We start from the raw sequence: 57,671 nt of genomic DNA, 5'->3' as shown, positions 1-57,671 counted from the left end.
AAGCATAATTGCTAACTTAAATAATAAATTATCGCGAATAAAATCTATAAATCAAAAGGTAACTTTAATTATTAGTGAAATCTATAATCGAGGTACAGAAAACAATAATAAAAAATCGCCGATTGATCCAGATGTAGATATTAATCAGATGCTCGATCTTCTCTTATCAGAGGCTACGGAAATTTGTAAAATTAAATATCATGATTTGGAGATTATAATCGAGCGTAATTACGATCGTAGTCTTCGTAGATTAAGCTGTGTAAGATCGGAGATAGAAAGAGCGTTAGACAATATAATTTCCAACGCAATCTACCATCTTTATCAGAAAAGTACGTCTACGCGAGATTATCAACCTAAACTATCGATAAGCACTCAAAATATAGAAAGCGAGATTGAAATAAAGATAAAAGATAATGGTACTGGAATAAAATCTAAAGACTTAGATCATATTTTCCAAATATTTTGGACTACAAAGACTTCTCCTGAAGGTTTGGGATTAGGTCTACATTTTGCTAAAGAGTTGATTGAAAAACACGGTGGCAAAATATCAGTTGATTCGGTTGAAAGTGAATATACAGAATTTACAGTTTCTTTACCAACTTAAATTAAAGTAGATAAAATTACCGCTTATGTAAAATACACAAATTTATGTTGATGAAATTACCACTCAAGATTATATTTGAGGCAATAATTTTTTTCTCTAACTGTTAATACTACGCAATCGATTATTTGCTGTACTGTTAACCAAGTTTCTGCAATATCATCTGAAATTTTTATAGCAAATCTCTCCTCTAAAGCTATCAATAATTCTTGCCATTCTAAAGAATTTATTCCCAGATCGTTTGCTAAATTTGTTGTTAGAGTTACTTGTTTTGGCTCTATACCCAAGCAATTAGAAATAACGCTGCATACCGTTTTGCATATTTCTAATTTTTGTAACTGAGTACATTGAATTGCTGTTTTGATTTTGTCTATTAATTCAATTATGTCTTGTAATAAAATTACGATTTTTGTGTATTGTTGGATATTTTCTAAATCCAAAGATTTTGTTTTATGAGCCTTGAGCCAATTGCGGCAGATATGATCGCTATAATCTTGGATATTATTTACTTCGCTCGTTAGCAAATCAGAACTTTGGACATTAGAATCCGTGCTGCTTATCGTTTTATCGTTCTGCTTTAGTTCTGTGGAATGTGTTGCCAGGAAATTATTTTCAGTAGTTGTAGAAATATTTGATGAAGCGTTATTTTTCATGACTGTGTGAAACCTAATTCAAAATTACAAAGCGTATATCCAACTCTTTGCCTAGTTAGTCGCAGTCGCTACTTTGTACGATCTTAAAAAGATTGTATGATAGATGCAGATTTTTTAACAAGTTGAAAGTGCAATATCATAGCATCTTCTCCGACACTAATATTCTTCTGCTAGAAATACCAGCATGACAGCAAAGTATTGAGAAATCTTTCAGACACAAACTTTTTTAACTTATTTGTAAGAGCGATCGCATTTGAATGTGATGCTTTCTGATAAAAGTCGCTCGGCTGGTCACAAAAAACTGTTGCGCTTTGGCTAGCTGAGTCTGAAGAACTTTATTTGTAAATGCGATCGCCTACAAAAGGTAAAACAATTGCTTTCTATTCAACTAATTAAACAATGACCAACGCACAAACTATCAATTCTTGGATTGCACGATCGAGACCTAATCCCAATGCCAAGCTGCGACTATTTTGTCTTCCCTATGCGGGTGGTGCAGCATCGACTTTTTCTTCGTGGTCAACAAGTCTTACCTCTGAAGTAGAAATCTGTCCGATTGAGCTACCAGGACACGGATATAGAATCGCCGAACGCCCGTTAGATCGATTAGAACCTCTTGTCGAAAAACTTACTCATGCTTTACTCCCGTATCTAGACAAACCATTTGCCTTTTTTGGTCATAGTATGGGTGGATTAGTCGGCTTTGAATTAACTCATAAAATTCGTAAGCATTGTAATATCAGTCCAGAACATCTATTCATTTCAGGTCGTCATGCACCTCAAGTTCCAGGTTCTAAACCACCGATTCATCATCTTCCCGAACCTAAATTTATCAATGAATTAGGCAGACTCAACGGTACGCCAAAAGCAGTACTAGAAAATGTTGAATTGATGGAACTTTTTTTGCCTGTCTTAAGAGCAGATTTTGCTGCCATAGAAACTCATGCCTACATCCCAAAGCCTCGACTTGACTGTCCAATTACTGTTTTAGGTGGCATACAAGACTTTGAAATTGCTTGTAATGATCTGGAGCCTTGGCGAGAACAAACAAATGGCAATTTTTCGATGCAGATGTTTCAGGGGGATCATTTTTTTATCAATTCAAATCAATCTACTTTGTTACAGTTTCTCAATCGCGAATTAAACGCGATGCCTAATAGAATTAATCTTCGATAATAAGCTCATAATGATTTTCACCCAATCAATCAATAATCAGCGATCGACAATTGATAAAGTTGTTGAAATTAAGAACCTCAGTCATTTCTTCGGCGAAGGCAAACTTAAAAAACAAATTTTATTTGATATCGATCTGACTCTCAACTCTGGAGAAGTAATTATTTTAAAAGGACCATCTGGCTCTGGTAAAACCACTCTCTTAACTCTTATGGGTGGATTGCGTTCGGCACAACTAGGAAGTCTCAAAGTTTTTGGCGAAGAATTATCTGGTGCCAGCAAAAAGAAATTGGTTCAAATTAGGAGAAATGTTGGCTATATCTTTCAAGCACATAACTTACTAGAATCTTTGACTGCCAGGCAAAATGTACAGATGTCACTGGAATTACACAAAGGAATTAATGCACCACAGGTAAAACAAAGAGCGGTCGCTCTTTTAGAATCTGTAGGTTTGGGAGAACACGCCGATTATTATCCTCATAACCTTTCTGGAGGACAAAAACAAAGAGTGGCAATCGCTCGTGCTTTAGTCTCCCATCCTAGAATGGTATTAGCAGACGAACCCACAGCAGCATTAGACAGCCAATCTGGTCGTAATATTGTTGAGTTGATGCAAGAGTTAGCTAGAGAGCAAGGCTGTACAATTCTTATCGTTACCCACGATAACCGTATCTTGGACGTAGCGGATCGCATTGTGGAATTGGAAGACGGCAGAATTACAGCTAAGAACAATAGTTTTTAATCGAAAATGTTTGAATGTATTTATGTTGCAATCTCCAAATGATCTAGACAACTCAGGTTTCGATTTACCCATTTAGCTTCTAATAATGGACGATAACAACAAATTAAATACGATCTGGCAAGAACCTCCTTCTCAGCCAGTGTTAGCTAACAATCAAGTTCATATATGGCGTGCTAATTTAGATTTACCTACAGACAAAATTGAGCAATTAGCTACTTCCTTATCGACAGATGAAATGGCTAGAGCAAACAAATTTTACTACCTAAAACATAAGAATAGATTTATTGCTGCTAGGGTTATTTTACGCTTGTTATTGGCAAATTATCTCCAAATAAACCCAGAAAAAATAGAATTCGAGTATAGCAATCGCGGTAAGCCTCGATTAGCAGCATCAATAGACAATAGTTCTCTACAGTTCAATGTTTCTCACTCACAAGAGTATGCTCTGTATGGATTTACCAATCATCATCTTATCGGAGTCGATGTTGAATATTTAAGAGAAATGGCAAATATAACCGAACTTGCTCGGCGTTTTTTCACTCATCGAGAATTTCATCAATTGATTGCTGATCTTACTGGCAGAGAACAGGAAGTAGCGTTTTACCAACTTTGGACAGCTAAAGAAGCTTATCTAAAAGCGATCGGCACGGGATTATCTGGTTCTTTGTCAGACATTGAGTTATCACTTGACGACAGAAATCTTAAATTACTGGCAATTAAAGGAAACATTGCCACTGTGGGTAAGTGGTCAATGTATCATTTTATTCCCGCAGCCAACTATGTAGCAGCAATCATGGTTAACACACAAATACCTAAGCAACAGATTAACTTTTGGGATTGGTAGCAAGAGTAATTACCTTTGGTATAAGGACAAACAGTTCATCCATTAGGATTAATTAATCTACAAAAAACACAAAGAAATAAGACATTAACCAGTTTTTGCGCTAAATTTCACCTATCAATATAAATTAAGCCTTTTTGTAGCCTAATTCATATAGCAATATTTTAAGCAAGCAAACTATTCTGACTAAATTACGACTCTTCCACATCCAACGTAATAATGGAACATTCTGAAGCTAAAATTAGTAATAAAAGAAGTAAGTGTAAGAAAAATAATCCACATGAGTCCAATATTGAAAATAAATCAGATCTACAAAACACTAAACAAATAAGATCCCCGACAGAAGCGCCACTGTGTCAGAACAATTTTTACGAAGAATGTCCTAGTAGCGCAATAACTGATACGGTTTACTCAGCAGGGGTTACGGGCATGGAATTTTGGGCATCATCACACGACCGCTTAAATGGAGGTAAAGATTTTACCTCTGGTCGCGTCGAGCTGCAAATCAGAGATAGATTTGACTTAACCGATTTTGCAGAAGTAGCATATCAGTCTAAAGAAGTTATTGCTCATCAGTTTGGCGAACAGACTCTAAAGCTACACTATGCTTTAGCTGCGATCGCTTTTCGTAAACCAGAGGCTTGGAATCAAAAGATTACTGTATCAGCCTCTAAGCTTTTAGCTGACTTTGGTGAAGATAAAAAAAGAAATCACTACATTCCTAAAAAAGAAAGAGGTGCAAATAAAAAATCTACTTGCTACTTATCTAAACAAGATAAGCTTAAAAAAATAGCTCATCACGTTTATCTAATCAAACGACTGGAAGTTTGGGTAAGAGAATGGCGCGATCGCCAGAAAGGGATTTTTACGGTTGAAATGTCCAATCTCTGGGATATTTACAATATTAAACAGATAGTTCAAAAAAGCCTTGGTGGAGACAATAGCATAATTGATGTTGAAATTACCTATAGTCCTGGCTCTTGGTTTGAAAAATTTGCTGGTCACGAGTATTTGAAGGAGTTTGGCTATCTCAGCAGTGAATCATTAAAGCTAGATCCTTATCGGGATAAAATAGCCTTAAGAATAGCTTATTTTGCCCTTTTTGCCTTACAACAGAATAGAAATGGTCATTTCAAGATAGAAAGTCTTTTAAAATGTATTGGTTGTGGCAGAGAAATAGAAACCGCCTCGAACGATGGTAGCGCTGCATCTAATCTAAAGCGTAGTTTCGATCGTGGACTTAAAACTTTAGCTAAATTCGAGCATCCATACAGGTTTATATATGATGTGGACGTTCCCGAATGGGTTGAGTCTGAAAGCAAAATTAAAAAACCAAAATACTGGTTCAACAATTGGTTAAAGTGTTGCGGTACTTTGTATCAACCAGAAATACAGCCTGAACCCAAACCAAATTTGCCTATATCTGATTTCCAGGTCGATAAAGAGCAAAGCTCAACCCAAGAGACGATATCCAACATAGATTTATTAGCCTTTGGTGAACAAATTAGGAAAGCACGTAAAGCTAATAAAAAAAGCTTGAGAACTATGGCTAAACAGATCGATATTTCTCCTTCCCGCCTATCTCAGATTGAGAATGGTCGCTATCCTCATCCAGTTACCCCAGAACTTAAAACTATACTTCTAACCCATTTGGGTTTAGAAGCATAATCAAGCTAATAAAATATGCCTCAATATCTTTCAAATGCCCTCCATCGAAGGGTTTTTTGTTTTGGCAATCAATTTTATGGCTGTTTGGGAAGGATTTTTAGACTCCTAAACACTACAAAAATTAACAAACCTTCAGTATTTATATATATCAATGACTATAGCTCCTAAACACTTGATGTTCATTCGGAAACGTTTGGTGTTCATTCGGAAACGTTTGGTGTTCATTCGGAAACGTTTGGTGTTCATTCGGAAACGTTTTTTAGGTGAAACCACGATATTTCAATATTTTCAGCTCTTAAACATTCAAAAAAATTGTTTAGGTAGCTCCTAAACAGTGCGATCGGAGGATTTGCAATAATAGGAGTTGAAATATTTATTCTTGAGGTGAAAGAAACTATTTAATACCGACTATTCTTTCCGATTTGTTTCACTCAATTAGAAAAGAGCCTAGATCCACAACTTATAAAAGCAGGTATCTAAGCCCCTTCCCATTTCTCTGAATAACTCTAGCTATCAACTAGAAAACAGAGACACAATGTAAATGTAGGAATTTATATTGTATCTCTTGTTGTTTAGAGTTGCACGCTTCGATCTTCTTCAACATTTACCTTGTGCTACGCCAAAACACTTGGCGTGAATTGGCTATGGGACGTTAATGCTTGCTGTGTCGTGGTTTTAAGGCTTCAAATAAATTAATGGAGTCTCCTTCAATGACGCAACAATTACCGAAACATTGCGCTGCTTCAGATACATCGAAAGAAGAACAATTACCAAACCAACTAACATCTGCTGAATATCAAGAACTCCAGTGCGGAAGTGGAATCCATCCAGATATAATCAAACTTAACTTTTTCCACTTAGAAGGAAATACAGCATTAGATCGCTTATTCATTTCCGATAAGCTTAAAAGAATTAACACAGGTGCAGTCAGCTATAGTATCCTCAAACGCTATCGCCATATTGAAGCTGGAGGTTGGTGGGTATCGGGGATTGATGTCCTAAACAACTACCATGACGATCTCTGGGGACAATTCAAACCACTTCTACCCAGACTATCGGCAGACAAAGGGAAAATAATCAAATATGAAGGTCCTCCGAAATACCCGACAGGAATAATTGCCCTTAAAGTTTCTCGGCTTCTTTGGCACACTGTAGCTCGTCTAAACAACATTAAGCTATTTCTCTCTCCTTTAACTCTCCGACTCAGTAGTCGCACTGTCCCAATATCATTTTGGTCATGGGTAGTAAGTAATCGGTCAGTTCCCTTGATAATTACCGAGGGAGCTAAAAAAGCTGCTGCTTTACTTAGTCTGGGCTACGCAGCGATCGCCTTACCTGGTGTTTTCAACGGCTACCGCCAACCCAAAGATGAATTTGGGCGTAAAACAGGACTAGCCAAATTAATTCCTCAACTTCAAGTCTTTGCTCAACCTGGACGTAAAGTTTGTTTTGCCTTCGATAAAGACACTAAAGCCAGCACAATTGCCAATGTCAATATAGCAATTGCCAAAACAGGCAAACTGTTCGCTAAAGCTGGAGTTGATGTCAAAGTAATTCGCTGGCAAGAGTCAGCGAAGGGAGTTGATGACTTAATCGTCCAAAATGGTGCAGAGGCATTTCATCAAGCTTATGATCAGGCATTATCTCTAGAAACATGGTTAGTCCGCTCCTCAGTTGGGTTGACCTACAAAGCCAATATTCAGGTTAATAGAAGATATCTGGGGTCACTCGTTCCCTGCCTTGCGAAGACAGGGCTTGCGAGTGACCGCCTTCCGCGGTCTTTAGTTGAGGCACAAAGGGACAGCCCCGAAGGGGCAGATCGTCGCAGAGCCATTCGGCTCAGGTCGTCGTCTTCGACGACTGGCGAATCTTCGATTCGCGCACTGGGACGCGAAGCGTCCGTCCCGCATGTAGGCAGAAGGCAGAAGGCGCAAAGGGCTTGCCCGCATGCAGGTAGTAGACAGGAAGGAGAAGACAAGAATGACAAGCTTGCTAATCAAAACCTTCAACCCGACACCCTACCCCCTACCCCCTACCCCCTATCCATCCCCGAAACTGCCAAACTCATCTGCCTCAAATCTCCCAAAGGCACTGGAAAAACTTATTTACTCGAACAAATAGTAGACAAAGCCACAAGAGAAGGCAAATGGGTACTGCTACTAACCCACCGCATTCAATTAGGTGAGGCATTATGTCAAAGAGTAGGACTTCCTTACCTGAGTGAAATTAAAACTGTTGAATATGGAACTATTCTTGGATATGGACTTTGTATCGATTCACTGCATCCCAACTCTGGAGCGAGGTTTAATGCCGATAATTGGGAGGATGGAATAGTAATTATTGATGAAGCCGAACAGGTAATTTGGCATATGCTCAACTCAGCAACCTGTGCAAACGAAAGAGTAGAGATTTTAGCTCAGTTTAAAACTCTAATTCAAAATAATCTTTCAGGGGACGGTCAAGTATATTTAGCCGATGCCGACTTATCAGATGTTGCTATCGACTATATTCGTTCTCTGGCAGGTTTTCATGTCGAACCTTTTGTCGTGGTCAATGATTGGCAACCGCCTATTGAGCAACGTTGGACAATACATAATTACGAAGAGAAAAATCCCGCTCGTTTGGTTCGAGACTTAGTAAATCATATAGAAGCAGGGGGCAGACCTTTTATTAGTTGTTCGGCTCAGAAACTCAAGTCTAAATGGGGTACACAAAACCTAGAATCCTATCTTCAGTTAAAATTCCCGAATAAAAAAATCCTCCGCATCGATTCAGAAACAGTAGCCGATCCGTCTCATCCAGCCTATGGCTGTATTGCTCACCTTAATGAAATATTACCCAACTACGATCTGGCGATCGCTTCTCCTTCGATTGAAACAGGAGTTAGTATCGAATGCGAAAGGAGGAATAAACGCCATTGGGAAGTTCCCATTGCCTTTCAACTATTATTGCAGGGAATAAATACAAGCTTAGGCAAAATTAAAAAAGTCCCTCATTTTGATTCCGTTTGGGCGATCGCTCAAGGAGTACAAACGGCTGATTCTATTCGCCAAGCATTAGCACGGATCAGAGCCAATGTTCCCCGCTACCTTTGGGCAGCCAAACGAGGTTTTCATAAATGTATGGTGGGTAATGGAGCTACGGTTAAAAAAGCTTTAATTGCCAGCACTAAAAATAAAGCCAGCAAGAATATTCGATACTTACAGCTTGCCGATACCTTTTTGTCAGACCTGGATCTCGATACTAACTTCCAACCAGAATCCTTGAACACCTGGGCAAGAAGAGGTTGTTATATAAACCTCACTATGCAAAACTATCGCTCATCTATTGTCGAAGGTTTAATTGCTGAGGGACACGAAGTAACCGCTCCAAATGAACCTAAAACAGAAGTTCCTAATCGGGTTACCGACATAGAAACACAATTAAAACAGGTAGCTCAAACTAAATATCAAACTGAATGCACTCAAGTAGCCGATGCACCTATCCCTACAGACACTCAATATAAGAAACTAAAAGACAAACGAGCTAAAACTAAATCAGAAAGATGGGTCGAACGTAAGGGCAATTTAGTTAGACGTTATGGCAGCGATGTGTCCATTACCCCCGATCTGGTAGCAAAGGATGACGAAGGTTGGTACGGCAAGATACTGTCTCACTATTACCTCACTGTCGGTAGACAATATCTAATAGAGCGAGATTTAAAACAGTTAAAGGCGATCGCCAAGCATAATCAGAATCGTTTATGGCTGCCAGATTTCAATCGCAGTTTGCTGTCTACACCACTAAGACTGTTAGAGACTTTGATTATCAATTTACTCAAACCAGGAGTTCAGTATAGAGGTAGCGATCCCAATATCAAGTTAATTGCCGAGCTAGCTCATGCGAATAAGCGAGAACTCAAAACGTTTTTAGGTCTGACTATAGTAGACTCAGATACGCCAATTAAAATAGCTCAAAAATTACTAAGTTTACTGGGACTAAAACTGACTTATATTGGTCGCCTGGGTTCAAGAGAGCAACGAGAAAGGGTTTATGTGTTTGAATCCCCTAATGACGGCAGAGAAGAAATCTTTACGAACTGGTTGCAAAAAGATAATGCCTTCACACAAGCTGAATTGGCAAGCAGTGGTGACGTTTATAATTTGTCTGCCGTGTCCACTATAGGGAAAGATAATAATTTATCTCCCGAAGCGGACATTGAAATAGAGTCAGGAAAAAACCAGATTATCCAGCCAGGAACGATAGTTGAATGGTTAAAAGCGAAGGGTACATGGATTGTTGAAGCTACTACGGGAATAGTTGCCAAAATTAAAGATAAATATGGCAAAGAAGCATTAGTCAACTGTCAAGAATTAAAATGCTGTCAGAGTTAATGATAAATAATTAGATTGTCACAAAAGACAGGAAAAATGAGCGAATTAAATGCTGATAACTACGGAAGATTACTGGGTGAAATAAAGCAGCATATTCGTTCTGCTCAGTATGAAGCTCTTAAAGCAGTTAACCAAAAATTGATCGCTCTTTACTGGAAGATTGGCAAATCGATTGTAACTCGACAACAGGGAGAAACTTGGGGAAAGTCAGTAGTAGAACAATTAGCCAAAGATTTACAACAAGAATTTCCAGGCATCAGCGGTTTTTTAGCTGGACGCATAATTTGGTACTCATGCAGAAGTGCAAAGATGATGAAATGCGGGAGTTCTACATCCGTATGGCACGTAAGTTTGGATTGTTGAATATGCCCTTAAAGAATCTAATCAGCCGATAGGGATTGCTACCTATCAAATTGTTTCAACCCTACCTCAAGAATTAAAAGATCAGCTTCCTGCACCAGAACAAATAGCTAAGTTATTAGAGGGTATGGAATAAGAACTAACGTTCAATAGTCTAATTTTATGGCATTTGGCAATTATTTAAATTTTAGTCGTTTAACTGCTCGACGTTTTCTCCCCTCACCGCGACGGTCATATTTAGCAGTAGTGGCAGGAGAAGCATGACCAGCTAATTCCTGTACCGTAAACACATCTTCACCCTCTGCCAAAAGATCGCTACAAAATGTACGCCTAAAATCATGAGGTGAAAAATGTTTGACTCCCGCCATTGTTGCTCTAGCTTTGACCAACTTGTAAATACCATCTCCATCTTCTGCGAAATGGCGCAGTGTTATATTACCGCCTTTGTTTACAGGACAGATTAATGCACCAGGGTGATTGCCTCTAATCTCTAACCATTCTTCAACCATGGCGATTGCTTCATTTGTCAAATAAACAATACGAAACTTTCCGCCTTTACCTCGCTCGATAGTTAATTCTCCAGTAGCTAAATCCAAATCGGCGATCTGCAAGCGAACTAATTCTTGTCGCCTAATACCGCCACAACGAAGAATAGCAAGCACCGCTGCGTCTCTAATGGCGATCGCACCTCCTTGTTCGTGGCAACAAGAGATCAAACTTTCTATTTCACCACCAGTTAATGCGCGACCTCTAAGTTTTCCTGTGCCTTTGACATTAGAGATATCGACAGCTTTATGAAAGTCGTTGGCATCAATTAAATCTAAGCGATAGGCCTCAGTGAGAACCCGACGCAAAGCAACTAACATTTTATTGGTAGTAGTAGGAGCAAGCCTTTGTTTTAAAGCAGTTCTAACTGCTGCGGTATGATGATAGCGTAACTTTGACCAATCTAGAGAAAAAGCATCACACTCTCCTTCGGTCAATAGACGAGCGATTGCATTGAGAGAAGACAGCATAGAGCGACGCGACCCTTGGCTTAACGAACTAAGATAAACTGCGGCAGGATGAAGAGTGACGGGAACTGGCTCGTGTAGCTTTAATTGTGCTGCTTGAGAATAAAGCAGGTAGCTCATTATTGGCTTTTTACACTTTCTTAATTATTCTCCCACTTAAAGTTTATTTGCGATCGACTTTGTTGAGGCGTGAAGCGCGATCGTCCGTAGCGGATAAAAGTATGTACAATTTGCCTTTGCCCCTGAATAGGGGTAATCATTAACGATTTATCAGCGATATTACCAACTCACAGATAGCTCTTGAGAATCGATGTTTCCAAGAGCTATTTTGGCGATTGATACTATATTTTCATGCATTGAGTGTCCCTCGACATCTCTTTAACGGTGCTGAGAAGGTAAAATAATTTAAGCATCATCGGAGAAGCAATAGATGGCGCGCTCCAAAAAGCAATGGCGAAAGAGAAGAAAATCTTCGAGTAAAACTAGCGAACTAGCAGTATTACCCATCGCACCTCTTACTACAGAAGAAGAAGGCGATCGCTTACACTTGGAAAGAAAAGTCGAACGGGCATTTTACGAAGCTGGCATGGCATTAATGCAGTTACGCGACCGTAGGCTTTACCGCTCTACTCACGCTACTTTTGAAGATTACTGTCGCGATCGCTTTGATTATGTTCGCCGTCGTTCATATCAACTAATTGATGCTGCTAAAATATACAACAACTTGAGCGAAAAATGTGTACAATTTGTACACATTTTGCCAACTAGGGAAGGACAGGTAAGACCGATGAGTCAGCTAAATGCCGAAGAACAGGTATTAGCTTGGGAGACTGCTGTAGAAGAGGCTGGAGGTAAAGTACCGACGGGAAAGATTGTCAAAGATGTGGTACAGCGTATCAAGGATAAAAAGCGACCGCCAATAACTCTTCGAGTAGGAGAAGTTTGCTTTCTTATAGCTAAGGACAATCCCGAATTACGGGGTAAAAGTGGCTGCTGGTGTATTGTGAGCGAAGTCTATAAATTTAGCTGCTCGGTTGCTACTTGGGATAATGAATACATACTGCGACCAGAGCATCTTCAATCTTTAGAATATTCCCAGGATGAATGTAAGCAAATGGAGAATCTGGGCGTTCGTATGAGTGAGCTTCATCAAACGGGGAACTTGGATGAAGCCGCACTTTGGATTTTAAATGGTTTGGCAAAGCTTAAAACTCCCTATCTAACAATCTTAGAAGAAAAGCTGTTGGTACTTTTAGAACTTGAATATGGAACTGCTCTCGATAATACTGGCTCAGACTAGCCAGAGCGAGGATGAGTTTATTATCATTTAGCTTTTTCGAGACAATACTATTTATTAAAATCCCCAGGGAATCTTGTTGGGTTGGGAATTGGCGAGCTTTAGTTGCTCTAGACTATAGCCGTAATTAGTAATAGCCTGTTTGCCCTCGACGATTGCCTTTGGCAGTGCGCGGAGCGCAATCGCACTTTTGGCTTCTTTAGCTAATTCTGCCATCATCTCTGGAGTCACTTGTCCTGACAGTTCGAGATGTTGAATTTTACGAGCGGTAACAATAGCGGGATTAATAGTTTCTGGACTACTGCACAGGTATTCTAGAGGAGATTGATTCATTATCCTTTTGTTCCTGCCTGTTTAATTATTTGAATTGGTTGACCTGATTCCCTCTGAATCTTGGCGTTGGCAGCTGCGGGAATGAAGGGGGATAAGACTTGTCGCAGTTTGTCATCATCTGCTGCAATTGCTGCATCAATAGGATATTCTTTGCCTTCAAAAACTACGGGAACTTTATCACTCATAGCTTGTACTAAAATAATTGAACTTGTTTGATAGTTGAGGTATTTGATTCGGTTGGTTCTACTTTGGTCTGAGAACTGGTTTTATTAGATTTAGTAGATTTTTGCTTACTGGTTTTGCTTTGCTTGACGCGAGCATGAAACTCTCGTTGGGGCAAGTCAGCTTTTAATTCTTCAAGCAAATCTGTAATTGGTTCGGGTAGATTAACCTGCGATCGCTTGACTATTTGAGTTAGAGGAATATCTTCATGGGTGCTGACAGCAATAGTACATTTAGCATCATCGTTAGTAGAATCTCCTGGATGCAATAGTATGACAATTTTGACTGTGCATTTATCTAAATTGTAAGGTTCTGGTTGTGGGGTTTTAGTTGTTGAAGAGTCTGTCATCTTAGGTAATATCCTTGCTTAATCCGTAAACTACTCGTTGTTTTTGAAATACTTCCGTACCTTCTACTTCAATGCCTTGTTTCCAAGCTTGAGTAATGGCTTTCTTATCTGGTTTGATCTCAACCTTTTCATACCGATATTCTTCTGGTAAATCCTCAGTCTGAATTAGTACCTGGCAACTTGGAGGATTATTTTGAATTTTGATAGTTCTAGATAAACCCTCTGTCTTATTAGCGATCGCTCCTGATTCATGGAGCTTGATGATGGTTCTGTCGATAGTTTCCTTTTTACTTTTAAGGCGTTCGATTGCTCGGTTATGAAGTTCGACTAGATGTTGTTTCCTGGCAGCGATCGCGGCAATTTCGGCTTCAATCTGTTCGGCAACATCTGCCACCGCATCAATAGCAACTTCCTGGTCAGATTTATGCTGTAGAAATGAAGCGGTTAAGATTTCGAGATCCGATTCATCTTTAGTTTGCTTGAGTAGATTCCATAATTCCACTGCTCTAGTTGAACTGTATTTGAGAACTTGAGTAGCTAGGCTCATTTTTTACTCCTTAATACTGACTATAAATACAGGTATGAAAGTAATCGCGCTCACGCTCAATCTTGGCGATTAAATAGCTTGAAGGTTCGAGTTCGTCATCTTTCGATTGCCGTTCGTATCTAGTTTTTTTAATTGGTGTATTTTTATTTGAATCTGTCACAAGATTGGCTTTCATAAGGGCAGTTATTTATTGCTTTAGTTAGCCAAAATTGGGGGCGATAGCCCTATACTGCGGTGGATGTTCGGGCTATTTCAGATAACTAAATAAGTTCGCTTGTGTAACTTCAGGCAGAGAGCTTTTATTCTTTAAAGCCTTGCTAACAATTGGATTAACATCTGTTTTTGAATGAGAATTTTGTAGCGTTTGTTTGAGGTTGTCTTGATAAGCTTTCTTGTCTGTGGGCTTTAGTTCGACTTTTACAATGTCGGCAAATTTAGGTAGCCAAAATTTAGTATTAATCGATTTAAAATTCTCCAATGTAAGGGAATTGCCACAGATTAGATCTGTATTGCCCAACCACCAAATTGGACAATAGTACCAGGGAGCGTACAAGGCGAATTGAATTAGGGCGCATTCGAGCAAATCGCGATTGATATCGATGCCAATAGCACATAGATTATAGTTACTCTGGGTTAATAACATCGACCCCGTACCTACGGCTGGCTCGTTGACTGTATGAAAGCGAGCCAGCTTATCTCTAGAGCAATTTGAGTCAAGGATTTTGCTAATGAATTCGGACACAACCATTGGGGTGGGAAAAAATCCAGTTGCTTGCTGTGCTTTTTTACCTGAAATCTGAGGCAATAGCCTGCCAAAGTAGTCGTAGGGAAACATCAGTAAATAGGTGAGATCGAATAGTTGGTACAGTCGCATTGATGCCCCCTCACAACCTTGGGGTTCTTCGAGTAATTCCTTATAAGCAGGATGCCCCAAGCCAAATAGCAGCCAATGCAGGAAATAACGCAGATAAGTCCAGCTACTCCAACTATTCCAGCTACCAGATACGGGAATAGCATCCAAACAATCAATAAGCATTTTCTCCGCCTGTTCGTTGAAGCCCCAGCTAATTTGAGGAATTTCTCGATCTGGTAGGATGTGTTCGATGACAAATTTGGGTATGGCTTCTGGTTTTCTATTTTCAATTAGAGCGATAGTCTTTTCCAATTTCCAACGCTCCCAGGCAACTTCAGGCATCAATTGACATTCTTGCCAATACAGCCATCTACCCCATATCAGATTCTCAATTTGTGTTAGGTAAGGAAAGAGCCAGCCGTGCTTCAAATCTCTTTTCAAATGGGAATCGAGTTTTTTCTTCGGTTTTCGATCTTGATACTGTTGCCAAAGTTGCCGCTTTTCGTCGGGACTCAAGGGATATTTCATTTTTGAGAGGAATCGTAATGTTCCTCTGGGAAGCGTCAGCTTGGGCGATTAAGACGAATTTCTTGTTGTAAGACTACAATTCTAGTTGTTTACAATTGCTGGGTTTTCTTTCACTTAATGTGTTGTTGTTTTTAGCTTCAGATTTTAAAATCGTCTCAACCTTGTTCCAATGAGCTAACCAACTTTGCTGCCAACTACTGACATCCTTTTGAATTACCAAACCCCGAACGCTATCTGAAACTAGCTTTTTATCGCTGTTATTAACGACTACAGAGTTAAACTTAGTTAAATCTAGTTCAGTAAGTTGTCCTAAGCGATCTAAACTTAGATACAAACAGGGGCAATCTTCTTGATCGACCAATCGATCGACTAAATAAGCGGATATAGCTTCTACGGGCGAATTTGTGACAATCATCTTCTTAGCTCGATTGCCAGTACCACCAATTTCAAACCAAAAGTGAGAATCTTTACTGCCTAATAAGCTTTGTTTGTGCCAAATCGGTTCTCCTTCCGCCGACGCATCTAGTAAGTCAGCTTCATTCAAACCAGCAGATATACGTTCGGGGATGCCATAGCGAGCGAGTAGTGTTTTTTGAAGATTGTTCCACTGTTTTGGATCGGCTATCTCCTGAACTTTCTCGACTAAATGGACGTTAGCTAACGCTTTGAGGGGTTGCGGTAGCCAATAGTATAAGTCAATCTGTTCCCAGTCAAGAAATTGTTTATTGTCTATTTCTACCGATCTACCTTGATATGCAGCTTCAAGTGCAGGAGTATCCCTAATCTCATCAAAATCGATGCCTCGCTCAGAAAGCAACTTAGGAAAACTACCGTTATGTAGCTTGCTACCTCTAACTTTAAAATCTCCCAAGCGATAGCTAATACGCTTTCGACCTTTTTCGGTAATGTAGGGTCGAACATCAATTCCTAACTGCTGCATTCTACCTATGAACGTGGTCATAGTTGGTTTATCTCGACTGGAAGCACCGATCGCAGCCTCTAGCTTTGCCATTATAGGAATTTCTGGTGCTGTATCTGGGTATTTCCTGCTCTCTCTTTGGTAGCGTTGTAACTGCTTGGTTTTTGGTCTTTGGCGATCGCATTCATGACTAGATACAACTTTAGTTAGCTTGTGTTCTGCTTCTAATCCTCTGAGAATTTGCTCCAAACGAGTTTTATCGAAACTATCTGAAACGCGATTGCCATTAAAATCGATCCCATTGATAACAATATGCAGATGATCGTGGTCGTGTTGCCAATCGTGTCCAGGGTCATTTCTGCCATGGGCGATCGCTACCCACTGATTGTTGGTATAGCCTAGCTTGTTAACTATCGATTCAGAGATTGCCAGCTTGGTAGAATCATCTACCTCCCCGTCGGCAGGAGCAAAGCCAATACTCAAATGTTTAACAGGTTTTTTGGTAGTGGGTCTAGTGCTGGCTATCCAGTCGAACTGACTGGCAAGTTCCTTGGCATCGGGTTCGAGTAATACGCGCTCGCCACCCATAATCCGAGCTTGCTTATTGTCTTTAAGTAAATATCTAAACAGGCGATCGAAGCTGCTACCAGTAGTAACTTTGCCAATCAACTTACTTTTTTCTCCTGTAACTGACTCAATGTTTGGCGCAGTAGATTATAAATCTTTTCTAACATCGCCCGCTCGTCGGGATGTAGTTGGAAGCTCTTATTTGAAGCTGCTATTTGAGCATCTTGTAAGCGAGCCAACTGGTTAAGATTGTTACCCTGACGGCATAGTTCCAGATAAAGAGACTTATCGATTGCTGGAGTTACATTGGCTATTTTCTTATTCAAGCCAGAATTAATCAGATACTCAGCTAGAGTCATACCCGAAGCTTCTGCCTTAACTTGTAATTGTGCTTTCTCCTTAGCTGTAGCTCTAATATATATTCGTGATTCTTTCTTGTGACCAGAATTTTGTTTGGGTTTAGTCATTAGCGATCGATGTGAAACTTAAATACCAAGAGAGAATGAATAATGGTATTAAACTAAGTTCGTTGTGGGGTCTTAGGGAAATGCCTCTAACAAGCAGAGTCGTTGCTTAAAATGACTAATACTTGATTATTAAAAGTACGTACTAAGACACTGCTTGCTAACAATAATATCACAGAACTAATCAGTAATAAATTACAGTAAAAACAGATATTTACTAGTTTATCAACGCCAATAAATTGGAATAATCGGCGTTAATAAGTACATATTAATATATGACAAAACGATAAATCATTTAGTTCAAATAGGGAATTGTTAGCGAAAAATTGCTGTGATAACTTATTAGTAATCCACTTTTGCGTAAGAAAAGCGAAATTTAGGCGTACTGTTGTCGCTGTTACGTCTTCATTATTTTTTAACAGTAATTTGTATATTTTGTAAATAACTTTATTGCTCGATCTATTTGTTAAAAATTTTCTCAGGCAATAGTTTGTATTTCTATTTAGTTGGAAGTGTACTCATAAAAAGATGGCAAAAGAAAAAAGATTAAAAATAGGAGAAGGTTTAGAACTTAGGTGTTCTGCTAATAGTCCGTTAGGGGAGGTAATTAGCTATCTGCAAAAAATGCCTTTAAATAATTTAGAAATGGCAAGAAGTACCCTGATTGCCCGTTACTTACCATTTACATTAGATTCAACCAAAGAAGAGTATCGCGCTACTGCTTTAGCTTGTGCGATTGAATGTGAATCATGGGGAAGAGCGATTAGGGAATATTGTGCATTGCCATCCCCATCTATATAGGGTTTGCTGAATAACTTGACAACCTTGAGCCAATAAAGGTTATAAGGATTTTAGGCGCAGAAAAAAGTTAAGTAAAAATGGCGAAAAACCCCTAAAATTGGTAAAAGACCCTTGCACTTATCTGAGCAAGAACAAATGTACCGTAAAACTAGCCAGTCGGAGCTTACCCCAGAAAATTTTGAATTACCCTTTGAAAGTAAGTTGTCATCAGAAAACCGATGGGTAATTATGGCAGAGTTAATTCCTTGGTCAGATTTTGAGTCAGAATATGCAGAAAATTTCTCAGAAACAATGGGAGCAATAGCCAAACCATTTCGGATGGCATTGGGGGCATTAATTATTAAAGAAAAATTAGGAATAAGCGATAGAGAAACTGTAGAGCAAATAAGGGAAAATCCTTATTTACAGTATTTTCTAGGGATGTCAGACTATAGCAATCAAGCCCCATTTGATGCCTCAATGATGGTTTATTTTAGAGAAAGAATAGACCTGGATTTAGTTAATAAAATCAATATAAAAATGGTAAATAATCTCCGAGAGAAAGAGGAGGAAGAAACAGAAAAAAAACGAAAAAGAAGAAGTTAAATCAATTAAAAATCAAGGAAAGTTAATATTAGATGCTACTTGCGCTCCTGGGGATATAAGTTATCCCAATGATTTGGGAATATTAAATCAAGCCAGACGACAAACCGAAAAAATTCTAGATTCTCTTTATAAAACTTGTCAAACAAAGAAAGTAAAAAAGCCAAGGACTTATAGAAAGAAAGCGAGAAAAGATTATTTGAAAGTTGCGAAGAAACGTCGTCCATCTCGACAAGAAAGAAGCTCGGCAGTCGCCAAACAATTACAATACATCAAAAGAAATTTATCTCACATAGAGAATTTAGTTAATTCCGAGGCTGATTTAAGTAGTCTATCTCCAAGCCAATATAAAATGTTGTTGGTAGTTACAGAAGTTTATCGTCAACAATTGTGGATGTATGAGAATCAATCCAACAGAATTGACGATAGAATCGTCAGTATAACTCAACCTCATATCCGTCCTATCGTCAGAGGAAAAGCAGGAAAAACTGTGGAATTCGGAGCAAAAATTTCAGTAAGCTGTTTTGACCAATATGTATTTTTAGATCATTTGAGTTGGGATAACTTTAATGAATCAGGGGATTTAAAAACACAAGTAGAAGCCTATAAAAACTTCACTGGCTACTATCCATCCTCAGTTCATGTAGATAAAATTTATCGCAATAGAGAGAATCGAACTTGGTGTAAAGACCGAGGTATTAGAATCAGTGGACCACCATTGGGAAGACCACCTAAAAATGTTAGTAAATCAACTAAAAAACAAGCTAGAGATGATGAAAGATTTCGTAATGCTATTGAGGGAAAATTCGGACAAGCAAAACGACGTTATGGACTTAACTGTATCATGGCAAAACTCTCAAAGACAGCAGAAACTTCTATTGCCGTTACTTTTTTAGTTATCAATCTTTCCACCCTGCTCAGGCAGGTTAGCTGTCTTTTTTTGTCTTTATTTCTGAATACCTATAAATTCGGCTCGATTACTGACTTTTTTATTATTAAAACTGATATTAAAGTCAAATTACTAACATAAAAACTTATTTTTTAAACAAGCTGATTCTTGTCAATTTTTCCGATTACTTTTTCAGCAAACTCTATATATAATCCAATAGCTGTATCTCAAAACTATCCTGTAGTTACTGAGTTTGCCAACGGTGATAATTCCTTAAAGGAAAATAGGTCTTTTGTAGAAACAGCTAAAGTGTCTGCAATAAAACATGAAGAGGACGAATTAGATAAGTTGAGACAAAAGCTACAAAAGGTTGTGGATACTTCATCATCAGCAGCAGATGCCAAGGATAAACTGATCGAACTCCAGCCAGAAAAAGATGATTCTTGGACTGAAGCTCAATGGGAATTATGGGAAGAATTTGCCAATAAACAAGAAACTGAAGCCGATAAACAACTTCTCGGCGATTGGGGAAGGTAGCGAACGAAGGCGGAAGCTTTGGTAAATGTATGTTTAAAAACGAATCTGCGATCGATAAAAATATGAATAAAAGAGCCTCAAAATTAACTATAGTCTGTGACCACGGTACGAGTTTGACTAAGGTGCTGTATCGAGTTGGCAGAAGTGGTCAACCAAAGCATTTAACTATGGATGCACAGCTACTAAAGCTAGATGTAAATGTAATTGAGAATCTGCAACAAACTTCCAAATTGGGCAAACCCGAACACAATGCTTGGTTACAGATTGACAGCAACTCTTGCTATTTAGTAGGGAGATTGGCACAGGAGTATCGCGCATCAACTAGTATCAAATCGTTAAAATATGAATCGATAGTACCCAAAATTCTCTCGGTTGTGGGTGCTATCGCGGTAAAAGAAAAGTTATCCGACCAAATAAAATTAGATTTAGCTTTACTGCTGCCATTAGGCGAATCTAGCAATAATTCTGAATTAGAAAAAGAGTTGGAAGAATCGATTAGCGAGTTTAAGTTTCAGGGTAAGACCATAGGAGTTGATTTGCAGAGATATCGATGCCAACCAGAAGGGTATGGTATTGTCTCCAATCTGCTAAAAATTTGCTCTCTCGAAACAGTCCAGGCTCAAACTTTTGCCGTATTAATGTTTGGCTATCGCAACACCAGCTTATTGTTATTTAAAGATGGTACGCTTAGTTTTGACGGTAGCGGAACTACCAACTTGGGGTTTTATAATTTTAGCGATCGCATTATTAAGAAAACATCTGGATTAACCAGAGAAGATATTCAATCTGCTATTTATACTTGTGAAGAGAATATTATTAACCACAAAACTGCATTAGGTGAAGAGAGATTAATAACTAAGATTGTAGTAGAAGAGTTAGTAAAGTCTAGGGATAAACAGAAGGCGGAAGTTGAAAAAAGCAGGATTGAAACTGCTATAAGTAATTCAAAGAGAGAATATTGGCAATTACTTGAAGGCTGGTTAGATGAAGTTCTTCCTACTCAAAGACAGTTAGATAGGCTCGTTTATACGGGTGGTACGTCGGGATTTTTCAGACAGGAATTAAAGGATTACCTATCGGGTAAATATTCAGACGTAGAAGTTAGCTCGACAGAGTTAATAGAGCGATCGCTTTTATCAGAATTGAATTTGAGCAAAGTTGAATCACCACGATTCAAACAGCAGCAACTACCATTGAGATTTGCCGATGCTTGGGGTTTGTTTATAGACTTTGCTAGGTATACTCCTAAAAACTCAACCAAACCTATAAAGATGGCTGGTGCTGCGTCCATTGGAAATGGTTAAGACTGAGCTTGTTTGGGGGCTTCTCTTTGTTCGAGCTTCTCTGCTAGAGGAGTAATTTCTTCTGGGGGAACGATTTTTACTTTACCGTTTTCGCCTATGGCGATCGACTCACCCTTGATTCGGTGCTGTTCGATCGCTTCATCCACTGCTTTTTGGACAAGGGGATTTAGCTTGGTAGATAACCTATCATCTGTATTATGATTCATCATGACTCTTGAGTAATTTGTTGCAAAATCGATGGTTGATAGACAGTGATTTGTCGGCTGGGTGTCTTCTCAGCTACTACGCTTCTAGTCTGTCTAGTATTATCATAAACAATCCAGTAGTCAGCTATAGGGGAATATAGACTAACAAAGTTGTCTCTGCCTCTTTCGTATCTCCTACGTATTATATCTTCTGGGATATTGTGACCTCCAGATGCTACCCTTTTGGCTACTCGACTAACTGCTAATTCTGCACTTTCTAACCAGACGTACACTAAATTAATTCTATAGCCTTTAGCTTTACACTCTCTCAAGAATTTAGCGAAAGTTCGAGCTGCTAAAGTAGTCTCGAAAGCAAAATCCCTATCCTGTCGAGATAGAGTGTTGATTCTTTCCAGCATCAACCTACTAGCTTGAATAGCGACAGCATTAACATCATTAGGGTTAAGTTCGGCAGCAATGATATCGGCGTTGACAAATTCAATCGGGTTATCAAATAAGGATAAGATTGTAGTAGCTAAAGTCGTCTTTCCCGATCCGTTACAACCACCAAAGACATATATTTCAGGCATAAGTTTATATTCTTATTTGATTCATAGAGACGGTAGTGTTAGTTTCCAATTTACCAGGATCGATAACTCTAGACTGGATAAGGTAATTGAAAGGCTTGAGCATGAGTAGCTGTATTATTATTCAGCTCTTCTTTGCACCGCTGCCCAATAGATACTAATCGATTATTCGATCTCATCAATTTGTACTATTAATATTGGGAATAGACTTCGATATCTTCCAAGTTTATGATTGTATTAACTGAGAAAACAAAATAATTAAACACAAGAAAACCTATTTTCCTAATACGATTAATAATTAATCTTTAAAAGTTATGAATCAGATAGAAGTCAATCAAAGCAACAATTGTAGCTTTAATTTACCAAAGGCTACAGTTTTATTAATTAAACGCGATCCTTTCCAAAGATTGGGATTATGCAAAATACTATCACAGCAAAATTCTTTAACCATTCACGATTGTGCCGATTCATTTACAGGTTTGAGATTGGCACAAAGATATCAACCAGATGTAATTATTTTGGATTTAGAATTTTTAGTAGCTAGTGATTTTGAACTTAACGAGCAATTAAAAGAACAGTCATCCCAATCTAAATTAATTGTTTGTGGACAACAACTAGAGCGTGAAACTGTACTAAAGGTTTACTCCATTTCAGCAGGCTATTACTTAGAAGATGGCGATATTTCTAAGCTGCTTTTAGCCATAGCCAATACTTATGAAGGAAGTATTTATGTTCATCCTAAAACCAGTAAACTACTATCAACCAATCTCTTGCTACCAGTATCATCTTCAAGATTGGATTCTCTCGCACCAAAGGAGTTAGATGCCCTCAAGCATTTGATCGCTGGCAAAGATTATCAAGAAATCGGGCAGAGTATGTGTATTAGCTCTCACACTGTACGTAACTATATTTCGGGAATTGTGAAAAAGCTGGGCTTAAAAAATCGCACTCAAGCTGTAGTAGTAGCTGTATGTGGTGGCTTGTTAGCTGAAGCTCAATAGAAAAAAAGACCAGTTAAGGTCTTTAAATAAATATATAGTGTAGCTACAGGAATCTAGCTAAAATCTAAGTCGTCACTTTCAGATTCTTTCTGCTTGCTACTAGCTTTATCAATGTCACGCATATAGCGGAAATAAAGCTCCATAACCTCAGCTTCGCTAGTAAGCCAATAGACATTTTCCAGGATTTCGTTCAATAACTCATCAGCAGAATGTTTACCGTAGCTTTGCTCGAACTTTTTGCCAAAAGCATCCCAGTTGAACTTTTTCCCTTTTTCCTTATGGACTCTGGATAAAGCTCGACCAGATACTTCCTTGGCTACATAGTAAATAGCTCTATGTCTGCGTTCGTCAGCATCGGCAAAGATTTTCTGCATCAAAGATTGAGATGTGCGTTTAGCCATGAATTGAATCTCCATTAATTTAGGAATTTTTCACACACATTGAGCCGATAGGCTCTTCAAAATTCAATCTCAATTCAATCAATTTTATTCAGGTCAACACTATGGCAACTATATTTTTTATCGATAGCGAAAAGGGGAACATGGGCAAAAGTCTCTTTTGTCGCTGTCTGCTTCACTTCCTAGAACAAAAAAAGATTACCTATAAATTGATCGATACCGATCCTAAACCCGATGTCGCTCAAATCTATCAAGGCATTAAGGACATTCAGTTTACCGCTTCTGATGAGGCGACGATGATGTATTCACAGACAGCAGGTGATGTTGACAAGCTGATCGAACTGGCAATGAAAGAAAATGTCATCGTCAATCTTCCAGCTAAAGTTCACCAGCAGGTTAAATTCTGGATTGAAGGCAATAACTTATTGGAGGAAAGTTTTACTAAAGAAAGCGGTGTTAGTTTCTGCAAGTTTTTCCTCTCTAATGGCAGCGATATTTCCTTAGAATTACTAGAAGATTCATTGCAGACATACGAGGGAAAACTACCTCATATTTTAGTTCGCAACAAAGGTCTAAGGTTGGACTGGTCGGAAATCGATTCGGGCGAACGCTTGTCTGGATTAAAGTCCAAACATCAGTTTCCAGAAATTGATTTCCCTGGTTTGCGTCGTACCGATATCGAGTTTATCGATCGCCAAAAGCAACCTTTTTCTCAAGTAATGGCGGAATTACCCCTGTTATCTCGCCAGAGGGTCAAAACGTTTCTGAGCGAGACGATAGCAGCTATTGAAAGCACGGGCAAGTTTGCTACTTCCTCTACTGAAGCGACGGGGAATAAAAAATGAGTCAAGAATTAACACCCGCAGAAATTGAAACTTTGGCTGAATGCGCTGAAGACGGAACGGAAGATCTACTGGCGGATGATATAGCAACCGATGATTCTGACGGTCAAACCTTCTACGGTTCTGATTATCCAACAGCCAGAAGCACCGAAGCAAAAAATCGGGCATTTATGGCGACTGCCTTAGAAAATATGAGCGATCGCGAACGGGAAATCGTGCTGCGAACGGCGATGGAAACCGACATTAAAGGCGACGATCCTCTATTTATCTTTCTGATAGCTACGGGAAAAATTGAATTGCTGCTGCATCAAAAACCAGCGGAGATTGAGGCTTTATTCGCTAAGCAATACCAGGAGTGGCGCAAAGACTGGCAAAAACGGCTGAAGTATTCCCATGCTTTATTTTTAGAGCATTCTAAAACCCTTCAAGGTTATATCAAAGAAACTCAAGAAACACTGGAAATAGCTTCCGCAGCAGCTTTAAATGCCCACAGCGACAAGATTACCGATGCAGCAAATATAGTCATTAAAAAAGCAGCCTTTACTAAAATTAGCCACGATGCGATCGCTCTGACTAAGGCTGCATTCTATATATTCCTTTCTGTTTCTATTGGTGTGGTGTTGGGATTGGCAATCCCTATGTTCTACAAACCACCGCCACCAGAACCAGATCCTAAAGGAGCAAGACAGCTAACTTTAGAAGAAGCACTCGCTCTGGAATGGGCAATGAGCGATGTCGGTAAGTCCGCCAGAGAAAATCCAGAACTCGTCCAGTGGGCTACTGGTTTCCAAGGTCAGTATGCCAAAGAGCTTATGGAGTGGAATCAGGTTTTGCTCAACAAGCGAGGCGGTTCATTCTTATGCGAACGAGATGCCGAGAAGCTGGGGGTGGTGCTGCGTTTGGAGGGGCGAGAAACCAAAAGAGGTTTTTGCACTCTGTGGGTGCGATCGCCTAGCGAACGTCGGTACGTGGAATAAGTATCAAATACAGTGAAAAAAGCAATGAGTCAAACTCTTAAATATTCAAAAAACACTAAATTATCGATCGCAGCTTTAACTACTGCAACACTGTTCGCAGCACCAATAACTCAGGTAAGGGCTGCTGACTATTGGGATGACAAAAGCATTACTGAAAATGTAGTTGATGGCGATCGCCTAGTGGGACAGGTAAGTTTGCCTGACTGGGACAACATTACCTTAGAAGATTTTCCGCCGATTCAAGAAGGAGGAAGCATCGGCACGGAATTTAATTCTTATGCTGGCTACGATCTCTCGCGGGAGTGGGTAGCAGGTGATTCTCTAGTCGATATTCTCAAACTGGGGGATGTGGAAGAAGGTTTTGCAGCACAGGAATTAAGTATTGGTGAAATTGCCGTTCTTACAGAAGTTGATACTAGTGATATCGCTCTATCTGCTTTCGAGCTAGCTAAAGAGCAGTCGTTGGGAGAATTAGTCGAGGCAGTACCAGGATTGGGTCAACAGCAGGTTAGTGAAATCGAACCAATTGCCAAACTAGTGGAAACTAGAATCGGCAGTGGTTATGAAGATACCAGTATAGATTCTCTAGTAGAGAGCGATCTTATGGCTAAGGAGCTTAAATTGGGAGAAGTTGACCTATCTCAATACAGTATCGACGATATCCCTGGCTTAGAAGATACAGCGTTAAAAGAATTTGCAGGCTGGGAAAATGCAGGGGTAAATGACGTTCCCGCATTATCTAAAGTTGCTTTGAGTCAGATGCCCAATCCCCTTTCTAATATTGCCATGCCAGTAATGCGGATCGATGCGGTTTGGGGTGATGCTGAGAGTAATCGCCAACGAACCGTCAGTGGGAGTTACGAAGAAGGCTTTAATGTTCCCTGCACCGCAGGTTCTCGCTGTCCTTATATTGAATTAGACGATATTGAGAATTTTGGTAGCGACTGGCGGTTGCCTACCGAGGGAGTGCAGTGGATTGAAGGGCGCGATCCTCAATCGGGAAACATCTGTCCCGATCGCCCTTGGGGAGTTAAAGGCGGGCATGGGGTATTAGGAGCTGTTAACTGTGGCAAAGAGCCTACAGGTCGCCACCCCTTTGGCAAGGCATTCAAGTTTGCTATTTGGGGAACGGATGAGACTACCGATAGCGTTGAAACAGCGATCTTTTTTCGTTTTTGTGCGAAGTCGCCCTTCGTCGATTTGGGCTGTACCCCCTATTTTATAGGTCCAATTCCATTTTTCAGTTTTCGACGCGATAACTGGATCTTCTTGGGTATTTAATTTTTATTCAATTAATTTATACATATTTTTTTAGGCAAATGAAATTCTCAAAATCATTTAAGCTACCCAATTTAAAGTTTTACCTGCCGTTGTTAGCAGCCAGCACTGCTGCTATGGGTGGAGTTGTACTCGCTCAGGCATCGGTACTGGCAGCAGAATATACCGTAGCAACCAACTTGAGCTACGAGCAGGTCAGTCAAGAAACGGCGATCGCTAATGGAATTAATGTCTCTGTCAATCCAGGCAGAATTGCTGTAATAGACTTCTCGACTACGGATGAGGCGATTTCCTATATTGCCTTGGGAGATGCGTCGCGTGTGGTTTACAACACTGATTTTCCTATTGCTTCGGGTACGGCTCAAACTATCTTTCTGTTGCCGATTGAAGAAATTGATTTTCCAGGGGCGACAACTGCTAAAATCACTAATCTGGTGGCTAAAACGGTTGATGCTAAAGGGATGAGCCGTGTCTACAATTTCCAAATTAATCACAGTAATAGCGTTGCTAATTTAGGAATTAAGATTACGCCTCAAATTCGCAACAGGATAGCCAATCGCGATCGCCAGGTCATCAAAGTTAGTTACGGGCGTGCAGCCAATCTCAATGATGTGGAACGTGGATTGAAGCTGGCAATCGATCGCGGATTTACCAAACCAAACGATCCAGTAGTAACTAAGGTTAAGCGTTTTGTTGCTAAGGTGAGGAATGGAGATCTGAGTGTAGTAGAGTCTGCTCAATCTGTTGATATTGACATAGCGGTAATTTCATCCTTAGCAGAGATGGCTTTAGAGCAATTTTCTTTTGTCAAGCAGGATGGCGGACGAAGGCAGGAGGCAGATGGCAGAGGGCAGAAGGAGAGTTGTAATAAAACCGAGACTTATTCGCAGTTGAAGAACGCTGAGTATACGCTTGGCAGAGGCTTTAAACTGGAAAAGGAACAAGGAAGTAAGCCTTCTGCCCTCTGCCCTAAAACTACATGCGGCGAACCAAATCGCCTTTGTGCCTTCCCAGGGGGTAATAAGATTCAACAGAAATTCCCAAGTGTTCCTTCTACGACCAAAAGTAGTGATGACGATCGAGCAATAGAAAAACCCAAAGCTATAGATCGTTCAGCAGCCATAATTCCAGATTCAAATAAGAAACCACAAGTTGAATCAAAATCTGAAGATTCAATTCAAACTGTAGGCAACACTACAGAAACAGCAAGTCTGATAGATCCCAATGAGGACTTGTCTGTTTATCTCACCAAAGTACCTTCTGTGCCGTTGCTAGCTAAAAAAGCAAGTAGTGAAGATGATGAGCGTGTAGAAAATGCGCTCAAAGCTCACGATCTATATTTTGGTTGGCAGCGAGTAGTTAGACAAGGAATATTAGATCTTGATGATGGGACTGAAGATAAAGTTAATCGAGCTATCAGCTTAGTTAGAAGAGGGACACCCATAAAATCAGCTCTAAAGGATGCCCAGCTTGGGATACAGGTAAGTTCATTTTTACTAGCTATTAGTACAGATGATACCGAAGCACTGGCTTCTCTTTCAGCGAATGTAGCGAGGGCAATTTAGTAATGAGTTTTGAGATAAACACTAAAACACCCCTCTACCCTCCAGAAGTGATTGATGAAGTACGCCAATTCGATCTTGAAGAAGTTGCCCAGCGTTTGGGGATGAAGCGCGATCGCTTCGATAAAAAGAAGTGGCGTATTACTGGTTGCGCTATTTCCATCGATCCCAGTCGCGGTGTTTTCTTCGACCATTTGGCGCAAACTGGAGGTGGCGGTGCGATAAGCTTGGTAACACACGTAATGCAGTGTGATTTTGTTACTGCCATGGATTTTCTTTGGGGTAAACCCGTAGATTTTCCATTTAGAAGATCTGACAAAGTTGTGCCAGCAAAGGTAAAAGTACCAGAAAAGCCAGCAAGATGTAATCGTCGCGATCGCCAAAAATGGCAAGATGTAAAAAATTACTTAATCGATCATCGGGGACTGCCTACTTTTCTAATAGATTCTCTACATAGACAAGGCTTAATTGATGCCGATAGTCGCAGTAATGCGATGTTCTTTCGTTATGCCATAGCTAGCAATTTCCAGCTAGGTGAAGCGGTAGGTGCTAGTTTGAGGAGTACTTCTGGCGACCTCAAGTTATTAACTCCAGGAACTAAGCGTAATGAAGGCTGGTTCTTTTTTGGTATTGGTGAAGGCATAGTTTACAGAATATTTTTGGTAGAGTCTCCTATTGATGCTATATCCCTAGCAGCTTTGAGAGGAGATTCTATTTACGGTAGAACGATTTATATCTCAATCGATGGTGCTGGTAGTATTCCTATAACCGTATTAACGAATGCTGTTCAACAGGGAGCAAAGATAATTCTCGCGCTAGATGGCGATCGCCCAGGAGAAGAAATGTCCTGGCGAATTGCCAAACAGCTTCAAAGTAGTTTGAGGGTACGTCCCTTAGCAGGTAAGGATTGGAACGAGCAGTTATTAGGGAGCAAGCCATATCTACCAATTAAAGAGGAGTGGTTTAGGTTTGCTATTGCTCTTGGTAAAGATGAACTTACTCAGCAACGAATAGAACACATGGTCGAGCAAACTATTCTCTCTACAGCCGAAAAAAAAATGTTGAGATTTGATTGGATAGCCTTCAGACGAAGGCAAGATCGATTATGGCAATGGTATCGTCAGGCAGAAATTGCTCGTAAATCTCCTGAATATCTACAAAGAATTGTAGAAATAGCGATCGCCTTCAATCAACAGCAGCCAGTGCCATTGTCTAAAAAGGCGATCGAGACGATGCAGAAAGATTTATTCAATCAATCATATTGTGTTGTGGGTAAAAACTAGTTCTAGCTATCTATTTTAATTTATATAGCTAGAACTAAATTAACCATCGACCGAACCGACTTGTCAGAGACTACTCTTCGTCAAAATCATCGAGTTCGTCATCCTCGAAGTCTTCTAGATCCTCATCTTCGGCTTCATCGACAAAATCTAAATCTTCAGACTCATCGTCCAATTCATCGTCATCATCGAGTAATTCTTCAATGTCATTTAGATCGTCATCCTTCTCCCGTTCTTCTCGCTCGCGTCGATTTCGCTCTTCTAGGGAACGGTCATTGTAATCGATGAGAGCTTGGACTGCTGCTTCGGGTTCGGTTGGGACATCATGATAGACAATTGCCATTGCTTGAGCCACGACTTCAGGGGGATATTTGAGAGCAGTAGGTTCGCCGAAGATTTTGGCAAAGATTTTATTCCAGGTATCCCAACTAAAGTCATCTTTAGCCAATCCCAGGAGATTCTTTCCCAAGCGTTCTCTAGTGGCATAACCGACCTTTTTGCCGATTCTTTCTTCTCTAGTATCGAGTTTTACGCCAAACTTTTTCTGAGCAGCAGCAATTAAAGTATCGGCAAGCTTTTGCGGTGTAACATTGGTTGATGTTCTAGTAGTTTTAGCTTTGCTTTTGCCATTGCTACTAGCACCATTTTTACTAGCAGATCTTGCAGTTCTACGACTAGCTGTAGCCATAATTAAACTCCTTAATTCAATTTATTTTTCTAAATACGCGCTGATAAGCGCATCAATAAATTTATTGGTTACGTATTGAAATGAAAACTAAAGAGCTGGCTCAAAGGTCAAGAACAAAAGGGAAAACATTATTTTACCTTTACTCTTTAATTTTTATCAATCTCAAAGCAAAACTAGTTTTATAGTCGAAAACGATAAATTTAATAGTTATTTTTAGGAATAGTAATTTCAAATCAGCTCTGATATTTTATTAGATAAAAGAATATTTTTATACTTGAATTAAAATGCATTCAAAACACTGGATAAAGCGAATCGAATTAAATTCAACCATTACAGCGATAGAGATTAAGCCAATTGATATCGATGTACTATTTAGGTATTTTGCTAGATTTGACAAGAAATTAAATACTCCAGTCTTTTATTGTAATTCTGGCTATGAAAACCTACAAAAAGTAGAGATAGATCGGCAAGAAAATATTAAACTAAGTCCAATTCTGGAAACAAAAAAAACAGCAGAGGCAAATTACATACTCAAGTTCCTCTTACAATCTGATAATGTTGCCGAGGGGATATATTTACTAGATGACTTATGTGATTATGAGGAATTACCCGTAGAGATAATAAGAGAAAGAGAAGCCTTAATCGCTAACTTAAATCGCAAATATGCTTTTAGTAACCGCTCTGTTTATATTGTTTTATTAGGGGAATATCTTCAATTCGGCAGCAGGCTTGCTGCTCAAATCCCAATCTTGAAAATTCCTCTACCCGATCGCGCTGAAGTTGAAACTCTAGTAAGAACTTGCTTTGTTCGAGAGGAAATAACAGAGAAATCAGCTTGGCAAAAACTGGTAACGGCTCTACAAGGTTTATCGAGGGGAGAAATTGAGCTGTTATTACAAAAGCATTCTGATGCTGATATCAGTAGTTTGGTAGACAAGATTTTAGAACACAAAACAAACTGCTGGCGGGAAATAGGATTGGAGTTCTTTGCCAAACCCGATGTCAAAAGTGCAGGGGGTAACGATCTACTGCAAAAATATCTTCATGAGGTAGTAGTCAAACTCAACGAATCTGGAGCAAAGCAATATAATCTCAGACCGCCCAAGGGGATGTTGTTAATGGGTCCTCCTGGAACGGGAAAAAGTCTGTGTGCCAAGCTCGCTGCCAAAGCATTAGGCTATCCTCTGTTGGGATTGTCTTGGGGTAACGTGTTGGGATCGCATAATCCCGATAAGGCATTAGCTCAGATATTAGAAGTAGCTGACTGTCTAGATAACTGCGTAATTTTAGCCGATGATTTTGATAAGGGATTTACTGGATGGTCAGAAGGAGGAGCGAGCCGTCGATTATCCCAGCGATTATTAACCTGGATGCAGGAGCATACTAGCAACGCGCTGATGATTGCTACAGTCAACCGCATCCAACTACTGCCCTCTGAGATTAAGCGTAGGTTTGATGATGGCGGGATTTGGTTTGTCGATCTACCTCATAGGGGAGCGATTAGAGACATTTTCTTAATTCATCTGGGTAAATATTTTCCCTCTCAGTTTGCCGATGGACGAGATCCCTGGTCGGAGCGAGATTGGTATCGTTTACTTAGGGGATATCAGGGTTCGACCCCAGTTGAGATAGCTAATGCCGTAACCCGCTGCGCTGAGGAGTTTTACTGTAACCTGAGCGATGAAGAGAGGCAGGAAGCTGCGGTTACTCCTACAGTAACTATTGAGAGCTTGATAGCTCAGTTGTCTCAGTTTAAAAAAGCCTCAATTCGCGATGCTGAGGATTTACAGGCGATTCGCAATAAGGCGTATTATGCGCGTCCTGCTGCTTCAGAAGATAAGAGTGAGTATGCTGTGGTTCGGCAGGAATTATTTGAATATCAAGGGCATCATCTTGAAGCTGGATGAGCGCGGTCGTAAATAATAAGTGAGCGCGAGTTTAGTAATTCCAATGATTGAGAGAGAAAAATTGATTCCGAAGAGGAATTTTGGCAGTCTCTAAGTTGGTGATCGCTTTAACAATATCTTGACGACTCATTTTTTTGAGTGGGTTAGCTTCTTGATATACAGCAAAGATTCCTGAATGATTGGGATTTGCTTTGTGAAGAGCTTCAAAATCACGACAATTGCGAGTCAACACAATTCTGTTATTTTGAATGGCATATTTTAGAACCATACGATCGGGCTGACCCATCAAATTTGCTTCATTAGCTGTGACGACATCATGATTGGCTTTTCGGAGAGTTTTAACTAAAGCTATAGCCTGAGAATCTTCATCGATGAGTAATTTTAGGCTCAAGTATCACGCCTCTCTCTTCTAAATAACGACGCTCTTCTTCTGCTTCAGATTTCAACAGTTCTCGATTATTTTCACAATATTCAATCGCTTCTTTAATTGCCTCTGTGGATAAATCCCAATTAGCTGCCGTTTCGCCAAGGGTGTCTTCATTGACAATCATATCCGACCACACGGTAAAAGCAGTCAGTTTTCTTCCTTTAAAATAGAGCTGTTTGCGCCATGATGAGGAACGTGGTTCTAAGAATTGCCATTGGTTTTTTGAAATGTTATTCGTCATGTTGATTCTTATCTCATGCAGATTGTAGTTTTTCAGCGATCGCGCTCTTTGCGCATAATTATTATGCTCATGACTCTTTTGCACTTTTCCACCCTTCTATTATAACGATCGCCACGTTTACATAGGGATTATCAAGAAATTCTTTTATTGCTTCTTTCCACCCAGAATCTAATGCGCTTAAGAACTTTTGACGGCGATTAGGAGCAATCGCCATTGAGACAAATTCTACTTGTTGCTGTTTGCTGGCTGTAGGATTACTTGACTCTAACTGTTTTAATAGCTGCTGGATTTCAATAGCTGCTTCTGCTAAAGTTTGTCTTTGTTCTGAAATAAATATATTTTGGTTGCCTTCATTATTTCCAATTACGCCATAGGTTGGTGCATGAAAAGCTTGTTGAACTTCGACATTGTTTCGATTATCGTTCATGGTGATCTTATTTCCTGTAAAAGTAAGTAAATTATTAATTATTTTTGCTGAGGAGCGATTTTCATCTACGCTGTTGACTATCTTAAATATCGTTTTAACATTAACTTGAAGGTCTAATAAGTTGGTAATCAAATCATTTACATTGCATTGATTTAAAATATTGGTCAAAGAATCAATGTCATCGTGAGATTGTAGCTGCTGAGCTGCCCGATTAAAGCGATCGCTGAAGGAGTCAATAAACTCAATTGCAGCTACGGAATTATTACCTACTTCCCAATACTGCTTGCAGTTTGACTTAACTATTCGGGTAACGGTCTGTCTGAGAGAACAGTAAAGTATTGATGCACGAGCCAGATCTTGTGGTGTGAGAGTATTGACGATACAGCGTTCGAGCAAATTATTATCAATTAGTTCTTCTAGCTGAACTAACCCTAGAACTTGAGCAATGGATTTGCGAAAATTACAAAAAAACTTTGTCAAAGCTAGTTCTTCAATAGTCATTTCCTCTGGTAATAGTCTAATTCTCGGTTTCCACATAATAGAGAGGGAATTTGCTGCTAAGATGCCGATTAAATAAGTCCACAAATTGCTATCAGCTAACTTTTGTTCTCCTGTTTTGAGTACATTTTCTAACCAAGCCAAATCTTTAGAACGAACTTGAGAACAATTGCTTACCCCAAGGCATATACCTAACAATTCAACTGGTCGGTAAAAAAAAGAAGCTCGGTCAGGAGTAAATACCTCTCGACTTGAAAGGCGAGTCAAGCCATTTGCCCAAGAATTCAAAAAGTTTTCCTCAAATTTTTTGCCTGAAGCAATTTGATATCCTATTGTTGCAAGCATAGGTGCTTGGCATAGACGGCTTTCTTCTAAACTAGCAAGAAACGCTTCTTCAGCCGAAAAAAAAAGTTGATTAGTAAAACAATTAAAAATATAGTTAGCAAAACCACTTTCAGGAGACTCCCAGTTGAAGTTTTGCCGAATATAAATTTCTAAACTATTTAACTGATAGTCAAAGCTTTTAGATATATATATTAGAGAAACCATTTACTCGCTCTGAGTTGAATGTTTAACATTGCAGGGGACCAGTCTTTTATATTTTGCAGACGTGCAAGAAGTTCAGAAATCAACTCAGAATAATAGATAGTTACAGGTTTTGAAATGGGAAGTACCGAACGCCAGGATAGTGAAGTGAACTTTAATACCTGTTCGCTCAGATAAGTTAAATCGCGGTATGTAGACTGGGGATGCAAATTGATAAGTAGAGGAGTTGGTAGAGGAGAAGTAATCTTTTTAATCATATTTGGGCTATTGCTACAGAGAAGCCGAGTATATCTGCCAAGCTGCGCAATTTTTCCTCTGGCTGGAACATATATTCCTTTTCTTGTCTGGCTACCATAATCAGCTCCTTTGACCAGAACGCCTGGTTGTGATTTATCCGTAACTGAAAAAGGATGAGCCTGAGAAACCGTTAAGAAAGCAAATTCGATGATTTGTTCTTGAGCAACTTCAGCGACGCATTCAGCAATTATGCTAGAAATATCGACATATTTCATAGGTCGAGCTGCATGAAATACCAAGCGAACGGTGTCTCCTGGTTGCCATCCATTGCGTTGTTTAATTTCTTGAAGGATCGATGTTGTCGATCGTCTTAAAACACTGGGATATTCATCATAAGAACATTCTTTAGACATATTCCCCAAAAGATAATTACCATCACCTCGAAAAACTGTTGTGATGCCAACAAATCGTTGTTTTTCGGTAAATCTACTATCAGATAATTCACAATTACCGATGCCAATTACTAGTTCATCACTGATAGTTAGATCTTGATCCACTGTCCAGGGTATTCCATTCATTTTGGCGTAGAGAGCAACGCTAAAACTCTGAAGAGAGTATTGTAACGACCAGTTAGCCTGTCCCAGAGTTGATACTCGAATACTTTGTACTGGAATTCCAGCCATCAAAAGTAAGGCTTTAGATTGTAAATATGGATTTATCGCATCGGGCAGTCTCGAATGCTCCTCTAAGAGAACAACTATAGCAGCATCTGCTTTGTGTTCTCGATTTTTAAGAACTTGTTCGATTTCATTCTTGTAAGCAATCGCTGGCGAGACATTAGTATGCTTAAGCCAGGGAATTTTGTGCATTACAAATTTAGGATTAGCAAGACCAAAAATCTTGGCGAATCCACCTATATACCTAGAATTTTCTGACCAATATTCGACTTCATTATTTTTTATCTTCTTTTTAATACTAACTCCGTCGCGAAAAGTACCCAGAAAATTTTCTACTGCTCCTTGAACTGTATCTGGGAAGAAAATCAAAATTTCTGGAGATTTTTTAGAAAAGCTTTCTCGGCTAAAAGGTCCATAGTTACTAATTCCTCGAAAAGAATATTTGTCTCTTTTAGTGCGTGCAGCATCAAAACAGTATTCAACAGGAGAGGCTGAGATTACAGTTTGATAATTGCTGTCATTGACTGCCTTAATACGATCTCCAATGTGTCCCCGTAAATCTGGAGCAATCTGCAAGGGAGATTTTTGATGAAGATAGTTACCTAAAGTAGTTAAAGCTTCCTCTAAAGCAGGACCTGTAAGCAAATTACCTTCTGCCGAGTCTCTTTCAGTCTCAAATTTTCCGTATTGGTTTCCTAAAAGAGTTTTAAGACAACGTGTGAATGATTTTTTGGAGCCTTCGAGCCACACCTGATTTTCATTAATAGAGTTAATTTCATCAAATGATTCCGATAGATAAACTGTTCCATTAGAAAATGAGCTAATTTTTCCTACTAAACGGCGTTGACCAGGTTCTGGGCATCTGCGAACTACATATAATCCTTCGAGATCGATTCCAGCTTCTTGTAAAAGACTAAGTAAAGAGCGAATTTCCCAGCAAGTACCTACCTTTAAAAATAGACCAATATTTACTTCCCCTGGTCGCAATTCAATCGTTTTAGATTCAATAGAAAATCTTGGTGTTATTGCAAATGCCTTGAGTAATGAAGGGACACTATATAGTTTTTTAGAGATTGTTGAAATTAGTTCATATTTTTGAGCCAAAAAAGTAAAAGGTCTTCTCCGAGAAGGGGAATATTCAGGAAATATTTCTGGAAGAACATTTGCTATTCGAGCATTGAGCAATCTTAGATGCTCTTCACAGTTAAGTTCAAAAAGTTCAATTGAGGGTTTTGTATTTAGTATCTTTTTAGGAATTCCGTAAAGTTTTCCTCTTGACCAGTAGAGAAACAATGAGTGTTCATATTTTTGTTGCAATGCCTTAAAATCTTTATTGTCTGGCATATCCTTTATGTAGGCTTGAAAAGTTGACGATGAAAGCTGTACTTTAAAACCATTCAAAAGAATCGGCATAAATAGTTATTTTAAATAATTAAATAAAACCTATCTTGTGCCAAACTTGCAATTCAACAGTAATTTTACAGATATATCTAGTACAGAAAAAGATAATACGTGAATACACTGAGAGTTTAGTGACGAATAAATTTAGTTGACAGCTATTGAAGCTGTAGAAAGTTATTCAAAGACTTGAATTCCCCCAACTATCTAAAACCTTCACCTCAACTTCTACAGGGATTGGAGCGAGAATGGATTTTGCAGCTTGAATAGCACAATGGGCTAAACATTGAGCAGCGTTATCTGCTAAATTTTGAGGCACTTCTAGGACTATTTCATCGTGTACCACCAAAACCAATTTAATCTCTGGCACTTTCACTAACAAAGTAGAATCCAATAGAGCGATCGCCCGTTTGATAATAGTGGCATTTGTTCCCTGGATGGGATGATTGAGTAGTTCGTTTAGTGTCGGCTTAGTACGTTTGCTCCAAACTCTACGCCTACCGTCGAGACTGTAACTGCTCCTAGAATCCGCCTGCCACTCCCGTCGAATTCGCTGATGATAAGCTGCTACTCCTTGATAAAGTAAGAAAAACTTCTGACGAAACTTACTTGCTTCCGATCTAGACAAATAAATATTGTGTTTCTTGGCAGTAGTCAAACAAAATTTAGCTACTCCCATGCCGTAAATAAGTCCAAAATTGACTATTTTCCCCAATTTGCGCTCATCGTCTTCAATATCTTCGACCGCGCGATCGAATAGAAATGAGGCGGTTAACCTGTGTAAGTCTTCTCCTTGACGATAGGCATCAATCATAGGTTGGTCGCCACTTGCTTTTGCCATCAATCGCAGTTCGATCTGACTGTAATCAGCTTTGATAATGACGTTGCCAGGAGCAGCAGTAAAACACTTTCTAGTTTGGGGATCGTGAGGAATATTGGTAAGATTGGGTTCTCGACAGCTAAATCTACCCGATCTTGCCCCCATTTGCCACCAATGACCCTGTATTCTTTTAGTTACGGGATGAACAGATTGGGGTAAACCAACACTAAAAGTATTAATTCTAGTTGTCAGGCTGCGGTACTCTAATAGCCATCTAATGACAGGATAATCTTGAGCCAAAGGAATCAATTCTCTAACATTAGTCGATCTGACATCAATTCCCAATTGATTGAACGCTGTAATTACCTGTTTGGGAGAAGAGAGATTAATCTTGCTGCCTAATTTAGTTAGTAGAGTATTGTCAGAGCGATCGCTCCTAATTAGATGTGCCTGTAATTTCTTTTCTAATTCAGCCTGTTGTCGTAGCAAATCCTGTTTGAGTAGCTGCCACTTATCTAAATCTAACCGAACACCATTAAGCTCCATCTGTGCCACTGCATACAGACAATCAAATTCTGTTTGAGCCGTATCGGTCAGTTTGGCTTTGATAATTTGGCGATCCAGCTTTTTGTGTAGGGGCAGCAAAACGGCAGCGTCATTAGCAGCATACTGTAGCTGTTCCTTAGTAATATTTTGGCTAAAATCGCTGGTTTGGGCAGATTTGTTAAGCTTTACCTTTAATAGCTTACGAGCAACCATTTCTAAGGTGCTGGTCTTCTTCAGTCCAGCAGTCAATACTTTATATCCTAGATAGGTATCGAAGTAAGGTGGCTTAAGATTTAGTCCCGCAGTTGCCAACATCATCAGATCGAATTTTAAGTTATGTCCGATTTTGAGACAATCGCTAGCTAGAAGTTGTCTGAGGGGAGTTAATTCGTTCTTTTCTATGGCAGCTAGATAGATAATGAATACGGGATGCTTGGCAACAGCAATTTGTACTAAGCGAACTTTGTTGAGGTGCGGATCTAAACCTGTAGTTTCTGTATCGATACCAATTCTTTTAACTGCCCCAATCAAGGGATTTAGTAATCTCCTTAGTTGCTCTGCATTGGCGATCGGGCGATATTTAGCATTAATAGTTCTTACTCGGACAGATTGCTTTTGACGATATTGCTCGATTAATATTTCCGTTTCTTTCTGGCTATAAAAAGCATTGGGGAGGTTTTGACGATTGCGTCTTTTGTACTTAAGAATAATCTTTTTGGCAGCAGGGGATAGATATTTGGTGTTCATTCACGGTTGAGAATTGTGACAATTTAGAAAAAACCTAGTTAAAACTATTGATTTGGTTTGAGGAGGAGATTGGGTAGATATGGCAATTTAATCTGACTTAGTTTGCTTTTAATCTATAGACAGCAATTTAACAGTCAACAAAGCCATGAGAAATAAAACTAAGAAAAAAATTCCCCAACCCCATAAAAAAGCAGCTATTTTTGCTAATTGGTATAGAGTCGGGGTAGTAGGATTATTTGCTTTACCTTCTATATTCCAATTAATAACTGGAATAATTAAACGCCAGTGGTTTTAATCATCGAAGTCATCATCGAGAAGATCGTCGTCATCTAGCTCAAAGTCATCTTCATCATCTTCAACCTGCTCGATCTTGCGTGTTGAGACGCGGTCGCTGCTTTGCTCTTTAGCAGGTGGCAATACTTCGATAGTAGATTCATCACCAGCAGCTAATAGCTTATCGCTCGATTCAAATCCCGTAATAGTGTCATGGATTTGCCAAATTTCCCGTTTGCGTTCGGTTTTACCGAGAAATAGACGAGGGAAGTTACTGAGGGTTGGCTCGACAATCTTATCGGTTTTACAGCAGAAAGATTTATTGCTACCTTTGCCTTCTTTGACTGCTTTAAATTTAGTATAAAGCACACCTAGAGAACGCCATTTGTCGCTTTTACTGCTAAAAGGCTGATTAGTATATTTAGCAAATACCTTCTCTAATTTGCGGTAATGTTCTTCTTTTGCCGACTTAAACGACCACAAGGAAACGTTTTTGAAGGTGACAACAATGGGAACTTCGTGCAGGGGGCGATCGCTCTTATCGAGAAACATCATGGCGTGTTTTGAACAAACATCCTGAGTCTTCTTGTCGAGTTTGGATCGATATTCTTCATAGAGAGCGACAATCGTACCAGCTTTTTCACCCAAATTATCTTCGTCGTTTTTCCAACGCACATATTCAGGGGTAGTTGCTAACACAAGCAAGCGAACTTGGTCTAACAGTAATCCCGTTACTGCTTTGGTGAGGTCGATGGTAGTTAGTTCGAGATCCTGTTGATACCAGTTGGCTCGTTCTAATTGTTCCTCTGGAATCAGGATTCCCGCAGGGCGATCGTTAATCACAATGCCATAGGGCAGAGAGGGAGGACGAGCTTCATTATGTTTGGGGTCTAATAGTTCCTCATCAATTTCCAACTCAGAATCTGCTGATGCTGTTTTACTTCTTCTAGTTTTAGATTCAACCATTTTAATATTTATCGAACAGTAAAAATTTGCCTATAACTAGGGGCGATAGCCAGGTTAGTGTCGGTTAGTACTTATAGGGATAGGTTTTGAAAGGGTTTAGGGGATTGGGTATGGGGTGTAGGAGAAGAAAGCTAATTTAATTATTTGACTACAAAAAATGAGCGATTTTAATCAGCGAAATATAGTTATAGCTACAGCTAATACATCAACTAGTAATAGTTTTGATGATGTTTTAACAGTTTTAAATAACCCAGATGCTCTATCGATGATGGGTATCATGGTCTTTTTACTACTGGTATCCTTATTTCTAGGTAAAAAATCTAATAGAATTACCAGCGGTCGGTTTGCTAATAACGGTGACAAGCTACAGGCAAGCAAAAAGGCTTTAAAGCAGATAGAAAGTGTCAGACAGGGTAAATGTCAGCCCTGCACTCTCTGGAGTGGTACGCCTAAGTACTGGTTTAAAGGAAAACTCAGAAAAATTGGTGCGAGTTGGCAGACGATGCTGGGGGCTTCTCCTACAGTTTGGTTTCCCCACGCCGAACGAGGCATTCTGGTCATTGGCGCACCTGGTTCGGGTAAAACACTTTCAATTATCGATCGCGTGTTGGAAAGTGCCTATCAACAGGGATTGCCCGTAATGATTTACGACAAAAAGGGCGACCAGATGGAGCTACATACGGCTCTGGCTACTCGCTACGGCTATAGCGTTCAGGTATTTGCTCCAGGCGAACCTTATAGCGGTGTAATTAACCCCCTCGACTTTATGGAAAGTCCCCAGGACGCAACGATGGCAGGGGAAATCGGTCAGATAATCATTCAGAATACCCCAGGAGCTAAAAATAGTAAGGGAGATTCATTCTTTCAACAGAATGGGGCGATGCTGGCTAAAGGATTGTTGCAGCTTGCCAAGTCAAGCGACTATCCCGATCTGGCTATGGTTTACGCTTTAGCTCGCTTACCTCAGTTTACCCAGCGTTTGGAATATGCCGTGTATCGTGAAGATGAACATCGCTTAGATCCCTGGATTGCTGCTACCTTTGCTACTTTCTTATCGAGTAAGGATGCCGAGAAGACGGTGGCGGGAATCAAAGCTACCGCCGAAACTACCTATAGTGCTTTTATCCAAAAAGATCTCCTCAGAGCCTTTATCGGCAAAAGTACGATCCCGCTCAAGCAAAAGCGAAAGCAGCTTACGGTATTTAAACTAGACGATAAACGCAGATCGATACTCGCACCTTTATTGGCTACCAACATCCATCTTTGCTTGGTAGAAAATTTAGCCCAAAAAAGAGACTGCCCCTATGTCTATTCCCTCGACGAATTCCCCTCGATCTATTTAGATCGCACGGTAAACTACGTCAACGAATATCGTAGTAATGGTGGAGTGCCGATGATTGGTATCCAGAGTTTAAATCAACTCTACGAAGCTTATGGACTTCAAAAAGGCAAGGCGATCGCTTCTGCTCTCTCAACCCATGTATTATTTAATCCAGGGGATGTCGAAACAGCAGACATTTACTCCAAACGTTACGGAGAAACCGAGATTGTACTTAAGAATCGTTCTACAGGCAGATCGATGGGCAGACATGGCTCTCGTTCGGTAAATTGGAGCGAGCAAATCCACAAAAAGCCTTTAATAACTTCCGATGAGATTCTCCGTTTCCCCGAAGGAAAATGCGTCATCACTTCACCTGCTTACGGCAATGCTAAAGAAGCTCTATTTCCCTACAAATTGAAAATACCTATTTCGCAACAGGATAAGCAGAGGGCAAAACAGTCAGAAAAGCTATGGGGCAAATCGATTAAAGCTCAACTAATTGCTCGGTGTGAAAAATTACAAGATGAAGGCACAAAGGACTTGTCCGCATGTAGGCAGAAGGCAGAGGGCAGAAGGAATACGGAAACTAATGAGCTTGACAAGAGAATTGAAGCAGCAGCAAGATTATTACCCTTGCCAGAAGAGTTAGAGTCATCAGCAGTAGTAGCTCAACCCGAAACTCAAAAGCTGATTGAGGAATTGAACCAGGCGGGTAAGGCGATCGCTATTTCTAACAAGCGCAAAGTAAAACCAGCGCAAAGAAACTAAAGTTCGTAAGCCAACCCCGTACTCCAGCACTTAGCAATTACTTCTGATTTGCTTCCCGCTACAAGCTTGTTTCTAATGGCACTTAGGTGTGAGCGAACCGTATAGTAGGTAATTCCCAACAGCTTACTTATCTCGACTTCATCTTTTCCCTGGATGAGTAATTTTAAAACATCTCTTTGTCTTTTGGTAAACTCATTCAAGATTTTAGCGATCTCTTCATTGCTTTCCTCAGTAATATTTTTCAAACGGCTAACCTGTTTTCTTAGGTCGCTAAGAATTCTAGAATCTAGATAGATGCTATCTTCATCTTTTTGAGTAGCTTTGATAGCGTCGATTAGTTCGTCAACCTCAATTCCTTTGAGGCAGAAGCCATTATAGCCGTCCGCAATCAAAGAGATTAAATCCTTTTGGCTGCTTAGTGTAGCAGAAAGAAATAAGATCTTGATGTTGGGAATTGCTTGTTTAATCTTTTCTGCCAAGCTCAATCCTTCTCCCTGGTTCAAGTCCATCAAAACTAAGTCTGGTTTTGAATTGACAGCTTGAGACAATCCATCCTGGTAATTAGTAGCTACAGCGACGGTGATTTCGGAATGACTCCTTTCGATCAATTCGGGTAATCCAAGAGCAATAGCAGGATCGGTTTCGATTAAAAGTACTTTAGTTTTCATTTTTGTTAACTATATGTTTGTGTGAGAAGGTATATATACTTTGTAATCTTGATTTATCTGCCTTTGAGCTAGCGAAGTAAAATTACTCGGTCATCTTCTGGTAGTCTTAACTGGAACTTCATGTAGCTAAATTACAGTTCATTAATACTTAATACTGACAATCCTCTATGCCGAACTAGGGTAGCTAAGATTTTGCTGGCTTCATCTCGATCGCAACAAATCAGCCTCTCTATCTTGCGATCGTAAAAGTAGTTAAAGGCTTGCTGGAAGTAAAGCGTATTTAGATTGCTGCGGTTGCTGACCGATTCGGAAACAACTATTGTCGCCCAATTTTGCCGGTGACAGTAATTTTTAGCTCGCTCTACCCATTTCCTGCATTCTAAGCTGTTCTTGCCACGCACGTAGATTAGGGTATACTTTGGTTTTCTACTACGATAGAAATTACTTTGTATGAATCTTTCAATTTCGGCAAGAGAAAACTTACGGTTTTTTCCCTGTCTAATACAGTGCAAATATCCTTCATCTACCCATTTGACTAAAGTTTTATTACTGACATCTAGAAGAGTAGCAGCTTTACCTGAATATACGTATTTACTATTACTAACTATCATTTTCGTAAACTCTCTGCATTACATTTGTGGGATAGCTTGTCTACTTAAAGACTTTTTTTCAGCGATTACTATCAAACTAAATAAAGAGTTTATGAGGTGTGATATAGGTCATAGTCTTGCAAAAACCTGCTTTTTTATAACTTTACTTCTTCTATTTCATCTATGTTGAATATGTAATCGGAAGACTTGCTAGGGTTTGAAGTAGCTGAGGTATTTTCTGCAAACAAAGATTTTATTTCCTTTTCTATAGCCTTATAGTCGCGATCATCCCAGCGAGTTTTGGTGACACGACCGTTGATCTGGGGTGAAAAACCACAAATAACTATTACTAACTTTTCTGGTGGATATTGAAGATAGTTACAGGCTATCCATAGCTTCACGCGATCTAACCAAATAAGTTCGGCACTACCAATTCGCCATTCATACAGGCGCACCTTGTTTTTGACTACTCCAGCATTAATTGGAACCGAAAGCCAATGACTTACTTCTTCAAGCTGAAGTTGAGCTTGCCACCTGGTATCGAGATAAATTTTCTTACGCAGGTCAAATATTCCTGGAATAAAACTTTCTAATTGTTCTAGCCAGACAGCAAACTGTGAATTTAGCAGGGATTCGATATTTAAACCCATTCGCTTTTGTCTAACAAGTTGTTGAAATTGTTGCTGTATCGATCGCTCTGAAGCTTGAAAGTTACCAAGAGGAGAATAACACTGTTGATTGAGAGAAACTAGCTTTTTTAAAGTAATAACTGCCATTTAACTTTCTACGCCCTGAATTTATTAGGCACAGGAAAGCGTTAGCAATCTTTATTTGCAGAGATTAATTCACCAGCAGCGATCCCTAGTTGTTTCAGTAGACCCTGATTGCGATCGAGACAATTTGTATGATGCAGGCATCGAGGACAGCCATTATTACAATCACATTGTTTGGCTAGGGCTATACCTTTATCTGCCAACTGTGTAAAATATCGCCAAACCGTTTCTGATGCACCATTTCCTCCCTCATTAGTGTCGTAGAAGTAACCTGTAGATGTTTTTGGATGTTCGGAGTCAGAGCTAATTAGAAAATTGAGATCGCTCGATGCTCCCATCCTTAATAAAGGGAGTGCTGTTAGAATCAAATGACCAAAACTGTGTAACACCATAAATTCCAGGGGACATTCCCAGACAAAATTGGGTGAATGTGACACCAGTTCTTGCTTAATCTTATCGATCGCTGGTTGAAGCTGTTGATAAAAATTGGGGTCGAGTTCGATCTTGGTACAGACTGTGTTTAGCTCATTGGTAAGAGGTTCGGCAAAGCTGGGTTCATCAACTAGCCAGCTTAATTCTGCTCGTTTGGCTTTCTGCTGACAGAAAGGGCAGAAGTTGAGATTGTGTAGTGGTTCTTTATGTTTGAGGCACTTAGGATTTAAACAAGTAAGCTCGTACTTTTTCTGTAAAAGCTGGTAGCCAATAGTGGATTCGGCGATCGCCACAGATGCTAGGGTAAGCTTTACTAGAGGTATTGATGAAGTAGCGTCGGCAAGAGTAAGCTTATAGGGCTGGGTCAAAACCTGGGTAATCCTAGTCTCAATTTCTGTGGTGGCTCTGGTATACAATCCAACATCAGAAATTCTTCTCAAGACTGCCTTGTCTGAAGTAAGTTCTTCGCAGCGATATACTACCATGCCTTCGGTTGGATGTTGGTGACGGTAGATCGCTCCTGGAAACACCTCTCTCTGTGCGGTAATTCCATCCAACTCTTCGACAATCTCGCCCCGTTCGATATCGAGCAGACTAACTCTGTAACTGCTAGAGCTACCACGGAAATTGACATCACGATGGGGATATCCTTTAGCCCATAGCCGTTCTCTACTTTTACGCAGTACTCCCTGCTTCATTAAAGCCTGTAACAGAGGAATGCTGTTATAGCTGAAATATTGCTCGGCTTGCTGGAGGTTGAAACCATTCTCCGCCGCAGCACACATAAGATGTTTGCCTAAATCTAAAGGATAGTTGGGATTAAAGCTAACTTGCTCCACTTTGCCCGAAAGAAGTATCTCTGGCTGTTCGGCATAGTAGCGATCTAACGGAGAATACTGAGTAGGAAGGAAAATAGCCAGTCCTTTTCTATTTCTACCCGCTCTACCTATACGTTGTCGAAAAGCCTGTAAAGAATTGGGCCAACCACGGACAATAGCAAAATCCAGACTGCCAATGTCGATACCAGCTTCTAAAGCTGAGGTAGCAATGACGCAGCGAATTAGTTTCTGTTCTAATCCAGCTAAAATCTGCTCTCTTCGCTGTTGGGTAAGACTGCCGTAAAAAATAGCTATTTGCTGTTCCATAGCATAGTATTTTTGAGCTTCGGCTTCGGCAATTAAGACTGAAAACAAGCTTTTGATAGACTGTCTGCTGTTAACAAAACAAATACCCGTCAGGTTTTGATTTAGTAGAAACAAGATAATCCTGGCTGTGTCTACATTGGGATTGCTGCTGGGACGGGTAACAATTAATTGCTGTTCTGGCTTACTCGCTCCTGACTTATCGATCCAATACAGTCGATCGCTTTTAAGCTTCGGTCGGTCTGAAAGTTTTCTGGCTAACTCTTTAGGATTACCAACTGTAGCACTGAGAAAGATAAACTGAAGTTTTCTACTGTTGCCACCGTACTTATCTACAGTGAGTTTGGTACGTCGCAGCAGGTTAGTCATATTAGCACCGTAAACCCCATTAAATGTGTGTGCTTCATCAATGATGATGAATTTTAGTTGTGAGAAAAAGTGTTGCCAACCAGAGTTAAAGTAAACCTGTCGCAGGGCATAGTGAATAAGTTCTGGAGTAGTGGTGATAATTTGGGGAGAGCGGGCAAGTAAAGATTCTCGTTCGGGCTTACTGACATCTCCATTAAGTAGAGCTATAAAAGGTCTTTGAGCTTCGGGAATAGCATCAATTAATTGTGCCAGTTTTTGGTTTTGGTCGGCACTCAATGCTTTGAGTCCGTAAAAAGCCAAAGCAGTAGTATCGTTCTGAAGCAAATTTTCCAGTACAGGAATATAAGCACCGAGAGTTTTGCCACTAGCAGTATCAGTCGTGATGATTACATCCTTGCCTTTTCTAATTGCTTGTAGGCATCGGGCTTGGTGAGAGTAAAGACTGTTAATACCATTAACTTTCAAGGCTTTTCGTAGTATGTGCGGTAAAGTTTTTGGTAATTTATAGCGTTTGGCTTTTTGAGGGGGAATTGTTTCTTGCCAAAGGAGATTTTCTTGAAGAAATTCGGCGATGTCCCCATTCCCTGAAGTATATACCGGCTCTAAGTTATCTTGTTGGTCGAGAGATGGTGTTAGTGATTTATTTAAAATACTTTGTAGTAAGAGGTGGTAATTTGGTCGCTGCATTCTATTAAGAGAGTATTTGTTTTAAGTCTCATCCCCGTTAGGAAATTAGCGAATGATTATTAGTTCTAGCTATATAATATAAATAATTTAGCTAGAACTAATAATCATGCCTACCGAACTATGTGCTTACGGATTTAGCTGCGCTTCGATGATGATGCTGCCTGGACTGACAGCCATTGAGTGTCCCAATAAAGACACCTGCGGTACGATTATTCAACTAACGGAAGAAGATCGGATCGAGCTATATCGAGCAAGATTGGAAGATAATCGTCGTATTGTCGAAAGAGTCCGCATGACGAGGGGACAGACAGCGCGTTATCTGCTGTCTACCAGGGGCTGCCCACAAACTCCAGAAACTTTGGGAGTAACCCAAAGCATTGACCAACTTAGAGATGCGATGGCGCTATTGGAAGAAACTATTACAGAATTGAGTGCAGGTTATGTAGCCCCAGAGGGTATTGAAGCACATCGTTATTCAGTAAAAAGACCCTATGCCACGTATGAGTATAACAAGCTGACAGCCAAAAAAGCGATCTTTCCTCCGCAGCTAAAAGAAGAAGAAGTAAAGGTGATTCATCTATCTCGCGACGAAGATCCCCGTAATATCGTGGGGCGTTCTGGAATCGAGCGTAGAAACAGATTGCTAGCAATTGTAACTCAGCTTGAAGCAGCTACAAATGTACTAAATAGGGCAAGAGAAGTAGCATCTACTGGTTCTATTGATGAAGTGGTGGCTGAAAAGATTACTAGGGCGCAGTTGTAAGTTCGAGCTATGGTTATGCTTTAATAAATAACTCTGTTTAATTATTTAACAGCAACTCATACTCATCATGAGTTCCAATCCAGATCCAGTAGTGACCATCACCTTTTTTTAGTGCCAAAGCACGATAATTCTGAGTAATACGAGCCGACCAAAGATTTTTGCTGACTTTTTTGAAATGTAAAGATGGATGAGACTGATTTTCCTGCCAAAGAAGATAAGCTTTTCGAGCTTGCTTTTTAATTTTTAAGGGTAGTTTAGCGTATGAACTCCAAAAATCAGGTGTTGTCAAGGATTTCATTCAAATCTCTTACCCGATTGGTTTCAATGTCTGATTCGACTTTAGCAATAAAATCATCTAATTTTCCTGTTGACAAATCATTCTGCATTTGCTTATCCCAAGCATCATCTAGATACTGATTCAACCAATCTGCAAGTTTTCGAGCTTCTTTTGCTGGCAATTCTTTTATTGCTTTTTCAATCTCTAAAAGGGTCTTCATGTTTGATAATTTTCTGGATTATGATTTTGCCTAAATCTAATGTAGATGTTGTCATATAAAAACAACACAGCGGTGTGTATTTCGATGAACTAAGGGACGGACGTTTATATCTTTGTATTTCTATTTTAGAGCCTATGAAAAAAGCAACGACAGATGTATATTTAGTTCTAGCTATGTTAGTAAATTTATTTAGCTAGAATAAATTTTACTCTCGCTCAAATTTTGTGAAACGCCCGACAAGCAATTAACAATCGAGATTGTACAGCATCGCCTTTCATTCCTTGCTGACAGGCTATTTGTAACTCGAATAAAAGAACTACAGCGTTAGATAAGCTATGAAGCGAACATTTGGCAACTTCCTGGCGCAGATAGTAGATTCGATTGACGTTTCCAACATTAGCTAGCTTGGCAATTTCAGCATTACTTTTGATACCTTTAACTATCGCCAACTTCGTCCATAACCAGGTTCTAAATTGGGTAATTAGGGTCGCAATAATCTTTAGCTGAGGTTCGCCTTTGGCTAAAAGTTCGCTTGTAAGTTGTGCTACTAATAAAGCTTGACCTGACTTAATGGCATCAGCCAACTGTAAGCTAGTTTGCGTATTGACTGGCACTAACTGAATTACTTGGGACTTATTTAATTTGCGATCGCCAGCATAAATTGATAGCTTTTCTAACTCTTGTTCTCTGCGTTCCGAATCGATACCAATAGCATCAGCTAAATATCGAGAGGCATCTTTGGTCAGCTTCAAGCAAATCTCTCTGGCTTCTGTTTCTACAGCCTTAACCAATAAATCTGACCGCCAAGGAGGAATTTGTTTGTATTCGGTTATTTTTCCTAAATCGAGTAGAAACTTGGAAACCTTTAGCCGTCGGTCTATTGAACTGGCGGTAAATATTAAACAGGCAGATTCTGGTAGTTTAGTAATGGGTTGTAGCAGCGACAAACCAAGTTCGCCAAATTCTCTAAAGTTACAGTTTTCAATAACCACCACTTTCTGACAGCTACTAAAGCTTGCGCTGAGTGCATCAATGATTGCTTCTGATAAGCGATCGCTACTGTAACGCTGGTAATTGAGTGCTTGTAGGTGTTGCGGAATTTGTTGTCTGCACTTATTTATTTCCTGTTCGATATGATGACGATCGTCTCCTACTAATATATGTATCATTGCTTCTCCTCGATAATAATTTTGATAGGCTGCTGCTGTTTCAGTGATTGGCTAATGATGCGAGAGAGGCAATTAGTATGGTTTTGAAACTTAGCTACGTATTTTGGTTCTACAGCCAATACAGCAAAGTTCAATTCTCTGTCAAATCCAATTAAGTTAGCATGAGACAGCATTTTTTGATTTGATGACTTAGTACTTTTAACGATTTTTGCCCACAACTCACCCAGGCTAACGGTAGATTTAGCGGTTTTGGCTTGAGACTGGCGATCGGCATGACTATCATCCTTTGCGCGAGTGGCATCCATCATGTTTAACAGGCAGGTTTCTAGCCAAACTGCATTGTTAATACTAAATCGAAGCTGCTGCTCTCTTTTTTGAAGCTGTTCGAGATAGCGCTCGATGCCATGCCGATCTGCTTTGTTAGCTAACTGACGAAGCTTTGCGTATTCGAGATTGCTCAAAATTAAGGATTTACAATCTTTTTGAGTTGCTTTGATTAACAGTAAATCTCGATGAGCGTTGAGTAAATCTTTAAGAATTAATTCAGGTGATTTTCCAGTTTGAATCAAATTTCTGGCTATCAAAAGTACGTTAAGCACATCCTCTTTAACTAGGTTCACCATCAACTTCCAGAGTTCTTGAGGACTGATTCCGCCAACAGCTTCTACCACGACATCTAAAGTAATTTGTTGCTGTAAAACCTGTAATTGAGACAATAGCTGTAGGGAGTCTCTCAAGCTACCCAAACTAGATTTGGCAATAGCGTCTATTGCTTCAGCGGTAATATCAATTTTTTCTGTCGTGGCTATGCGGTCGAGATGTTTTACTACAGCAGTTTGGGAAAGAGATTTAAAGTTAAATAGCTGACAGCGAGAGACGATCGTGGGCAGAACCTTGTGTAGTTCCGTAGTGCATAAAATAAAGATAGTTTTGGCTGGTGGCTCTTCTATCAGCTTGAGTAGAGCATTTTGGGCAGCGTTAGTTAATCCATGCGCCTCGTCGATAATAAAGATTTTATAGCGAACTTGAGACGGAGCAAGATGGCTTAATTCGACTAATTCTCTAGCGTTATCTACCCCATTGTGGGATGCAGCATCAATTTCAGTGACATCAATGGAATTACTGCGTTCAATGCTCCTACAGGAACTACATTCACCACAGGGTTCGACTGTAGGCTGCTCGACTGATAGACAGTTTAGAGATTTTGCCAGGATACGGGCTGTTGAGGTTTTGCCAGTTCCTCTAGGTCCTGCAAACAAATAGGCAGGAGCAATTCTATTTGTCGTCAGAGCATTTTTGAGAGTTGTAGTGATGAACTCCTGTCCGATTAAATTCTCAATCTGCTGTGGTCTGTACTTGAGGGGTAAAGATTTCATTTCTAAATTATTGAAGTAAAGCTATATTTGAGGTCGAGGAATGTTGTAGGTTAGAAAGTATATCTAATCGACCTGTTGGGCTTACACCCGTTAGGGATTGTTAAATCTATATTTTCATGATTTGGTAACTTAATCTATTTTTGAGACAGTGCTTCAATCAGGAGTATTTTAGGTTAGCTGGCTATGCTGAAATGGGTAAAAGCTTTTTGATGATTTGGTTAATGAAACGGTTACTCAATCAAAAAATCAGCTTGGTTGCTGGCTCTCCAACGAAACAGCGCGTAGCGCAGAGCGTACGCTCAGATCGTGCGAATGCGTTCGCAGACGATTGGCAAGCGGTGCTTCGCACCATCGCCATGCACTGGTTCTAACGGATTTTGTGGGTAGTAGAAATACTCAGGATAATGGGGCTTGAAGCACAAAAGAAATCAAATTGAGATAAAGTCAACAAACAATCAATTGATTTTCAGTAAAAATTCAAGCATGGCAGTTTCTATCAGAGGAGATAAAAGTATTTGTTTACCCGTTAGCAGTGAAGAACAATATCAACAACTAATCGCCAATAATCACAATTATAGAGCCTATTTGCTGCAACTTTATGCCAAGTATCCTGAAATTTTTCCCAGAGAAATGGAAGCAGGGTTCAGCTTTCATGATTGGGTGGTCTCCAGCAAACAGGAACTGTCAATGCGCCGCATTAAGCTCAAAGCTAATCAGCAGGTCTATCAATTGCGTCCTGACTTCATTATGCCTTATATGGTAGGAAAAACCGACGAAATAGACAAACCAATGTATTTAAGACAATTTGGTGTGCCTTTTGACGCTTTAAGTTATGTTTTCGGTCGTAATGCCATGTACTGGTATCGTATTTACCTGTCTTTAGGTCGAGCCTCGATTGTGGGAACGACAATCAAAGACGCTCAAAAACTGCCTCCACATCTGGTAGCGGATGAAAAACATACTTGGTTAGGGGGTTCACGAGTTTATCTTCCTACTACCGTAGCATCTGGCTGTATTTTGGGAGTTAGCTTGACCGAATCAGCTAGTGCGCCAGCTTTAACTAAAGGATACGCAGAATTTCAAACCGAAGCTCGTCTTCTCGACCCCAATTATACCCCAGTGACAGTCAATACAGATGCTTGGGACGGAACTAAACAGGCTTGGCTTAATCTATTTCCCACGGTGACTTTGGTACTGTGCTTTTTGCACGCGGTGCTAAAAGTGCAGAAAGGAAGCCCCAGTTATCGCAATTTAAGAAACAAGCTCAAAGCTCTGCTCTGGAAAGCTTATAAATCCTCTACTGCTGCTAAATTCTTGCAAGGAATACGATTAGCTTTGATTTGGAGCAAAAAACATATCAGACGGAAACGCACTTTAAGCAAGATGCGTCAATTATGCCGTCGTGCTGCTCAATTCACAGTCGCTTATCAATTTCCCCAAGCTCATCGCACTAGCAATATGGTAGACCGGTTGATGAATCACCAAGACCGTTTACTCTACACTATGCAATACTTTCATGGTGACAAGGAGTCGGCAAGATTATATCTACGTTCGATGGCACTGATCTGGAATTTCCATCCCTACGCAGCTAGAACTCGCTCAAAATGCTCGTCACGGATATCGCCGTTTAGCGATCTCAATGGTTTTAGCTATCATCACAATTGGCTTCACAATTTGTTGATTGCTAGCTCGATGAACGGTCGCCAAACCCTTCAAAGTGGTTGATCCACAAAATCCGTTAGAACCAGAACTCGTTCAGTAATTTCTAGTCTCAGACAATCACCATCTAAACCAGTTTCTAATAATAGTCGATCTAGCTTCTCAATAAAGTTCGGCTCTTGAAGTTGTTGACTTGCTAAGTTCACGCCCATTTTTAAATCAGCAACCTGAGATCTAGAGGGGTATTTTTGTTGCCAAGTGCGAAGTTGCTGACAAGCCTCTTTTAATACCCATTCTCCTATAGTCAAAATTAATCCTGTATCTTCGGCAATAGGAATAAATTCAACTGGAGAAATAAAATCTTCTTGAGTAGGGTGCCAACGAAGTAAGGCTTCAAAACCTACAAGTTCGTCACTGGTTAGAGAGATAATTGGTTGATAAAGTAAAACAAATTCACCCCTTTCTATAGCCAATCGTAGATTATTCTCCAACTTAATCGTTTGCAAAGTTTGCAGGTACATAGTCTGATCGAAGATCTCATAACGAGCCTTTCCTTTTTCCTTGGCGCGATACATAGCAATATCTGCATCCCGCAACAATTGTGAGCTATCTTCATAGTCAGTATTACTTAGAGCAATACCAATACTGGCACTGGTAAAAATAGTTTGACCATCTAAATTAAATGGCATTTTTAGTTTTTCTTGAAGACGCTCGCTGACATAGGTAACATCTTGTAGAGAGTGAATATCTTCTAGCAGAATTACAAACTCATCTCCGCCAAGGCGGGCTACCGTATCCGTATTTCGCAAATCTTCCGGCAGAAGTTGGGCGATCGCAATTAGTAATTTATCGCCAACCAAATGACCCAGACTATCATTAATCATTTTAAAGCGGTCAAGATCGATAAACAATAGGGCAAAGAGATGGTTTTGATGGCGCTTGCTGTATTGAATGGCGCGATCAATTCTTTCCATTAACAAGTTGCGATTAGGTAAACCCGTCAAGCCATCGTAGAGTGCATCGTAAATTAACTGTTGTTCGACTTTTTGACGTTCGACTATTTCCTGTTTAAGTTGTTGATTAGCAGTAGCTAACTTTTGATTGCTGAGCTCTAATTGCAAAGTACGTTCTTGGACTTTTTGCTCCAGTACTTGATTTAATTGGCAAACCTTAGCTTGTGCTGACTGGAGAGCTAAATGGTTTTTTACTCTAACTAAGACTTCTTCTACTTGAAAGGGTTTAGTAATATAGTCTAAGCCTCCAACCTCAAATGCTTTAACTTTGTCCAAGACATCATCTAAAGCACTCAGAAAAATCACGGGAATATCTTTGGTCAGAGGATTGGTTTTTAGTTTTTGACAAACCTCATAACCATTCATGTCAGGCATTTTGATATCCAGCAAAATTAAATCTGGAAGTATCTTGCTGGCAGCTTTCAAAGCCATCACACCATTTTTAGCACAGCGAATTTTATATCCCTGTTTGTTAAGAGTATTAGACAAAACTCTTAAGTTATCGGCAATATCATCAACAATTAGGATATTTTGGTTTTGTTCGGGATATAAATTCATTGATACTAGATACTTGCTAACTATGAACAATTTCTTGAACCAAGTTAACGATTTCATCAAAATCAAAATCATCAACTTTATTCTGCAACGCCTGAGTTAAAAAAGTGTGCTCTTCAGGAATTTGGTCTAATAACTTGGCGATCGTATCTTCGTCTAACTCTGATGCAGCTTGTTCTAAATGGATTAACCATTCACTAGACATTACTTGTAAAGCAGTAGGTTCCAAAGAAAATTCAGTGGCTAGATGGGCTTGGATAGCAGCAGATTCAGTATTTTGGGCGTAGATGTAACGTACTCCTAAATATTGCGCTATTTTTTCAAACAAAACTGATTCACGAAATGGTTTACGGACAAAATCGTCACATCCAACTGATTGCACAATTGCTCGCTCCTCCTCAAATGTAGATGCGGTTAAAGCAATAATATAAGTAGTTTGCTCTTTTGAATGTGATTTAATGAACTTAGTAGCTTCGTAACCATTCATTATAGGCATTCGCATATCCATCCAAATTAAATCAGGCTGCCACTCCGACCAGATTTCCACAGCTTCTTTGCCGTTGACAGCTTCTTTTACCTCAAACCCAATTGGTTCTAAAAACCTTAAGACAATTTGGCGATTTTCCCAGCGATCATCAACAACTAAAATGCGATAACTAGGTTGATTGGGTTCTAAACCAATAACTCGTTTAATTTGTTGTGGGAGCTGTAGTTCTTTTTCCAGAGCTGGTTCAGCAACAATTTTAAATTTAAATACCGTACCTCTTCTCAACTTACTACTGACAGTAATATCTCCCCCCATTAGTCGCACAAATTTGCGACTGATAGGTAAGCCTAAACCCGTTCCTTCTTCAGATTGCCTGCCAGTTTCTGTTTGGGTAAAAGCATCGAATAGAGTGTCTAATTCTTCAGGAGCAATGCCCGCACCAGTATCTTCGATTTCCCATAATAGAGTTTGACCAACGGTCATAGGGCAAAGGCGATTCGGTTTGCCGCATGCGTCCGTCGTTTTATTTATCCTCGAATGGGGACGGCGGAGTAATCTCTGACTACTGGCTGGATCTGGTTTCACCCTCAGAGTTACCTTACCCTTCGTAGTAAATTTGAGAGCATTATTCAGCAAATTAATTAATATTTGACGCAGTTTGCGTTCGTCAGTGCGTATATACTGTGGAGTATCAGGATGGCACTCAAACACAAGCTTTATGCCTTTAGCTTCGGCTTTAAACTCTAACATTTCTTCGGTGGTACTGAGGAGTCGATATAAGTCAAAGCTTTGAGGATTAAGAGTAGCCCGCCCTGCCTCTATTTTCGACAGATCCAAAATATCGTTAATCAAAGCGAGTAAATGCTCTCCACTGCGATTAACGATAGCTAGATTAGCTAATTGCGATCGCGTTGCCGATTTGTCCCGTTGCATAATTTGGGTAAAACCGAGAATGGAGTTCAGAGGAGTACGTAACTCATGGCTCATGTTTGCCAGAAAGTTACTTTTGGCTTGATTAGCTACTTCTGCTGCTTCTTTAGCTATTTTTAGCTCCTGAGTACGTTCTTCAACCCGCTTTTCGAGTTCTTGATTAGTTCGATCTAATTCAGCATTCGATATTTCTAAAGCTTGATTGGTAGCATCTAGTTGAGCAAAAGAAAATTTTAACTGACTTGTCATCAAGTTAAAAGAATTAGCCAGTACTCCCAATTCATTAACTCTGGGAATATTTACGGTCTGAGCTAAATCTCCACTGGCGATCGCCTGACTAGCATTACTCAAACCTCGAATAGATTCAGTTATCCAGCGAGAGGTCATCATGCCCAACAAAGTTGCGATTAACAATGAAGCTACACACAGTAAAATTGTACTGCGGGTATTGGCGTTAATTTCTGCCATAAAATCGGATTCTGGCATCGCTACCACTACCAGCCAATCTAAACCTAGTTCGTCTTTCCAAGGGGTTACTTGGGCAAAATGACGTTCTCCTCTGAGTTCAAAGTCGAATTGTTGCTGATTATGGATGCGCTCAAAACTGCCAAAATGTTGTTGGATGTATTTTGCTGATGCTTGAATGAGGTAATTAGTACTGTCTAAGACATTGATTTGTTCTGCTTCGCCATTGACCATTCGATATGGTTGTTCAGCATCAGAACTAGCAATTATGGAACCGTCTGGAGCGAAGATAAATACTCTAGAACCTGGACTAATTTCCAGTTTACCCAAAAAATCATTGATTCCTTTGAGAAGCAAGTCAACTCCGGTTATGGCAGTTAATTGTTCGTTTTGATCGTAAATGGGAAAGCTTACGGCTACAGATAAAATATCGGGAAAACCATCCCAGGCATAAATTTCATTCCAGATCGGTTTATTGGCTTTGCTTGCTTCTTCATACCATGATTCTTCTAAAGGAGAATATTCAGTGTCGTCCACAATTTCCTGACGATTACCCTGGTTATCCGTACCATAAGTCAAGGATTTCCAACCAGTTTCAGCAGAAATTTCATCAATAGTAAGACCATCATTTTCGAGCCATCTTCCTGCACCTACATACTCTCCTGTTGGCAGAGTATAGTCGATGTATCCTATATTTTTATATGCTTGCAACTGCTGCCAAAAATACTGTCCACTAGTCTTGTAATTGTGTAAATCTATCAAGCCCAACTTGATGGCATTAGCATTAATGCGAGCAATATTTTTAGCAGTTGCTAGATAATTATCTAAATGTACAGCAACGCGATCGCTTACTTCTGCTTGTAGATTTCGAGCCAGATCGTTGACTGCTTTTTGTCCATTACGAAACGAAAGAAAACCAGTAATTCCTACCGCAGCGAAAATTTGTAGTATAAATGGTACTACTAAGATTAAGGGTAAGGGTAAGGGTATCCCTTTTTTGAATTCAGATGTTTCACTACTACTAGCTGTTGATAATTTATTTTCTGACTTCAAGTTCATTGGGACTTAAGTTGAAGAAAGCTAGCTGATGCATTCATATTTACTAAAAATATTATTCCCTGCTATTGCCTAAAAATTACTATTGGTCAGGATATTATTTTCATAAATAATAAACTGTTATTCAAATATATTTGAATGACTTATCGAGATCATCAAGCGGTCTTCAACAATACTTCTCTGATACTGTATACAATTTGAGTTTATTTGATTTTGGTCTGTATGTTTAATATTTTTTTAGGGAACAATAGAAATAAGTTCTCTGGAGGTGAGCATTTATTATGCAAAATGATCAGGTAAATAACTTGAACTACGGTGCAACTGATGCAAAAAATCATCTTAAAGCCAGACCAATACATTATGACTTTTCCTATAAAAATCCCTTTCCTTCACACAAAACCATCGATCAACTATTACAAGAAGGATATGTAGGAGTCGATCATAAATTAGCTCTTGATAATGCTTTTGCTGCGGTAGCACATAAATTTCAGAATCAGATCAGGTGGACAATAAGTAGTCAAATTGAATCAGAAATATGGTTAATGACTACTGATAAAACAGCTTTATATAAACTATCGGAATTTATGCTTAGTAAGTTTAGCTGGTCTCCGATGATCTATACTGCTAAACCTGAAGAAATCTTTATTTTTCAACCGCAAAATGCCATAGAAAGAGCAGCAATTGAAGCTACTATTTCTGGTGAATATGGTTGGCAGGGTTCTTTATATTCCTTAGAATTATATGAATACCAAGACGATGAGGCTGGATTTATCTTTGCGACCAAACCATTGGGTTCATCAAAGCAAGAATGGTTACTAGTAAAACTT

The 57,671-nt window shown here is 39.6% G+C and carries 52 protein-coding genes and 1 pseudogene (2 of these 53 only partly in view); 24 read left to right on the top strand and 29 right to left on the bottom strand.

Going from position 1 to position 57,671, the window contains the following annotated elements; all coding sequences use genetic code 11:
- Positions 1–604, top strand: the end of a protein-coding gene (locus tag PLEUR7319_RS38120) for a CHASE2 domain-containing protein (RefSeq protein ID WP_019505901.1). The gene continues 1,478 nt to the left of window position 1, outside the view; the window shows 604 of its 2,082 coding nt (coding positions 1,479–2,082); its start codon lies beyond the left edge, outside the window; it ends in the stop codon at positions 602–604.
- Between the two features lie 56 nt (positions 605–660).
- Here the strand turns inward: PLEUR7319_RS38120 and PLEUR7319_RS40055 are convergent, their stop codons facing one another.
- Positions 661–1,254 (bottom strand): acyl carrier protein, encoded by a 594-nt coding sequence (locus PLEUR7319_RS40055; RefSeq protein WP_019505900.1) that lies wholly within the window; start codon positions 1,252–1,254, stop codon positions 661–663.
- Positions 1,255–1,653: 399 nt separating this feature from the next.
- Between PLEUR7319_RS40055 and PLEUR7319_RS0114185 the strand changes: the two genes are divergently transcribed.
- From PLEUR7319_RS0114185 to PLEUR7319_RS42685, 6 genes and pseudogenes are all read left to right on the top strand, one after another.
- The gene (locus PLEUR7319_RS0114185; RefSeq protein ID WP_019505899.1) at positions 1,654–2,430 is read left to right on the top strand and encodes a thioesterase II family protein; all 777 of its coding nucleotides are present in this window, start codon (positions 1,654–1,656) and stop codon (positions 2,428–2,430) included.
- Positions 2,431–2,440: 10 nt separating this feature from the next.
- A complete protein-coding gene (locus tag PLEUR7319_RS0114180; RefSeq protein WP_019505898.1) occupies positions 2,441–3,169 on the top strand; it encodes a DevA family ABC transporter ATP-binding protein in 729 nt (242 codons plus the stop codon).
- A gap of 85 nt (positions 3,170–3,254) precedes the next feature.
- Positions 3,255–4,013, top strand: coding sequence for a 4'-phosphopantetheinyl transferase superfamily protein (locus tag PLEUR7319_RS0114175; protein ID WP_019505897.1), 759 nt, complete (start codon positions 3,255–3,257; stop codon positions 4,011–4,013).
- 216 nt (positions 4,014–4,229) lie between these two features.
- On the top strand, positions 4,230–5,678 hold the full coding sequence (locus PLEUR7319_RS0114170) for a helix-turn-helix domain-containing protein (RefSeq protein WP_019505896.1): 1,449 nt from the start codon (positions 4,230–4,232) through the stop codon (positions 5,676–5,678).
- A 710-nt stretch (positions 5,679–6,388) separates the two neighbouring features.
- Positions 6,389–10,051 (top strand): plasmid replication protein, CyRepA1 family, encoded by a 3,663-nt coding sequence (locus PLEUR7319_RS42690; RefSeq protein ID WP_019505895.1) that lies wholly within the window; start codon positions 6,389–6,391, stop codon positions 10,049–10,051.
- 36 nt (positions 10,052–10,087) lie between these two features.
- Positions 10,088–10,407 (top strand): annotated as a pseudogene (locus tag PLEUR7319_RS42685) (DUF1016 N-terminal domain-containing protein); the annotation flags it as partial.
- Between the two features lie 180 nt (positions 10,408–10,587).
- Here the strand turns inward: PLEUR7319_RS42685 and PLEUR7319_RS0114155 are convergent.
- Positions 10,588–11,544: a tyrosine-type recombinase/integrase gene (locus PLEUR7319_RS0114155; RefSeq protein ID WP_019505894.1), complete on the bottom strand. Its 957-nt coding sequence runs from the start codon at positions 11,542–11,544 to the stop codon at positions 10,588–10,590.
- Positions 11,545–11,854: 310 nt separating this feature from the next.
- Here PLEUR7319_RS0114155 and PLEUR7319_RS0114150 point away from each other — a divergent pair, with 310 nt between their 5' ends.
- Entirely contained in the window at positions 11,855–12,724 is an 870-nt protein-coding gene (locus tag PLEUR7319_RS0114150) for a hypothetical protein (protein ID WP_019505893.1), read from the top strand.
- A gap of 54 nt (positions 12,725–12,778) precedes the next feature.
- Here the strand turns inward: PLEUR7319_RS0114150 and PLEUR7319_RS0114145 are convergent, their stop codons facing one another.
- The 7 genes from PLEUR7319_RS0114145 to PLEUR7319_RS0114110 all read right to left on the bottom strand — a co-directional run bounded on the left by PLEUR7319_RS0114145 (position 12,779) and on the right by PLEUR7319_RS0114110 (position 17,506).
- Entirely contained in the window at positions 12,779–13,054 is a 276-nt protein-coding gene (locus tag PLEUR7319_RS0114145) for a hypothetical protein (RefSeq protein ID WP_019505892.1), read from the bottom strand.
- Positions 13,054–13,239, bottom strand: a complete 186-nt coding sequence (locus PLEUR7319_RS0114140) for a hypothetical protein (protein WP_019505891.1) — start codon at positions 13,237–13,239, stop codon at positions 13,054–13,056. Before PLEUR7319_RS0114140 ends, PLEUR7319_RS0114145 begins: the two co-directional genes overlap by 1 nt.
- 8 nt (positions 13,240–13,247) lie before the next feature.
- Positions 13,248–13,625 (bottom strand): hypothetical protein, encoded by a 378-nt coding sequence (locus PLEUR7319_RS0114135; protein ID WP_019505890.1) that lies wholly within the window; start codon positions 13,623–13,625, stop codon positions 13,248–13,250.
- A 1-nt stretch (position 13,626) separates the two neighbouring features.
- A complete protein-coding gene (locus PLEUR7319_RS0114130; RefSeq protein WP_019505889.1) occupies positions 13,627–14,172 on the bottom strand; it encodes a siphovirus Gp157 family protein in 546 nt (181 codons plus the stop codon).
- Positions 14,173–14,419: 247 nt separating this feature from the next.
- Complete coding sequence (locus PLEUR7319_RS0114120; protein ID WP_019505887.1) at positions 14,420–15,553, bottom strand: hypothetical protein; 1,134 nt, start codon at positions 15,551–15,553, stop codon at positions 14,420–14,422.
- Positions 15,554–15,626: 73 nt separating this feature from the next.
- On the bottom strand, positions 15,627–17,141 hold the full coding sequence (locus PLEUR7319_RS0114115; RefSeq protein WP_019505886.1) for a relaxase/mobilization nuclease domain-containing protein: 1,515 nt from the start codon (positions 17,139–17,141) through the stop codon (positions 15,627–15,629).
- Entirely contained in the window at positions 17,138–17,506 is a 369-nt protein-coding gene (locus tag PLEUR7319_RS0114110) for a hypothetical protein (RefSeq protein WP_019505885.1), read from the bottom strand. Before PLEUR7319_RS0114110 ends, PLEUR7319_RS0114115 begins: the two co-directional genes overlap by 4 nt.
- A 525-nt stretch (positions 17,507–18,031) precedes the next feature.
- Between PLEUR7319_RS0114110 and PLEUR7319_RS35315 the strand changes: the two genes are divergently transcribed.
- The 4 genes from PLEUR7319_RS35315 (at position 18,032) to PLEUR7319_RS0114085 (ending at position 21,616) form a co-directional block, all read left to right on the top strand.
- A complete protein-coding gene (locus PLEUR7319_RS35315; protein ID WP_019505884.1) occupies positions 18,032–18,304 on the top strand; it encodes a hypothetical protein in 273 nt (90 codons plus the stop codon).
- A gap of 135 nt (positions 18,305–18,439) precedes the next feature.
- A protein-coding gene (locus PLEUR7319_RS39380) for an IS5 family transposase (protein WP_371265370.1) occupies positions 18,440–19,916 on the top strand; the annotation gives its coding sequence in 2 pieces (ribosomal slippage) (positions 18,440–18,871 and positions 18,873–19,916; 1,476 coding nt in all).
- A gap of 27 nt (positions 19,917–19,943) precedes the next feature.
- A complete protein-coding gene (locus PLEUR7319_RS0114090) occupies positions 19,944–20,312 on the top strand; it encodes a hypothetical protein (RefSeq protein WP_019505882.1) in 369 nt (122 codons plus the stop codon).
- Between the two features lie 29 nt (positions 20,313–20,341).
- Positions 20,342–21,616, top strand: coding sequence for a ParM/StbA family protein (locus tag PLEUR7319_RS0114085; RefSeq protein WP_019505881.1), 1,275 nt, complete (start codon positions 20,342–20,344; stop codon positions 21,614–21,616).
- Here the strand turns inward: PLEUR7319_RS0114085 and PLEUR7319_RS0114080 are convergent.
- Positions 21,613–21,825, bottom strand: coding sequence for a hypothetical protein (locus PLEUR7319_RS0114080; protein WP_019505880.1), 213 nt, complete (start codon positions 21,823–21,825; stop codon positions 21,613–21,615). The genes PLEUR7319_RS0114085 and PLEUR7319_RS0114080 overlap by 4 nt on opposite strands.
- Positions 21,822–22,391, bottom strand: a complete 570-nt coding sequence (locus PLEUR7319_RS0114075) for a zeta toxin family protein (protein ID WP_019505879.1) — start codon at positions 22,389–22,391, stop codon at positions 21,822–21,824. Before PLEUR7319_RS0114075 ends, PLEUR7319_RS0114080 begins: the two co-directional genes overlap by 4 nt.
- A gap of 311 nt (positions 22,392–22,702) precedes the next feature.
- Between PLEUR7319_RS0114075 and PLEUR7319_RS0114070 the strand changes: the two genes are divergently transcribed.
- Positions 22,703–23,389 (top strand): response regulator transcription factor, encoded by a 687-nt coding sequence (locus PLEUR7319_RS0114070; RefSeq protein WP_019505877.1) that lies wholly within the window; start codon positions 22,703–22,705, stop codon positions 23,387–23,389.
- 53 nt (positions 23,390–23,442) lie between these two features.
- On the opposite strand, the gene PLEUR7319_RS0114065 is transcribed toward PLEUR7319_RS0114070, so the two are convergent.
- Complete coding sequence (locus tag PLEUR7319_RS0114065; protein ID WP_144054304.1) at positions 23,443–23,790, bottom strand: hypothetical protein; 348 nt, start codon at positions 23,788–23,790, stop codon at positions 23,443–23,445.
- Between the two features lie 101 nt (positions 23,791–23,891).
- On the opposite strand from PLEUR7319_RS0114065, the gene PLEUR7319_RS0114060 reads away from it, so the two are divergent.
- The 5 genes from PLEUR7319_RS0114060 to PLEUR7319_RS0114040 are packed head-to-tail and all read left to right on the top strand — an operon-like array spanning position 23,892 to position 29,729.
- Positions 23,892–24,632 carry a hypothetical protein gene (locus tag PLEUR7319_RS0114060; RefSeq protein ID WP_019505875.1) on the top strand — a complete coding sequence of 247 codons (741 nt, stop codon included), beginning with the start codon at positions 23,892–23,894 and terminating at the stop codon, positions 24,630–24,632.
- Positions 24,629–25,606: a DUF6753 family protein gene (locus PLEUR7319_RS0114055; RefSeq protein WP_019505874.1), complete on the top strand. Its 978-nt coding sequence runs from the start codon at positions 24,629–24,631 to the stop codon at positions 25,604–25,606. The genes PLEUR7319_RS0114060 and PLEUR7319_RS0114055 overlap by 4 nt, the downstream gene beginning before the upstream one ends.
- Positions 25,607–25,630: 24 nt before the next feature.
- Complete coding sequence (locus PLEUR7319_RS0114050; RefSeq protein WP_019505873.1) at positions 25,631–26,887, top strand: hypothetical protein; 1,257 nt, start codon at positions 25,631–25,633, stop codon at positions 26,885–26,887.
- 38 nt (positions 26,888–26,925) lie between these two features.
- On the top strand, positions 26,926–28,449 hold the full coding sequence (locus tag PLEUR7319_RS0114045) for a hypothetical protein (protein WP_051044435.1): 1,524 nt from the start codon (positions 26,926–26,928) through the stop codon (positions 28,447–28,449).
- A 2-nt stretch (positions 28,450–28,451) separates the two neighbouring features.
- On the top strand, positions 28,452–29,729 hold the full coding sequence (locus PLEUR7319_RS0114040; RefSeq protein WP_019505871.1) for a toprim domain-containing protein: 1,278 nt from the start codon (positions 28,452–28,454) through the stop codon (positions 29,727–29,729).
- A 70-nt stretch (positions 29,730–29,799) separates the two neighbouring features.
- On the opposite strand, the gene PLEUR7319_RS0114035 is transcribed toward PLEUR7319_RS0114040, so the two are convergent.
- Positions 29,800–30,414, bottom strand: coding sequence for a hypothetical protein (locus PLEUR7319_RS0114035; protein ID WP_019505870.1), 615 nt, complete (start codon positions 30,412–30,414; stop codon positions 29,800–29,802).
- A gap of 284 nt (positions 30,415–30,698) precedes the next feature.
- On the opposite strand from PLEUR7319_RS0114035, the gene PLEUR7319_RS0114030 reads away from it, so the two are divergent.
- On the top strand, positions 30,699–32,321 hold the full coding sequence (locus PLEUR7319_RS0114030; protein ID WP_019505869.1) for an ATP-binding protein: 1,623 nt from the start codon (positions 30,699–30,701) through the stop codon (positions 32,319–32,321).
- A 31-nt stretch (positions 32,322–32,352) separates the two neighbouring features.
- On the opposite strand, the gene PLEUR7319_RS0114025 is transcribed toward PLEUR7319_RS0114030, so the two are convergent.
- From PLEUR7319_RS0114025 to PLEUR7319_RS0114005, 5 genes are all read right to left on the bottom strand, one after another.
- Entirely contained in the window at positions 32,353–32,712 is a 360-nt protein-coding gene (locus PLEUR7319_RS0114025) for a DUF5615 family PIN-like protein (protein WP_019505868.1), read from the bottom strand.
- A complete protein-coding gene (locus tag PLEUR7319_RS0114020) occupies positions 32,687–32,989 on the bottom strand; it encodes a hypothetical protein (RefSeq protein ID WP_019505867.1) in 303 nt (100 codons plus the stop codon). Before PLEUR7319_RS0114020 ends, PLEUR7319_RS0114025 begins: the two co-directional genes overlap by 26 nt.
- A gap of 67 nt (positions 32,990–33,056) precedes the next feature.
- Complete coding sequence (locus PLEUR7319_RS42010) at positions 33,057–34,463, bottom strand: hypothetical protein (protein WP_019505866.1); 1,407 nt, start codon at positions 34,461–34,463, stop codon at positions 33,057–33,059.
- On the bottom strand, positions 34,451–36,787 hold the full coding sequence (locus PLEUR7319_RS0114010) for a hypothetical protein (RefSeq protein WP_036798916.1): 2,337 nt from the start codon (positions 36,785–36,787) through the stop codon (positions 34,451–34,453). The genes PLEUR7319_RS42010 and PLEUR7319_RS0114010 overlap by 13 nt, the downstream gene beginning before the upstream one ends.
- A 166-nt stretch (positions 36,788–36,953) precedes the next feature.
- Positions 36,954–38,885, bottom strand: a complete 1,932-nt coding sequence (locus PLEUR7319_RS0114005; protein ID WP_019505864.1) for a DNA polymerase — start codon at positions 38,883–38,885, stop codon at positions 36,954–36,956.
- Between the two features lie 145 nt (positions 38,886–39,030).
- Here PLEUR7319_RS0114005 and PLEUR7319_RS41300 point away from each other — a divergent pair, with 145 nt between their 5' ends.
- Positions 39,031–39,180, top strand: coding sequence for a hypothetical protein (locus PLEUR7319_RS41300; RefSeq protein WP_019505863.1), 150 nt, complete (start codon positions 39,031–39,033; stop codon positions 39,178–39,180).
- On the opposite strand, the gene PLEUR7319_RS0113995 is transcribed toward PLEUR7319_RS41300, so the two are convergent.
- Complete coding sequence (locus tag PLEUR7319_RS0113995) at positions 39,177–40,124, bottom strand: DUF5895 domain-containing protein (RefSeq protein WP_019505862.1); 948 nt, start codon at positions 40,122–40,124, stop codon at positions 39,177–39,179. The genes PLEUR7319_RS41300 and PLEUR7319_RS0113995 overlap by 4 nt on opposite strands.
- Positions 40,125–40,281: 157 nt before the next feature.
- Here PLEUR7319_RS0113995 and PLEUR7319_RS0113990 point away from each other — a divergent pair, with 157 nt between their 5' ends.
- A complete protein-coding gene (locus tag PLEUR7319_RS0113990; RefSeq protein WP_019505861.1) occupies positions 40,282–42,213 on the top strand; it encodes a type IV secretory system conjugative DNA transfer family protein in 1,932 nt (643 codons plus the stop codon).
- Here the strand turns inward: PLEUR7319_RS0113990 and PLEUR7319_RS0113985 are convergent.
- The 4 genes from PLEUR7319_RS0113985 to PLEUR7319_RS0113970 all read right to left on the bottom strand — a co-directional run bounded on the left by PLEUR7319_RS0113985 (position 42,210) and on the right by PLEUR7319_RS0113970 (position 46,874).
- Positions 42,210–42,881 carry a response regulator transcription factor gene (locus PLEUR7319_RS0113985; protein ID WP_019505860.1) on the bottom strand — a complete coding sequence of 224 codons (672 nt, stop codon included), beginning with the start codon at positions 42,879–42,881 and terminating at the stop codon, positions 42,210–42,212. The genes PLEUR7319_RS0113990 and PLEUR7319_RS0113985 overlap by 4 nt on opposite strands.
- A 131-nt stretch (positions 42,882–43,012) precedes the next feature.
- Positions 43,013–43,492 (bottom strand): helix-turn-helix domain-containing protein, encoded by a 480-nt coding sequence (locus PLEUR7319_RS0113980; protein ID WP_019505859.1) that lies wholly within the window; start codon positions 43,490–43,492, stop codon positions 43,013–43,015.
- 134 nt (positions 43,493–43,626) lie between these two features.
- Positions 43,627–44,247: a hypothetical protein gene (locus PLEUR7319_RS0113975; protein WP_019505858.1), complete on the bottom strand. Its 621-nt coding sequence runs from the start codon at positions 44,245–44,247 to the stop codon at positions 43,627–43,629.
- A 41-nt stretch (positions 44,248–44,288) separates the two neighbouring features.
- Positions 44,289–46,874 (bottom strand): DEAD/DEAH box helicase, encoded by a 2,586-nt coding sequence (locus tag PLEUR7319_RS0113970; RefSeq protein ID WP_019505857.1) that lies wholly within the window; start codon positions 46,872–46,874, stop codon positions 44,289–44,291.
- A gap of 106 nt (positions 46,875–46,980) precedes the next feature.
- Between PLEUR7319_RS0113970 and PLEUR7319_RS0113965 the strand changes: the two genes are divergently transcribed.
- A complete protein-coding gene (locus PLEUR7319_RS0113965) occupies positions 46,981–47,637 on the top strand; it encodes a hypothetical protein (protein WP_019505856.1) in 657 nt (218 codons plus the stop codon).
- 37 nt (positions 47,638–47,674) lie between these two features.
- Here PLEUR7319_RS0113965 and PLEUR7319_RS0113960 read toward each other — a convergent pair whose 3' ends face one another.
- From PLEUR7319_RS0113960 to dnaX, 4 genes are all read right to left on the bottom strand, one after another.
- Positions 47,675–47,935 (bottom strand): hypothetical protein, encoded by a 261-nt coding sequence (locus tag PLEUR7319_RS0113960; protein WP_019505855.1) that lies wholly within the window; start codon positions 47,933–47,935, stop codon positions 47,675–47,677.
- Entirely contained in the window at positions 47,913–48,134 is a 222-nt protein-coding gene (locus PLEUR7319_RS0113955) for a hypothetical protein (protein ID WP_019505854.1), read from the bottom strand. The genes PLEUR7319_RS0113960 and PLEUR7319_RS0113955 overlap by 23 nt, the downstream gene beginning before the upstream one ends.
- A 215-nt stretch (positions 48,135–48,349) precedes the next feature.
- The gene (gene holA / locus PLEUR7319_RS0113950; RefSeq protein ID WP_019505853.1) at positions 48,350–49,303 is read right to left on the bottom strand and encodes a DNA polymerase III subunit delta; all 954 of its coding nucleotides are present in this window, start codon (positions 49,301–49,303) and stop codon (positions 48,350–48,352) included.
- Complete coding sequence (dnaX, locus tag PLEUR7319_RS0113945) at positions 49,300–50,679, bottom strand: DNA polymerase III subunit gamma/tau (protein ID WP_019505852.1); 1,380 nt, start codon at positions 50,677–50,679, stop codon at positions 49,300–49,302. The genes holA and dnaX overlap by 4 nt, the downstream gene beginning before the upstream one ends.
- Positions 50,680–51,162: 483 nt before the next feature.
- Here dnaX and PLEUR7319_RS0113935 point away from each other — a divergent pair, with 483 nt between their 5' ends.
- A complete protein-coding gene (locus PLEUR7319_RS0113935; protein ID WP_019503788.1) occupies positions 51,163–52,404 on the top strand; it encodes a hypothetical protein in 1,242 nt (413 codons plus the stop codon).
- Here the strand turns inward: PLEUR7319_RS0113935 and PLEUR7319_RS35305 are convergent.
- Together PLEUR7319_RS35305 and PLEUR7319_RS0113925 are read right to left on the bottom strand one after the other, a co-directional pair.
- On the bottom strand, positions 52,392–53,909 hold the full coding sequence (locus PLEUR7319_RS35305; RefSeq protein WP_019505850.1) for an EAL domain-containing response regulator: 1,518 nt from the start codon (positions 53,907–53,909) through the stop codon (positions 52,392–52,394). The two genes, PLEUR7319_RS0113935 and PLEUR7319_RS35305, sit on opposite strands and share 13 nt — an antisense overlap.
- Before the next feature lie 16 nt (positions 53,910–53,925).
- Complete coding sequence (locus PLEUR7319_RS0113925) at positions 53,926–56,847, bottom strand: hybrid sensor histidine kinase/response regulator (protein WP_019505849.1); 2,922 nt, start codon at positions 56,845–56,847, stop codon at positions 53,926–53,928.
- Positions 56,848–57,125: 278 nt separating this feature from the next.
- On the opposite strand from PLEUR7319_RS0113925, the gene PLEUR7319_RS0113920 reads away from it, so the two are divergent.
- A protein-coding gene (locus tag PLEUR7319_RS0113920; protein WP_019505848.1) for a hypothetical protein crosses the window boundary here: on the top strand, positions 57,126–57,671 show its 5' portion. The gene runs 144 nt beyond the window's last position; only the first 546 of its 690 coding nucleotides appear in the window; its start codon is at positions 57,126–57,128; its stop codon lies off the right edge, out of view.

Source organism: Pleurocapsa sp. PCC 7319 (assembly GCF_000332195.1).
Taxonomy (GTDB): domain Bacteria; phylum Cyanobacteriota; class Cyanobacteriia; order Cyanobacteriales; family Xenococcaceae; genus Waterburya.
The sequence above is the reverse complement of the archived record's forward strand: the minus strand, read 5'-3'. Positions and strand labels throughout refer to the sequence as shown.

What these genes read in the sequence shown, in the direction of transcription:
- PLEUR7319_RS0114150 (WP_019505893.1), top strand. Translation starts at nt 11,855, where the DNA reads ATGGCGCGCTCCAAAAAGCAATGGCGAAAGAGAAGAAAATCTTCGAGT.
- PLEUR7319_RS0114175 (WP_019505897.1), top strand. Translation starts at nt 3,255, where the DNA reads ATGGACGATAACAACAAATTAAATACGATCTGGCAAGAACCTCCTTCT.
- PLEUR7319_RS0113985 (WP_019505860.1), bottom strand. Translation starts at nt 42,881, where the DNA reads ATGAAAACTAAAGTACTTTTAATCGAAACCGATCCTGCTATTGCTCTT.
- PLEUR7319_RS0114005 (WP_019505864.1), bottom strand. Translation starts at nt 38,885, where the DNA reads ATGAACACCAAATATCTATCCCCTGCTGCCAAAAAGATTATTCTTAAG.
- PLEUR7319_RS0113935 (WP_019503788.1), top strand. Translation starts at nt 51,163, where the DNA reads ATGGCAGTTTCTATCAGAGGAGATAAAAGTATTTGTTTACCCGTTAGC.
- PLEUR7319_RS0113990 (WP_019505861.1), top strand. Translation starts at nt 40,282, where the DNA reads ATGAGCGATTTTAATCAGCGAAATATAGTTATAGCTACAGCTAATACA.
- PLEUR7319_RS0114080 (WP_019505880.1), bottom strand. Translation starts at nt 21,825, where the DNA reads ATGATGAATCATAATACAGATGATAGGTTATCTACCAAGCTAAATCCC.
- PLEUR7319_RS0113960 (WP_019505855.1), bottom strand. Translation starts at nt 47,935, where the DNA reads ATGAAATCCTTGACAACACCTGATTTTTGGAGTTCATACGCTAAACTA.
- PLEUR7319_RS0114120 (WP_019505887.1), bottom strand. Translation starts at nt 15,553, where the DNA reads ATGAAATATCCCTTGAGTCCCGACGAAAAGCGGCAACTTTGGCAACAG.
- PLEUR7319_RS0114055 (WP_019505874.1), top strand. Translation starts at nt 24,629, where the DNA reads ATGAGTCAAGAATTAACACCCGCAGAAATTGAAACTTTGGCTGAATGC.
- PLEUR7319_RS0114085 (WP_019505881.1), top strand. Translation starts at nt 20,342, where the DNA reads ATGTTTAAAAACGAATCTGCGATCGATAAAAATATGAATAAAAGAGCC.
- dnaX (WP_019505852.1), bottom strand. Translation starts at nt 50,679, where the DNA reads ATGAAATCTTTACCCCTCAAGTACAGACCACAGCAGATTGAGAATTTA.
- PLEUR7319_RS0113995 (WP_019505862.1), bottom strand. Translation starts at nt 40,124, where the DNA reads ATGGTTGAATCTAAAACTAGAAGAAGTAAAACAGCATCAGCAGATTCT.
- PLEUR7319_RS35315 (WP_019505884.1), top strand. Translation starts at nt 18,032, where the DNA reads ATGGCAAAAGAAAAAAGATTAAAAATAGGAGAAGGTTTAGAACTTAGG.
- PLEUR7319_RS0114180 (WP_019505898.1), top strand. Translation starts at nt 2,441, where the DNA reads ATGATTTTCACCCAATCAATCAATAATCAGCGATCGACAATTGATAAA.
- PLEUR7319_RS0114140 (WP_019505891.1), bottom strand. Translation starts at nt 13,239, where the DNA reads ATGAGTGATAAAGTTCCCGTAGTTTTTGAAGGCAAAGAATATCCTATT.
- PLEUR7319_RS42010 (WP_019505866.1), bottom strand. Translation starts at nt 34,463, where the DNA reads ATGGTTTCTCTAATATATATATCTAAAAGCTTTGACTATCAGTTAAAT.
- holA (WP_019505853.1), bottom strand. Translation starts at nt 49,303, where the DNA reads ATGATACATATATTAGTAGGAGACGATCGTCATCATATCGAACAGGAA.
- PLEUR7319_RS0113980 (WP_019505859.1), bottom strand. Translation starts at nt 43,492, where the DNA reads ATGATAGTTAGTAATAGTAAATACGTATATTCAGGTAAAGCTGCTACT.
- PLEUR7319_RS0113975 (WP_019505858.1), bottom strand. Translation starts at nt 44,247, where the DNA reads ATGGCAGTTATTACTTTAAAAAAGCTAGTTTCTCTCAATCAACAGTGT.
- PLEUR7319_RS0114110 (WP_019505885.1), bottom strand. Translation starts at nt 17,506, where the DNA reads ATGACTAAACCCAAACAAAATTCTGGTCACAAGAAAGAATCACGAATA.
- PLEUR7319_RS0114010 (WP_036798916.1), bottom strand. Translation starts at nt 36,787, where the DNA reads ATGCCGATTCTTTTGAATGGTTTTAAAGTACAGCTTTCATCGTCAACT.
- PLEUR7319_RS0114155 (WP_019505894.1), bottom strand. Translation starts at nt 11,544, where the DNA reads ATGAGCTACCTGCTTTATTCTCAAGCAGCACAATTAAAGCTACACGAG.
- PLEUR7319_RS0114170 (WP_019505896.1), top strand. Translation starts at nt 4,230, where the DNA reads ATGGAACATTCTGAAGCTAAAATTAGTAATAAAAGAAGTAAGTGTAAG.
- PLEUR7319_RS0114020 (WP_019505867.1), bottom strand. Translation starts at nt 32,989, where the DNA reads ATGACGAATAACATTTCAAAAAACCAATGGCAATTCTTAGAACCACGT.
- PLEUR7319_RS0114050 (WP_019505873.1), top strand. Translation starts at nt 25,631, where the DNA reads ATGAGTCAAACTCTTAAATATTCAAAAAACACTAAATTATCGATCGCA.
- PLEUR7319_RS0114130 (WP_019505889.1), bottom strand. Translation starts at nt 14,172, where the DNA reads ATGAGCCTAGCTACTCAAGTTCTCAAATACAGTTCAACTAGAGCAGTG.
- PLEUR7319_RS40055 (WP_019505900.1), bottom strand. Translation starts at nt 1,254, where the DNA reads ATGAAAAATAACGCTTCATCAAATATTTCTACAACTACTGAAAATAAT.
- PLEUR7319_RS0114135 (WP_019505890.1), bottom strand. Translation starts at nt 13,625, where the DNA reads ATGACAGACTCTTCAACAACTAAAACCCCACAACCAGAACCTTACAAT.
- PLEUR7319_RS0113970 (WP_019505857.1), bottom strand. Translation starts at nt 46,874, where the DNA reads ATGCAGCGACCAAATTACCACCTCTTACTACAAAGTATTTTAAATAAA.
- PLEUR7319_RS0114075 (WP_019505879.1), bottom strand. Translation starts at nt 22,391, where the DNA reads ATGCCTGAAATATATGTCTTTGGTGGTTGTAACGGATCGGGAAAGACG.
- PLEUR7319_RS0113965 (WP_019505856.1), top strand. Translation starts at nt 46,981, where the DNA reads ATGCCTACCGAACTATGTGCTTACGGATTTAGCTGCGCTTCGATGATG.
- PLEUR7319_RS0113925 (WP_019505849.1), bottom strand. Translation starts at nt 56,847, where the DNA reads ATGAACTTGAAGTCAGAAAATAAATTATCAACAGCTAGTAGTAGTGAA.
- PLEUR7319_RS0113955 (WP_019505854.1), bottom strand. Translation starts at nt 48,134, where the DNA reads ATGAAGACCCTTTTAGAGATTGAAAAAGCAATAAAAGAATTGCCAGCA.
- PLEUR7319_RS0114040 (WP_019505871.1), top strand. Translation starts at nt 28,452, where the DNA reads ATGAGTTTTGAGATAAACACTAAAACACCCCTCTACCCTCCAGAAGTG.
- PLEUR7319_RS42690 (WP_019505895.1), top strand. Translation starts at nt 6,389, where the DNA reads ATGACGCAACAATTACCGAAACATTGCGCTGCTTCAGATACATCGAAA.
- PLEUR7319_RS0114065 (WP_144054304.1), bottom strand. Translation starts at nt 23,790, where the DNA reads ATGGCTAAACGCACATCTCAATCTTTGATGCAGAAAATCTTTGCCGAT.
- PLEUR7319_RS0114070 (WP_019505877.1), top strand. Translation starts at nt 22,703, where the DNA reads ATGAATCAGATAGAAGTCAATCAAAGCAACAATTGTAGCTTTAATTTA.
- PLEUR7319_RS41300 (WP_019505863.1), top strand. Translation starts at nt 39,031, where the DNA reads ATGAGAAATAAAACTAAGAAAAAAATTCCCCAACCCCATAAAAAAGCA.
- PLEUR7319_RS0114185 (WP_019505899.1), top strand. Translation starts at nt 1,654, where the DNA reads ATGACCAACGCACAAACTATCAATTCTTGGATTGCACGATCGAGACCT.
- PLEUR7319_RS0114035 (WP_019505870.1), bottom strand. Translation starts at nt 30,414, where the DNA reads ATGGCTACAGCTAGTCGTAGAACTGCAAGATCTGCTAGTAAAAATGGT.
- PLEUR7319_RS0114030 (WP_019505869.1), top strand. Translation starts at nt 30,699, where the DNA reads ATGCATTCAAAACACTGGATAAAGCGAATCGAATTAAATTCAACCATT.
- PLEUR7319_RS0114045 (WP_051044435.1), top strand. Translation starts at nt 26,926, where the DNA reads ATGAAATTCTCAAAATCATTTAAGCTACCCAATTTAAAGTTTTACCTG.
- PLEUR7319_RS0114060 (WP_019505875.1), top strand. Translation starts at nt 23,892, where the DNA reads ATGGCAACTATATTTTTTATCGATAGCGAAAAGGGGAACATGGGCAAA.
- PLEUR7319_RS0114145 (WP_019505892.1), bottom strand. Translation starts at nt 13,054, where the DNA reads ATGAATCAATCTCCTCTAGAATACCTGTGCAGTAGTCCAGAAACTATT.
- PLEUR7319_RS35305 (WP_019505850.1), bottom strand. Translation starts at nt 53,909, where the DNA reads ATGAATTTATATCCCGAACAAAACCAAAATATCCTAATTGTTGATGAT.